54 protein-coding genes, 1 tRNA gene and 1 other RNA gene (1 of these 56 only partly in view) are annotated in these 57,240 nt (G+C 52.2%); 31 read left to right on the top strand and 25 right to left on the bottom strand.

Features of this window, described 5'->3' with window-relative positions; all coding sequences use genetic code 11:
* The first annotated feature begins 78 nt into the window (after positions 1-78).
* Positions 79-474, top strand: coding sequence for a hypothetical protein (locus SJI19_RS09940; RefSeq protein ID WP_323478096.1), 396 nt, complete (start codon positions 79-81; stop codon positions 472-474).
* 465 nt (positions 475-939) lie between these two features.
* Entirely contained in the window at positions 940-2,103 is a 1,164-nt protein-coding gene (locus SJI19_RS09935; protein WP_323478095.1) for a site-specific integrase, read from the top strand.
* Positions 2,104-2,118: 15 nt separating this feature from the next.
* On the opposite strand, the gene SJI19_RS09930 is transcribed toward SJI19_RS09935, so the two are convergent.
* Positions 2,119-2,195, bottom strand: a tRNA-Arg gene (locus SJI19_RS09930).
* Between the two features lie 185 nt (positions 2,196-2,380).
* On the opposite strand from SJI19_RS09930, the gene folD reads away from it, so the two are divergent.
* Both folD and ybcJ read left to right on the top strand, forming a co-directional pair.
* Positions 2,381-3,244 (top strand): bifunctional methylenetetrahydrofolate dehydrogenase/methenyltetrahydrofolate cyclohydrolase FolD, encoded by an 864-nt coding sequence (gene folD, locus SJI19_RS09925; protein ID WP_323478094.1) that lies wholly within the window; start codon positions 2,381-2,383, stop codon positions 3,242-3,244.
* Between the two features lie 12 nt (positions 3,245-3,256).
* Complete coding sequence (ybcJ, locus tag SJI19_RS09920) at positions 3,257-3,469, top strand: ribosome-associated protein YbcJ (RefSeq protein WP_323478106.1); 213 nt, start codon at positions 3,257-3,259, stop codon at positions 3,467-3,469.
* A 120-nt stretch (positions 3,470-3,589) separates the two neighbouring features.
* Here ybcJ and cysS read toward each other — a convergent pair whose 3' ends face one another.
* Entirely contained in the window at positions 3,590-4,975 is a 1,386-nt protein-coding gene (gene cysS, locus SJI19_RS09915) for a cysteine--tRNA ligase (protein WP_323478093.1), read from the bottom strand.
* A 292-nt stretch (positions 4,976-5,267) separates the two neighbouring features.
* Between cysS and ppiB the strand changes: the two genes are divergently transcribed.
* The 6 genes from ppiB (at position 5,268) to SJI19_RS09885 (ending at position 9,332) form a co-directional block, all read left to right on the top strand.
* Entirely contained in the window at positions 5,268-5,762 is a 495-nt protein-coding gene (gene ppiB / locus SJI19_RS09910) for a peptidylprolyl isomerase B (RefSeq protein ID WP_323478092.1), read from the top strand.
* A gap of 8 nt (positions 5,763-5,770) precedes the next feature.
* Positions 5,771-6,493: a UDP-2,3-diacylglucosamine diphosphatase gene (locus SJI19_RS09905; protein WP_323478091.1), complete on the top strand. Its 723-nt coding sequence runs from the start codon at positions 5,771-5,773 to the stop codon at positions 6,491-6,493.
* Between the two features lie 147 nt (positions 6,494-6,640).
* The gene (gene purE / locus SJI19_RS09900; protein WP_323478090.1) at positions 6,641-7,150 is read left to right on the top strand and encodes a 5-(carboxyamino)imidazole ribonucleotide mutase; all 510 of its coding nucleotides are present in this window, start codon (positions 6,641-6,643) and stop codon (positions 7,148-7,150) included.
* Positions 7,147-8,223 (top strand): 5-(carboxyamino)imidazole ribonucleotide synthase, encoded by a 1,077-nt coding sequence (gene purK / locus SJI19_RS09895; RefSeq protein ID WP_323478089.1) that lies wholly within the window; start codon positions 7,147-7,149, stop codon positions 8,221-8,223. Before purE ends, purK begins: the two co-directional genes overlap by 4 nt.
* Before the next feature lie 525 nt (positions 8,224-8,748).
* Entirely contained in the window at positions 8,749-9,030 is a 282-nt protein-coding gene (locus tag SJI19_RS09890; RefSeq protein ID WP_323478088.1) for a type II toxin-antitoxin system RelE/ParE family toxin, read from the top strand.
* The gene (locus tag SJI19_RS09885; RefSeq protein ID WP_323478087.1) at positions 9,030-9,332 is read left to right on the top strand and encodes a HigA family addiction module antitoxin; all 303 of its coding nucleotides are present in this window, start codon (positions 9,030-9,032) and stop codon (positions 9,330-9,332) included. The genes SJI19_RS09890 and SJI19_RS09885 overlap by 1 nt, the downstream gene beginning before the upstream one ends.
* Positions 9,333-9,636: 304 nt before the next feature.
* Here SJI19_RS09885 and SJI19_RS09880 read toward each other — a convergent pair whose 3' ends face one another.
* From SJI19_RS09880 to ybbA, 3 genes are all read right to left on the bottom strand, one after another.
* The gene (locus SJI19_RS09880; protein ID WP_323478086.1) at positions 9,637-11,868 is read right to left on the bottom strand and encodes an NADP-dependent isocitrate dehydrogenase; all 2,232 of its coding nucleotides are present in this window, start codon (positions 11,866-11,868) and stop codon (positions 9,637-9,639) included.
* Positions 11,869-12,138: 270 nt separating this feature from the next.
* Complete coding sequence (gene ybbP / locus SJI19_RS09875) at positions 12,139-14,571, bottom strand: putative ABC transporter permease subunit YbbP (RefSeq protein WP_323478085.1); 2,433 nt, start codon at positions 14,569-14,571, stop codon at positions 12,139-12,141.
* A complete protein-coding gene (ybbA, locus tag SJI19_RS09870) occupies positions 14,568-15,254 on the bottom strand; it encodes a putative ABC transporter ATP-binding protein YbbA (protein WP_323478084.1) in 687 nt (228 codons plus the stop codon). Before ybbA ends, ybbP begins: the two co-directional genes overlap by 4 nt.
* Here ybbA and tesA point away from each other — a divergent pair.
* From tesA to SJI19_RS09845, 5 genes are all read left to right on the top strand, one after another.
* A complete protein-coding gene (tesA, locus tag SJI19_RS09865) occupies positions 15,225-15,884 on the top strand; it encodes a multifunctional acyl-CoA thioesterase I/protease I/lysophospholipase L1 (RefSeq protein ID WP_323478105.1) in 660 nt (219 codons plus the stop codon). The two genes, ybbA and tesA, sit on opposite strands and share 30 nt — an antisense overlap.
* 4 nt (positions 15,885-15,888) lie before the next feature.
* Positions 15,889-16,665, top strand: coding sequence for an SDR family oxidoreductase (locus tag SJI19_RS09860; RefSeq protein ID WP_323478104.1), 777 nt, complete (start codon positions 15,889-15,891; stop codon positions 16,663-16,665).
* A gap of 51 nt (positions 16,666-16,716) precedes the next feature.
* Positions 16,717-17,574: a co-chaperone YbbN gene (locus SJI19_RS09855; RefSeq protein WP_323478083.1), complete on the top strand. Its 858-nt coding sequence runs from the start codon at positions 16,717-16,719 to the stop codon at positions 17,572-17,574.
* Positions 17,575-17,941: 367 nt separating this feature from the next.
* A complete protein-coding gene (locus tag SJI19_RS09850) occupies positions 17,942-18,856 on the top strand; it encodes an SPFH domain-containing protein (RefSeq protein ID WP_323478103.1) in 915 nt (304 codons plus the stop codon).
* A 2-nt stretch (positions 18,857-18,858) separates the two neighbouring features.
* Entirely contained in the window at positions 18,859-19,314 is a 456-nt protein-coding gene (locus SJI19_RS09845) for an NfeD family protein (RefSeq protein WP_323478082.1), read from the top strand.
* Here SJI19_RS09845 and cueR read toward each other — a convergent pair.
* Positions 19,311-19,721 carry a Cu(I)-responsive transcriptional regulator gene (gene cueR, locus SJI19_RS09840; protein ID WP_323478102.1) on the bottom strand — a complete coding sequence of 137 codons (411 nt, stop codon included), beginning with the start codon at positions 19,719-19,721 and terminating at the stop codon, positions 19,311-19,313. The two genes, SJI19_RS09845 and cueR, sit on opposite strands and share 4 nt — an antisense overlap.
* 231 nt (positions 19,722-19,952) lie before the next feature.
* Between cueR and copA the strand changes: the two genes are divergently transcribed.
* The 4 genes from copA to SJI19_RS09820 all read left to right on the top strand — a co-directional run bounded on the left by copA (position 19,953) and on the right by SJI19_RS09820 (position 25,590).
* Positions 19,953-22,787 carry a copper-exporting P-type ATPase CopA gene (gene copA, locus SJI19_RS09835; RefSeq protein ID WP_323478081.1) on the top strand — a complete coding sequence of 945 codons (2,835 nt, stop codon included), beginning with the start codon at positions 19,953-19,955 and terminating at the stop codon, positions 22,785-22,787.
* A 57-nt stretch (positions 22,788-22,844) separates the two neighbouring features.
* Positions 22,845-23,651 carry a TraB/GumN family protein gene (locus SJI19_RS09830; RefSeq protein ID WP_323478080.1) on the top strand — a complete coding sequence of 269 codons (807 nt, stop codon included), beginning with the start codon at positions 22,845-22,847 and terminating at the stop codon, positions 23,649-23,651.
* 226 nt (positions 23,652-23,877) lie between these two features.
* The gene (ybaK, locus tag SJI19_RS09825; RefSeq protein ID WP_323478079.1) at positions 23,878-24,363 is read left to right on the top strand and encodes a Cys-tRNA(Pro)/Cys-tRNA(Cys) deacylase YbaK; all 486 of its coding nucleotides are present in this window, start codon (positions 23,878-23,880) and stop codon (positions 24,361-24,363) included.
* A 15-nt stretch (positions 24,364-24,378) separates the two neighbouring features.
* On the top strand, positions 24,379-25,590 hold the full coding sequence (locus SJI19_RS09820) for an MFS transporter (protein ID WP_323478078.1): 1,212 nt from the start codon (positions 24,379-24,381) through the stop codon (positions 25,588-25,590).
* 118 nt (positions 25,591-25,708) lie between these two features.
* On the opposite strand, the gene hemH is transcribed toward SJI19_RS09820, so the two are convergent.
* From hemH to apt, 7 genes are all read right to left on the bottom strand, one after another.
* On the bottom strand, positions 25,709-26,674 hold the full coding sequence (gene hemH / locus SJI19_RS09815) for a ferrochelatase (RefSeq protein WP_323478077.1): 966 nt from the start codon (positions 26,672-26,674) through the stop codon (positions 25,709-25,711).
* 244 nt (positions 26,675-26,918) lie between these two features.
* Complete coding sequence (gene adk, locus SJI19_RS09810) at positions 26,919-27,563, bottom strand: adenylate kinase (RefSeq protein ID WP_323478076.1); 645 nt, start codon at positions 27,561-27,563, stop codon at positions 26,919-26,921.
* Positions 27,564-27,808: 245 nt separating this feature from the next.
* The gene (gene htpG / locus SJI19_RS09805; protein WP_323478075.1) at positions 27,809-29,746 is read right to left on the bottom strand and encodes a molecular chaperone HtpG; all 1,938 of its coding nucleotides are present in this window, start codon (positions 29,744-29,746) and stop codon (positions 27,809-27,811) included.
* 143 nt (positions 29,747-29,889) lie between these two features.
* Complete coding sequence (gene recR, locus SJI19_RS09800; protein ID WP_323478074.1) at positions 29,890-30,495, bottom strand: recombination mediator RecR; 606 nt, start codon at positions 30,493-30,495, stop codon at positions 29,890-29,892.
* Positions 30,495-30,824, bottom strand: coding sequence for a YbaB/EbfC family nucleoid-associated protein (locus tag SJI19_RS09795; protein WP_131866228.1), 330 nt, complete (start codon positions 30,822-30,824; stop codon positions 30,495-30,497). Before SJI19_RS09795 ends, recR begins: the two co-directional genes overlap by 1 nt.
* 61 nt (positions 30,825-30,885) lie before the next feature.
* Positions 30,886-33,066 (bottom strand): DNA polymerase III subunit gamma/tau, encoded by a 2,181-nt coding sequence (gene dnaX, locus SJI19_RS09790; protein ID WP_323478101.1) that lies wholly within the window; start codon positions 33,064-33,066, stop codon positions 30,886-30,888.
* Positions 33,067-33,138: 72 nt separating this feature from the next.
* Positions 33,139-33,690 carry an adenine phosphoribosyltransferase gene (gene apt / locus SJI19_RS09785; protein ID WP_323478073.1) on the bottom strand — a complete coding sequence of 184 codons (552 nt, stop codon included), beginning with the start codon at positions 33,688-33,690 and terminating at the stop codon, positions 33,139-33,141.
* A 407-nt stretch (positions 33,691-34,097) separates the two neighbouring features.
* Here apt and priC point away from each other — a divergent pair, with 407 nt between their 5' ends.
* The gene (gene priC, locus SJI19_RS09780) at positions 34,098-34,640 is read left to right on the top strand and encodes a primosomal replication protein (protein WP_323478072.1); all 543 of its coding nucleotides are present in this window, start codon (positions 34,098-34,100) and stop codon (positions 34,638-34,640) included.
* A gap of 127 nt (positions 34,641-34,767) precedes the next feature.
* Positions 34,768-34,920, top strand: coding sequence for a DUF2496 domain-containing protein (locus tag SJI19_RS09775; RefSeq protein ID WP_323478071.1), 153 nt, complete (start codon positions 34,768-34,770; stop codon positions 34,918-34,920).
* A 12-nt stretch (positions 34,921-34,932) separates the two neighbouring features.
* Here the strand turns inward: SJI19_RS09775 and acrR are convergent, their stop codons facing one another.
* Complete coding sequence (acrR, locus tag SJI19_RS09770) at positions 34,933-35,589, bottom strand: multidrug efflux transporter transcriptional repressor AcrR (RefSeq protein WP_323478070.1); 657 nt, start codon at positions 35,587-35,589, stop codon at positions 34,933-34,935.
* A gap of 145 nt (positions 35,590-35,734) precedes the next feature.
* Here acrR and SJI19_RS09765 point away from each other — a divergent pair, with 145 nt between their 5' ends.
* The 6 genes from SJI19_RS09765 to SJI19_RS09740 all read left to right on the top strand — a co-directional run bounded on the left by SJI19_RS09765 (position 35,735) and on the right by SJI19_RS09740 (position 41,928).
* On the top strand, positions 35,735-36,931 hold the full coding sequence (locus SJI19_RS09765; RefSeq protein ID WP_323478069.1) for an efflux RND transporter periplasmic adaptor subunit: 1,197 nt from the start codon (positions 35,735-35,737) through the stop codon (positions 36,929-36,931).
* 19 nt (positions 36,932-36,950) lie between these two features.
* Positions 36,951-40,109 (top strand): efflux RND transporter permease subunit, encoded by a 3,159-nt coding sequence (locus tag SJI19_RS09760; RefSeq protein WP_323478068.1) that lies wholly within the window; start codon positions 36,951-36,953, stop codon positions 40,107-40,109.
* Positions 40,110-40,266: 157 nt separating this feature from the next.
* The gene (locus SJI19_RS09755) at positions 40,267-40,515 is read left to right on the top strand and encodes a type B 50S ribosomal protein L31 (protein ID WP_323478067.1); all 249 of its coding nucleotides are present in this window, start codon (positions 40,267-40,269) and stop codon (positions 40,513-40,515) included.
* 24 nt (positions 40,516-40,539) lie between these two features.
* Complete coding sequence (ykgO, locus tag SJI19_RS09750; RefSeq protein ID WP_323478066.1) at positions 40,540-40,680, top strand: type B 50S ribosomal protein L36; 141 nt, start codon at positions 40,540-40,542, stop codon at positions 40,678-40,680.
* 639 nt (positions 40,681-41,319) lie between these two features.
* Positions 41,320-41,679 (top strand): Hha toxicity modulator TomB, encoded by a 360-nt coding sequence (gene tomB / locus SJI19_RS09745; protein ID WP_323478065.1) that lies wholly within the window; start codon positions 41,320-41,322, stop codon positions 41,677-41,679.
* Positions 41,680-41,724: 45 nt separating this feature from the next.
* The gene (locus SJI19_RS09740; RefSeq protein WP_323478064.1) at positions 41,725-41,928 is read left to right on the top strand and encodes an HHA domain-containing protein; all 204 of its coding nucleotides are present in this window, start codon (positions 41,725-41,727) and stop codon (positions 41,926-41,928) included.
* A gap of 569 nt (positions 41,929-42,497) precedes the next feature.
* Here the strand turns inward: SJI19_RS09740 and ffs are convergent.
* Positions 42,498-42,594, bottom strand: an RNA gene (gene ffs, locus SJI19_RS09735) — signal recognition particle sRNA small type.
* A gap of 199 nt (positions 42,595-42,793) precedes the next feature.
* Between ffs and SJI19_RS09730 the strand changes: the two genes are divergently transcribed.
* A complete protein-coding gene (locus SJI19_RS09730) occupies positions 42,794-43,111 on the top strand; it encodes an MGMT family protein (RefSeq protein WP_416347527.1) in 318 nt (105 codons plus the stop codon).
* 114 nt (positions 43,112-43,225) lie between these two features.
* On the opposite strand, the gene SJI19_RS09725 is transcribed toward SJI19_RS09730, so the two are convergent.
* A complete protein-coding gene (locus SJI19_RS09725; protein ID WP_323478063.1) occupies positions 43,226-43,774 on the bottom strand; it encodes a YbaY family lipoprotein in 549 nt (182 codons plus the stop codon).
* 244 nt (positions 43,775-44,018) lie between these two features.
* Here SJI19_RS09725 and tesB point away from each other — a divergent pair, with 244 nt between their 5' ends.
* Positions 44,019-44,888, top strand: a complete 870-nt coding sequence (gene tesB, locus SJI19_RS09720) for an acyl-CoA thioesterase II (RefSeq protein ID WP_323478062.1) — start codon at positions 44,019-44,021, stop codon at positions 44,886-44,888.
* A 93-nt stretch (positions 44,889-44,981) separates the two neighbouring features.
* Here tesB and amtB read toward each other — a convergent pair whose 3' ends face one another.
* From amtB to SJI19_RS09695, 5 genes are all read right to left on the bottom strand, one after another.
* Positions 44,982-46,268 carry an ammonium transporter AmtB gene (gene amtB, locus SJI19_RS09715; protein ID WP_323478061.1) on the bottom strand — a complete coding sequence of 429 codons (1,287 nt, stop codon included), beginning with the start codon at positions 46,266-46,268 and terminating at the stop codon, positions 44,982-44,984.
* 37 nt (positions 46,269-46,305) lie between these two features.
* The gene (gene glnK / locus SJI19_RS09710; protein ID WP_323478060.1) at positions 46,306-46,644 is read right to left on the bottom strand and encodes a P-II family nitrogen regulator; all 339 of its coding nucleotides are present in this window, start codon (positions 46,642-46,644) and stop codon (positions 46,306-46,308) included.
* A gap of 360 nt (positions 46,645-47,004) precedes the next feature.
* Entirely contained in the window at positions 47,005-48,792 is a 1,788-nt protein-coding gene (locus tag SJI19_RS09705) for a SmdB family multidrug efflux ABC transporter permease/ATP-binding protein (protein ID WP_323478059.1), read from the bottom strand.
* Positions 48,785-50,554: a SmdA family multidrug ABC transporter permease/ATP-binding protein gene (locus SJI19_RS09700; RefSeq protein WP_323478058.1), complete on the bottom strand. Its 1,770-nt coding sequence runs from the start codon at positions 50,552-50,554 to the stop codon at positions 48,785-48,787. The genes SJI19_RS09705 and SJI19_RS09700 overlap by 8 nt, the downstream gene beginning before the upstream one ends.
* Positions 50,555-50,603: 49 nt before the next feature.
* Complete coding sequence (locus SJI19_RS09695) at positions 50,604-51,059, bottom strand: Lrp/AsnC family transcriptional regulator (protein ID WP_323478057.1); 456 nt, start codon at positions 51,057-51,059, stop codon at positions 50,604-50,606.
* A gap of 115 nt (positions 51,060-51,174) precedes the next feature.
* On the opposite strand from SJI19_RS09695, the gene SJI19_RS09690 reads away from it, so the two are divergent.
* Together SJI19_RS09690 and queC are read left to right on the top strand one after the other, a co-directional pair.
* Positions 51,175-52,215: a PLP-dependent cysteine synthase family protein gene (locus SJI19_RS09690; RefSeq protein ID WP_323478056.1), complete on the top strand. Its 1,041-nt coding sequence runs from the start codon at positions 51,175-51,177 to the stop codon at positions 52,213-52,215.
* A gap of 182 nt (positions 52,216-52,397) precedes the next feature.
* The gene (queC, locus tag SJI19_RS09685) at positions 52,398-53,099 is read left to right on the top strand and encodes a 7-cyano-7-deazaguanine synthase QueC (protein ID WP_323478055.1); all 702 of its coding nucleotides are present in this window, start codon (positions 52,398-52,400) and stop codon (positions 53,097-53,099) included.
* A 94-nt stretch (positions 53,100-53,193) separates the two neighbouring features.
* Here the strand turns inward: queC and SJI19_RS09680 are convergent, their stop codons facing one another.
* From SJI19_RS09680 to hupB, 4 genes are all read right to left on the bottom strand, one after another.
* Positions 53,194-53,502 (bottom strand): Arc family DNA-binding protein, encoded by a 309-nt coding sequence (locus SJI19_RS09680; RefSeq protein ID WP_323478054.1) that lies wholly within the window; start codon positions 53,500-53,502, stop codon positions 53,194-53,196.
* A gap of 146 nt (positions 53,503-53,648) precedes the next feature.
* Positions 53,649-54,455 (bottom strand): ComEA family DNA-binding protein, encoded by an 807-nt coding sequence (locus tag SJI19_RS09675; protein WP_323478053.1) that lies wholly within the window; start codon positions 54,453-54,455, stop codon positions 53,649-53,651.
* A gap of 165 nt (positions 54,456-54,620) precedes the next feature.
* A complete protein-coding gene (ppiD, locus tag SJI19_RS09670) occupies positions 54,621-56,507 on the bottom strand; it encodes a peptidylprolyl isomerase (RefSeq protein WP_323478052.1) in 1,887 nt (628 codons plus the stop codon).
* Positions 56,508-56,974: 467 nt separating this feature from the next.
* On the bottom strand, positions 56,975-57,240 hold the 3' portion of the coding sequence (gene hupB, locus SJI19_RS09665; protein WP_323478051.1) for a nucleoid-associated protein HU-beta. It continues 7 nt past the right edge of the window; only the last 266 of its 273 coding nucleotides appear in the window; its start codon lies beyond the right edge, outside the window; its stop codon occupies positions 56,975-56,977.

Raw genomic sequence — 57,240 nt, 5'->3', positions numbered from 1 at the left:
GTTAAAAATGGGAGGATTACCTAATGTCTCCTACTATTGTGTTTTTCTGGTTACATCCTTATGGCGCAAGGAATTTTAATGAAGAATCCAAATATAGTTCTAATTTTATCGCTGTCACTCACATCGCCGGTCTTTGCGGCAGATTTTACAACAAGTCAAATATGTAAGGCTGGCATTGCGGCGGCTTTTGGTAGAGATCCTAAAATTATCAAGGTAAAGGGATCCACAAAGGATTTCCTTGCACTTCAATATTATCGCCCTTCTGATAATTCATTATGGAAATTTCACTGTAAAATTGTCGATGGGAATCAAATAATGTGGCGAGGTGCGGGCGATCCATCCGAACCAAGCTACGTAGGCCGTTGGCGTGATGACCCAAACGACGGAAAAATCACCTACTCGATTGAAAAAAATGTTATCAAGATTGACGACATAACCGGTCAACATACTTACAAGGCAGCCCAATTAAAATAGTTACACAAAAATAGTTTGACATCGGCGCTGTAGCTAACAGGTTACGCTCCGATGTCCAAACTATTAACAAAGACCAGCCCAAACCAAAACACGATCCCATCATTACCGCCCTACTCGATAAGCACACACAAAAAATTCAATGCCTACCTCCCGGCACTTTCCCGGCAAAGCTATGGCTTGTGTACTTTGTGCGCCTTATCGATAGGGAGCAAAGAGGTGAAGTATGAACGACATCAATATCGGAGATGAGGTTTTCACCATCACCGAGGCCGCAACATTCCTAAAAAAGAGTGTCCGCTCAGTTAGGACACTGATTGCTGCTAAACGATTGAAAGCAGGGAAAAGCGGCGCCAATGGTGGTGGTTGTTTAGAAATATTAAAGTCTGACTGCATTGATCATGTGAGTCAGAAAACACACAATCAGGCCGTGAATGCAGAGGACGGCCATTCAGAAAGGAACACTGTATGGCACTCAAACAGCGGTACGGACTCTGGTACTGTGATTTCGTTGCACCGGGTGGGAAAAGAGTTAGGCAAAGCCTTGGAACGGCAGACAAGAAGCAAGCGCAGGAATTGTACGATAAGTTAAAGTCGGACTCATGGCGGATTAGCCGGCTAGGAGAAATAGCGGATCATTCGTTTGAGGAAGCATGTCTACGCTGGCTTACGGAGAAAGAGCAAAAGCGATCGCTTGATGATGACCGCACAAAGATAGAGTTCTTCCTCGGCCATTTTCAGGGACAGGCGCTTTCAAGTATCACGGAAGATAAAGTGGTAGCGGCCACAACGGGGATGATTGACCGGCGTCATAGGCGTATCTGGGAGAGCCGCAGGGACGCGGCATTAAGGAAAGGGAAACCCGTACCGGAATATAAGGCGAAGTACATAGCGGCGTCCACGCGTAGCCAATACCTATCATTTATACGTAGCCTGTTCCACATAGCGGCGGATGAATGGAAATGGCTAAGTCAGGCACCAGTAATTAAAACGCACAAACCAGCTAGCAAACGGATCCGCTGGCTGACCAGGGATGAGGCTGTCACGCTCATTAACTGTATGCCGGAAGGGTTTAGGCCGATCGTGATATTCGCGTTGGCCACCGGTTTACGCCGGTCGAACATTCTGGACTTGGAGTGGTCACAGATTGACCTGCAAAGAAAAGTTGCCTGGATCCATCCAGAGAACGCCAAGGCAGGAAAAGCAATCGGTGTCGCTTTGAATGATACAGCGGCTAAGGTGTTAAGGGACCAAATAGGAAGGAACTCGCGCTATGTATTTGTGCATACGAGCGCCTGGCACCGGTCGGATGGAAGTAGAACGCAGGAAGTTAGGAAGATGCGGGTAGATGATAACTCGGCATGGCGGACTGGCCTCCGCCGTGCTGGTATCACCGACTTTCGTTTTCATGACTTACGGCATACCTGGGCAAGCTGGTTAGTCCAAGCCGGGGTACCGCTGTCAGCACTACAAGAAATGGGCGGTTGGGAAAGCATCGAAATGGTACAACGCTATGCGCACCTTGCACCCAACCATCTCACCGAACACGCGAAGAAAATAGACGGCATAATTGGAATCAATGTCACTAATCTGGCACTTTGCGAATTTGGAGAGAAAAAGAAAGAAGCATAACCCGTTGATTATAAATGGTACGCCCTACTGGATTCGAACCAGTGACCTACGGCTTAGAAGGCCGTTGCTCTATCCGACTGAGCTAAGGGCGCATGACTGCGGATTTGCTGGGTAATGCGGTTTGGATTATACGTAGCAAGCGGAGTGAGTCAATGGCTTTTCTGCCAAGTGCTCGTAAGCTGAACAAAAGGTTTTCATTCAATGCCTGACAGCGGGCCGCGCATCTGCCAAAATACCCCCATCTCAGCTTGATTACACTGATGGATTACCGATTCCGATGGTTGCTAAACTTATTGATGGTAAAATGATTGCCCAGCAGGTTAGGGATGAAGTGGCTTCGCAGGTGCGTCAACGTCTAGCCGATGGGCGACGTGCGCCCGGTCTGGCAGTGGTATTGGTGGGAGAAGACCCGGCGTCGCAGATTTACGTGGCCAGTAAACGTAAGGCCTGCGAGGATGTGGGATTTCTCTCCCGTTCCTATAATTTGCCCGATACGGTCAGTGAGGCCGAACTGCTGGAGCTGATCGATACACTCAACGACGATGAACGCATCGATGGTATCTTGGTACAACTGCCATTACCGGCGGGTATTGACAATATCAGCGTGCTGGAACGCATCAGGCCGGATAAGGATGTTGACGGGTTTCACCCATATAATGTCGGGCGGTTATGTCAACGCGCGCCGCTACTGCGCCCCTGCACCCCCCGCGGTATCATGACCTTGCTCGAACGCTACCAGATTGATACGTTCGGGGTAAACGCCGTGGTGGTGGGTGCATCAAACATCGTTGGCCGGCCAATGAGCCTTGAACTGCTGCTGGCCGGTTGCACGGTTACCGTAACGCACCGTTTTACCAAGGATTTGCAGCGGCATATCGAGAACGCCGATCTGCTGGTGGTTGCGGTGGGTAAACCCGGTTTTATCCCGGGTGAGTGGATAAAACCGGGTGCGGTGGTGCTTGATGTCGGCATTAGCCGATTACCCAGCGGCAAGGTGGTGGGGGATGTCGACTTTGCCACTGCCTCACAACGTGCGTCCTATATTACCCCGGTACCCGGAGGCGTTGGCCCAATGACGGTGGCAACCTTAATTCAAAACACTTTGCAGGCATGTGAAGACTTTCACGATATAGCATCTTAACGGCGGAACATGATGGAAACTTTTTCTCTTGACGGCCATCCGTACATTGCATTGTGCGATTTACTGAAGATTCAGGGTTGGTGTCACAGCGGCGCAGCAGCGAAAACCTCTATTTACGGCCAGCAGGTCAAGGTCGACGGCACGATGGAAACCCGCAAGCGGTGTAAAATCGTGGCTAACCAGCAGGTCGAATTTTTAGGAAAAACGGTGAAAATTGTCGAATAAACCGATGGATAAACATCGGTAGGTTTGCCGAAAATAAAGGTAAATAGTCAATACAAGAAGGGCGCGATAACCTGTTATCGCGCCCTTCTGCTATTTCCGTTCGAAAAAGACTAGCGGAAGTTATCCTCTACGCCAAATGGTGCCCTGAGCGCCGTCCTCTAACACAATACCCAGCGCATTAAGCTGGTCGCGGGCTTCATCAGCCAACTGCCAATCTTTATTACTGCGTGCGTCGTTGCGTTGTTTGATCAAGGCTTCAATCTTGGCAACTTCATTCTCATTGACCTGAGCGCCATGCTGCAGGAACTGTTCCGGATCCTGTTCCAGCAGGCCTAATACATTAGCCAAATCACGCAACCCTGCCGCCAGCGCGACCGCTGCCGTCGGGTCTTCAACTTTCAGACGATTGACTTCACGCGCCATCTCGAACAGCACGGAATAGGCTTCGGGAGTATTAAAATCATCGTCCATGGCGGCGGTAAACTGTGCTTTGAACGCCTCATCACCCGCGGCCGTCGTCTGTGGATCGGTACCGCGTAAAGCAATATAGAGTCGTTCCAGTGAGGATCGGGCCTGCTTGAGGTTATCCTCGCTGTAGTTAAGCTGACTGCGATAATGGCCGGACATCAAAAAATAACGTACGGTTTCGGCATCGTAATACTTCAAGACATCACGCACGGTAAAAAAGTTATCCAGTGATTTGGACATTTTTTCCCGATCGACCATGACCATGCCCGAATGCATCCAATAATTGACGTAGGGGCCTTCATGGGCACAGCTGGACTGGGCAATTTCATTCTCGTGATGGGGGAACATCAAATCCGAGCCGCCGCCATGGATATCAAAATGCGACCCCAGCTCATTGCAATTCATGGCCGAGCATTCAATATGCCAGCCTGGGCGACCGTCACCCCAGGGAGACGGCCAGCTCGGCTCGCCTTCTTTGGCCATTTTCCACAATACAAAATCCATTGGATTGTGTTTCACATCACCCACATCCACCCGGGCGCCAGCCTGAAGCTGTTCGAGATCCTGCCGGGAGAGTACCCCGTAGGTAGGATCGGTATCTACTGCAAACAAAATATCGCCATCGGTCGCCTGGTAGGCATGACCTTTTTGCAGCAAGGTACTGACCAACTCGACGATCTCCGTCATGTGGCGTGTGGCACGGGGTTCACTGTCCGGTCGCAGGATTTTTAACGCGTCAAAATCCTGATGCATTTCCGCCATCATGCGCCCAGTCAGCTGTTCAATTGTCTCTTGGTTTTTAGCCGCACGATGGATGATTTTGTCGTCTATGTCGGTAATATTGCGTACATAGTTGACGTCATAGCCTTGGTGACGCAAATAACGGGTCACCACATCAAACGCGACAAACGTCCGCCCATGGCCGATATGGCATAGGTCATAGACGGTAATGCCACACACGTACATGCCGACTTTGTCGGTATGGATAGGCTTAAAATCCTCTTTTTGTCGTGTCAGGGTATTATAAATCTTCAGCATCGAAATTCATTCCATGGTGTTAGCGGGGGTACGTGTGTGTATACCGACAAGTGCGAACGGGCTCATTGTTAACAGCGTACTGAAACCCGAAGGCGCTGGCAATTCAAGATCGGGGCCGGTAATAAAATGTTATTTTCCTGACGGCGACCAGCGCAACCCGCACGCTTTTCATGCCAGAAATCAGCATTCACTGCGGCGAATGCTGACTCAGCCCCGGACTTATGTTATAAATTCAGTCTGCTTGATCACTGACTGTGAGCAACTCATTTACTGACTCGTAGGACAACTATTTATGGTCACTCTTCATACCAATCACGGCGATATCGTCATTAAGACCTTCGCTGATAAAGCTCCATTAACCGTTGAAAATTTTCTGACTTACTGCCGCGACGGTTTTTACGATAATACCATTTTCCACCGCGTAATTAATGGTTTTATGATCCAGGGCGGCGGTTTTGAACCTGGCATGACGCAGAAAAAGACCCGTGCAACGGTGAAAAATGAAGCCAATAATGGCCTGAAAAATACCCGTGGCACCCTGGCAATGGCTCGTACTAACGATCCGCATTCCGCCACTGCGCAGTTTTTCATCAATCTGGTTGACAATGATTTCCTTAACTTCCGTTCTGAACGCGCTGACGGCTGGGGCTATTGTGTGTTTGCCGAAGTGACCGACGGACTCGACGTGGTAGAGAAAATCAAAAATGTGGCGACCGGCAACAGTGGCCCACATCAGGATGTGCCAAAAGAAGATGTGATTATTACTGGCGTGACCGTAGACGAATAATCGTTGCCATGGCAACTTTGTTTATTGCAGATCTGCATCTCAGTATTCATGAACCGGCGATCACCGCCGGTTTTCTGCGTTTTTTACAGCAGCAGGCCGTTCACGCCGACGCACTGTATATCCTGGGAGATTTGTTTGAAATCTGGATCGGCGATGACGACCCGTCGCCGCTGCATGCCGAAATAGCCCTAGCGCTCAATACGCTCAAGCAACAGGGTGTACCCTGCTTTTTTATCCATGGCAATCGCGACCTGCTTATTGGCAAGCGTTTCGCCCGGGCCAGCGGCATGACGATACTTGCGCAAGAGAAATTACTGACGTTATACGATCGTCCCATGCTTATCCTGCACGGCGACACGCTGTGTACCGATGATTTGGCTTACCAACGTTATCGACGGCGGGTTAACCGGCGCTGGGTGCAGTGGCTATTCCTGATGTTGCCGCTAAAAAAACGTGTGCGCATCGGCCAGCAACTGCGAACAGGCAGCCAACAGGCCAATCAGGAAAAATCCGCAGCCATTATGGATGTCAATCCGCAGGCCGTGGTAGCGGCATTTTCACGCTATGATGTGACATGGATGATTCACGGTCACACCCATCGGCCGGCTATCCATACCGTTGTTCTTCCCCAGGGAAAAGCCCATCGCGCGGTGCTCGGTGCGTGGCATCAGCAAGGATCCATGATAAAAGTGACCAGGGAAAGCGTAGAGCTGGTGGAGTTTCCTTTTTAGCCACTAAATTATGGCGAACACGGCTACGCAACCGTTTTCCTCGCCTGGATCACATGCTATGCTCTACGCCCTCTTCATTATAGCGCCCCCCGGCGGCACCCGGCGTGACAGGGGGCGTTGATTAATAGCACAGGAGCAACTACGCGCATGCAATCCAACCTTGCCCCGGCAAAAATTGCCATTGTCATGGGGTCCAAAAGCGACTGGGCCACAATGCAATTTGCCGCCGATATTCTCACCGAGCTGCAATTGCCCTTCCATGCGGAGATTGTTTCGGCGCATCGTACTCCGGATAAATTATTCAGCTTTGCCGAACAGGCGGCCGGCGCGGGTTACCAGGTCATTATCGCCGGTGCTGGCGGCGCGGCACATCTGCCGGGAATGCTGGCGGCAAAAACACTGGTACCGGTATTAGGTGTGCCAGTGCAAAGTGCGGCGCTCAGTGGCGTTGACAGTCTTTATTCTATTGTCCAAATGCCGCGCGGCGTACCGGTGGGCACATTGGCCATAGGTAAAGCCGGAGCGGCCAACGCCGCGCTACTGGCGGCGCAGATCCTGGCATTACATGACCAAGGGTTACATGCTCGCCTGGTCGCCTGGCGACGAGCGCAAACCGATACGGTGTTGGCTCACCCCGACCCACTGGAGGAAGCATGAAACCGGTCTGTGTTTTAGGCAACGGTCAATTGGGCCGCATGTTGCGCCAGGCCGGCGAACCGTTGGGCATTGCGGTGTTCCCGGTAGGACTGGATGCCGACCCACACTCGTTGCCGTTTGAGCAAAGCGTCATTACTGCCGAAATAGAACGTTGGCCACAAACCACGCTAACGCGCGAACTTGCCAACCACAAGGCGTTTGTCAATCGGGACATCTTCCCGCGCCTGGCCGACCGACTGACGCAAAAAACGTTGCTGGACGACTTACGGCTCGCCACGGCCCCTTGGGAAGAGCTCAGTGCCGCCGCACAATGGCCACAAGTATTCGCGTCTTTTAATAATTTGGCTATTGTTAAACGCCGCGTCGGCGGTTATGACGGACGCGGGCAATGGCGCTTATCTCCGGGGGATGAAGCATCACTTGAGCAGGAATGTTATGGTAGTTGTATCGTTGAGAAGGGTATCGGTTTTTCCGGTGAAGTGTCGCTGATCGGCGCCCGCGCCTACGATGGCAGCATGGTGTTCTACCCGCTCACCCATAACTTTCACCAGGATGGCATACTGCGCGCCAGTGTGGCATTGCCGCAGCCCGATAGCGCGCTACAGCGCCGAGCACAAAGCATGCTATCAGCGATTATGCATGAACTCAGTTATGTCGGTGTCATGGCGATGGAATGCTTTATTCTGGACGGCGATTTGCTGATTAATGAACTGGCGCCACGGGTGCACAATAGCGGTCACTGGACACAAAACGGCGCATCGCTAAGCCAATTCGAGCTGCATCTGCGCGCCATCCTCGCCCTACCCCTGCCTGAACCAGAGGTCACTTCTGCGTCGGTAATGATCAACCTCATTGGCACTGATATCAATACCGACTGGCTGGCCGATCCCCTGGTTAACCTGCATTGGTATGAAAAAGACGTTCGCCCTGGACGCAAGGTCGGCCATCTCAACCTCAACCACCCCGACGAGCGATACCTCCGCCACAGCCTAGACTACCTGGCTACGCTACTGTCGGATGAGTATCAAACCGCCCTCACCTGGGCACAAAAACAACTCGCCGAACTCAGCTAACCCCTGGCGATGGTCTGCTGCGCGATCACCGATCGCACCGCAAACCCGGTTAAAGGGAGAACGCACCAATGGGGTCGAAGCGGCCGTTTCCCGGCCGCCAGAGCGCCCCATGGTACGCTAGGCCCGCGATCACCGATCGCACCACAACCCCGGTTAGAGGGAGAGCGTGCCAATGGGGTCGAAGCGGCCGTTTCCCGGCCGCCAGAGCGCCCCATGGTACGCTAGGCCCGCGATCGCCAATCGCACCGCAAACCCGGTTAAAGGGAGAGCGCACCAATGGGGTCGAAGCGGCCGTTTCCCGGCCGCCAGAGCGCCCCATGGTACGCTAGGCCCGCGATCACCGATCGCACCGCAAACCACGTTAAAGTGAGAGCGCACCAATGGTTCTGCCTCTTTTTCACCTCCCGCAGCTATATTTACATAAACGAAATTTGAAAAGACCTGGCATGACTGATCCACTACCGGTGTTGCCTAACAGGAAACATATGGTATAGTGTTTCCTTACGGGAAACAGGAGGTCGCGGCGTGATCAAAAGCTGGAAGCATAAGGGATTGCAAAAACTGTATGAGAAAGACGATGAAAGTGGTGTACAGGCACAAGACGTAGAACGAATAAGACTGCGCCTATTGGCCATCGACGAGGCGATCACCATTGATGACTTTAAGCAGTTCCCTAGCTTTAGATTTCACACATTGAAAGGAGATAAAAAGAACCTTCATTCTGTTACCGTACGTGCCAACTGGCGTATCACCTTCGAATTCATAGACGGTGATGCTTACATTTTGAATCTGGAGGACTATCACTGATGGCTATGTTCAATCCCCCTCATCCGGGAGGTCTGGTCACGGAATACCTTGAAGATTTCGGCGTAAGTCTTCGCTCCTTGGCTAGAGATTTAGGTGTGACGCCTTCATCCCTAAGCAAAATCGCTAGCGGAAAAAGCGCAATATCCCCTGAAATGGCGGTTCGTCTTGAGGCAGGACTCGGTATCTCGGCACGCCTATGGTTGGCAATGCAGGCCGCATATGACCTCAACAGAGCCCGCGAAACAACGGATATATCACACATTATTCCATCTCCATACGCCGCGGACGTAGCGGCGCATTAACGAGCAGCCCCGTTAAAGGGAAAGCGCCCCATGGTACGCTAAGCCCGCGATCACCGATCGCACCGCAAACCCGGTTAAAGGGAGAGCGTGCCAATGGGGTCGAAGCGGCCGTTTACCGGCCGCCAGAGCGCCCCATGGTACGCTAGGCCCGCGATCGCCAATCGCACCGCAAACCCGGTTAAAGGGAGAGCGTGCCAATGGGGTCGAAGCGGCCGTTTACCGGCCGCCAGAGCGCCCCATGGTACGCTAGGCCCGCGATCACCGATCGCACCGCAAACCCGGTTAAAGGGCGAACACGCCGCCCCTAGATCATGACGCCTTGCAGCGCATGATTCAACGTCGCGCTAGGACACATCGCCTGGCTGGCCAACACGGGATTCGGATGATAATACCCACCAATATCCACCGCATGGCCCTGAACCTGATTCAGCTCAGCGACGATTTTATCCTCATTGTCAGCCAACACCTGCGCCAACGGAGCAAACTGATCGCGCAGCGCCGGATCCTCATTCTGACCTGCCAACGCCTGAGCCCAATACAGTGCCAGGTAAAAATGACTACCACGGTTATCCAGTTCACCGGTTTTACGCGAAGGTGACCTATTCATATCCAGGAACTGACCGTTAGCCTGATCAAGCGTTTTCGCCAGAACCTTCGCTTTGGCGTTGGCACTGGATGAGCCCACAAAATCCAACGACGCCGCCAGCGCCAGAAACTCACCCAGAGAATCCCAGCGCAAATGGTTCTCCTGCAGGAACTGCTGAACATGCTTGGGAGCAGAACCACCAGCACCGGTTTCAAACAGCCCCCCGCCGCTCATCAACGGTACGATGGACAACATCTTGGCACTGGTACCCAACTCCATAATCGGGAACAGATCGGTCAGATAATCACGCAGCACATTGCCGGTGACGGAAATGGTATCCAGGCCGGCACGAATGCGATCAATGGAAAAACGGGTGGCTGCTTCCGGCGACATAATACGCACATCCAACCCATCAAGATTATGATCCTGCAGGTAACGGCGCACTTTAAGGATCATCTGCGCATCATGAGCGCGCTGTGGATCCAGCCAAAAAATAGCCGGTGTTGTAGACTCACGCGCACGGTTCACCGCAAGTTTCACCCAATCCTGGATAGGTGCGTCCTTAGCCTGGCACATCCGCCAAATATCACCACTTTCCACTGCCTGCTCCAGCAGCACCTGGCCATGTTCGTCGGTGACTTTAACCACCCCATCAGCCTGAATGTGGAACGTCTTGTCGTGAGAACCATACTCTTCTGCCTTTTGCGCCATCAGGCCGACGTTGGGAACGCTGCCCATGGTGGTCGGATCGTAGGCACCATGCAGTTTGCAGTCGTCGATAACCACCTGATAGACGCCGGCATAACAGCGATCGGGGATGATCGCCTTGGTGTCATGCAGTTTGCCATCAGGGCCCCACATTTTACCAGAATCACGGATCATCGCCGGCATCGATGCATCAACGATCACATCACTGGGCACATGCAGATTGGTAATACCCTTATCGGAGTTCACCATCGCCAGTGGCGGACGAACCTGATACAACGCCTGGATGGCGTGTGTTATATCATCCTGTTGTGCAGCGGGCAGCGATGTTATCTTGGCGTATACATCGCCAATACCATTGCTGACATCCACACCCAGCGGTGCAAGTACATCAGCAAAACGGGTCAGCACATCCTGATAATACACTGCGACGAATTGGCCAAAAATGAGGGGGTCGGAAATCTTCATCATCGTGGCTTTCAGATGCACCGACATCAGCACGCCTTGACGTTTGGCATCCTCAATTTGCTCGGCGATAAACCGGCGTAGCGCTTTTTTGCTCATCACGGACGCATCAATAATTTCACCGGTATTCACTGCGGTTTTCGCTTTCAGTATCTGCACACCGCCGTCTTTGGCAAACAGCTCAATCTTGACGCTACCGTCGGCCGCAATCAACGCGGACTTTTCGCTACCGTAAAAGTCGCCGTCGGTCATATGGGCAACATGGGTTTTCGAGTCAGCAGACCAAGGCCCCATACGGTGCGGGTGTTTGCGCGCATATTTTTTAACCGATAGCGGTGCGCGTCGATCGGAATTGCCTTCGCGCAGCACCGGGTTTACCGCGCTGCCCTTAATTTTATCGTAACGGGCGTTGGCCTCTTTTTCCGCCGGGGTTTTCGGCTCGTCGACATAGTCTGGCACCGCGTAACCCTGGGTTTGCAATTCTTTGATAGCGGCTTTTATCTGCGGCAAGGAGGCGCTGACATTGGGTAATTTAATGATATTGGCTTGTGGTGTTACCGTCAGGTGCCCCAGCTCAGCCAAATCGTCAGCTATTCTTTGATTTTCTTTAAGATATTCAGGGAAGTTAGCGAGAATGCGACCGGCCAGCGAGATATCACGCGTTTCTACCGCGATCCCCAGGGATTGAGTAAACGCCCTGATGATCGGCAGCAGGGAATAGGTCGCCAAGGCCGGAGCTTCATCGGTAAGGGTATAGATAATCTTGGAGGTTGTGGACATTTATTACGTAAACTCCTCTATTACAAAGCGATTGCAACTATCTTGAAGAGTGCGAAACCGTTGCGTTCACCGTTGGCACCAGTTGGGAGCATAAACGGAAATACGGTATTTCCAGGAAACACTTCCAGGTGCTTCAATTGGGCAGAACGGGTCTGCCAAAGGGTCATATTACCTGGCCGTTACTGTGCAGTAGACGGCCGGTAACTGTCAACCTGGATGTCTCACTCCTGAAGATTTTTTGTTGCATCAATGTTTTTTTTTCGTAAAATATCAGCCCTGATATTGGCGATAGGCTCCTTTGGCCGTGATCAACCTGATGCCCAGCAGGGTGCCCATAAGCGATAGCAGCAGCATACTGCCCAGGGGTAACATCCACCACAACATATAATTTGGCTGCCACGGAAAATCGAACACACGACGTTGCAACAAGGCCAACGCCACCTCAGCGCCCACCGTCGCCGCCAGCCCAGCGACCCCACCTAATAAGGCAAACTCGCTCCATAACGTGGCGCGCAACAAGGTTCTACCGGCGCCCAACGTGCGGTAAACCACCAGTTCTTGCTGACGTTGGCGCATGCCCACCTGCACTTGAGCCGCTAATAATAAACCACCGCAGATCAACACCAAAATCACCATGATTTCCAGGGCTCGGCTCACCTGCCGCAGTATTTGACCAATCTGATCGAGTATCGCGCCGACATCCAATAAACTCAACGTTGGAAACTGCCGATTCAGCTGTACCATCACCTTGCCATCGCCGTGATAACGAAAACTGGTCAGCCAGGTCTGTGGTTGATGGTCCAGCACACCAGGAGGGAAGATAAAAAAGAAATTGGGTCTTAGGCTCTGCCAATCCACTTTACGCACACTGCTGACTTTGGCGCTAAAGGATTGCGTATCGCCGGTAAACGTCAGCATATCCCCTGGTTTGAGATGCAACTGTTCAGCCACCTGCTGTTCAATGGAAACTTCACCCGTTTTGGGTGGCCATTGCCCGTTCAACATTTGGTTATGCTCGGGCAGCTCCGATAGCCAGGTCAAATTAAGTTCGCGGTTGACCGTTCGACCGCCTGGATCATTCTCATGGATCACCTCGGTGGCCTTTTGCTGGTTAATCTCTGTGAGACGAGCGCGAATGATCGGATAAAATACGCCAGGCTGGACCGATTTACCGGCAAGGAAATCCTTAACCTGGGGCACCTGCTCCGTGGTCATGTTCAGCAAAAAATAGTTCGGACTGTCCGGCGGCAACTGTTGTTGCCAGCGCTCCAGCAAATCACCGCGCATCACCAATAACAGCGCCAGCAGCATAAAAGACATCGAGAATGCCGCCAGTTGGCTCATGGTCACCAGCGGTTGGCGAAGCAGACGATTGATCGCCAGACGCAACGTCAAACGGCGCACAGTCAGGCGCCGCAAAATCCATAAGGCCCCCCATCCGATAACCGCCAGCAGCAGCGACAACATGACGATGCCGCCGACCAACGACCATAACAGTGCATTAGCGCCGGCCAATAACGTCAGCAATCCGAGCACCATCAGTGCGACCACCGGCAAATAGATGCGCAAGGGCCAAACAATACGGCCCGTATCCCGCCGCAGTACCCGCAACGGTCTGGTCGCCAACAATTGGCGGTAGGGACGCAACCCCACCAGCAGGGAGATGACCACCAGCGAACCCAGTGACCACAGCCATGGCCACCCACTCGCCGCGGGCAGGGCTACCGGCAACACCGGCGCCAGTACCCGCAGCAAAATCGCTTCGAAAGACAAGCCGATCAGACCGCCGCAAACACCGGAAAATATCAGCAATGCCAGCCATTGCCCTACCACCAATTTCATCAACGACCGACGTCCCGCGCCGAGTGTTTTCAAAATGGCCACCACATCCCCACGGCTGCGACAGTAATGTCCCATGGCCACCGCCACCGCCGCCACCGACAACAGTAGCGTCAGCAACGCCGACAGCACCAGAAAATCATGGGCTCGCTGTAAGGTGGAATTTAACGCACCACTGGAGTCGTCCATGCTATACCAGCGCTGGTCGTCAGCCAGTTTCGGCAACAGGAATTGTTCAAAATTTTGCAAAGGTTGCTCAGCGCCGGCAAACAGATAACGCCAGGTTACCCGGCCTCCGGGCTGAACCGCGCCGGTGCTTGGCACATCCGCCAGGTTAATAATGATGCCGGGCGCAGTTTGGAAAGGATTAAAACCACTATCCGGTTCGCGTACAACCTCGCCGGCGATACGCAACGTGGCGTTACCCACCTCCAGGGGGTCACCGACTTTTACGCCGAGCAGGGCCAACAGGCGTGGCGCCACCAGCACCGTACCCGGTGCGGCGCGCAAATTAGCCGGGCGGGTCGTCAGCACACCATACAGTGGATATCGTGCATCAGTGGCTTTGACATCGGCCAATTGGGCATTGTCGCCGGCAAAGGTCATGGTCATAAAACTGATTTGACGACTGAGCAGCAACCCGTCGCCCTGTGCCTGACGCAGCCAAGCTTCGTCCACCGGTCGCGGCGCACGCAAGACCCGATCGGCGGCCAGGAATTCACGACTTTGTTGCCCTAACCCCTTTTGCATCCGATCGCTCATGCTCCCCAGGGCCAGTACACAGGCGACTGACAGGGTCAAGGCCAGCCAGACTATGATTAATGAAGGTGAGCGCCATTCACGCCAAAACCATCGTGCGATCATGCCACCTCCAGCAGTTTGCCGTCCTGCAGGCGTAAACGCCGCTCACAACGGGCGGCCAACTGAGTATCATGCGTCACCAGGATAAGTGTGGTGGCATAGTCGTGGTTGAGTGAAAATAACAGGTCGGCGATACGATCGCCGGTCTTGCGATCCAAATTGCCGGTCGGTTCATCGGCAAACAGGATCTGCGGCCGACCGCTAAAGGCACGGGCCAGGGCGGCGCGCTGCTGTTCGCCGCCGGACAGTTGGGCCGGCAAGTGGTTAAGACGTTGCGCCAACCCGAGCTTTTCCAATAAATCTACAGCCTGTCCCCGGCTCTGACGTTCGCTTTCGCCACGCAGCAACGCTGGCAATTGCACGTTCTCCAGGGTGGTAAGCGTCGGTACCAACATAAAAGACTGAAAGACAAAACCCACACTCTTGGCACGCAATGCCGCCCGTTGCTCTTCGTCAAGTTTCGCCAGCGATTGCCCCAACAGCCATACATCCCCCTCGCTACCATCATCCAATCCAGCCAAAATGCCCAATAGCGTTGACTTACCGGAACCCGACTCGCCAATCAACGCAATTGTCTGAGCGGGTTTGACAAGCAGCTCAACTCCGGTAAGGATGGAGATCTGGTTTTCTCCTTGACCGACGTGTTTACTAAGATGATGAACTTCAACAACGTTTTCCGCTGGCATTTCCTCTTCCTTTTGCTGTTGGGAGTATTCAGTGTACCGGCATTCGCCACAGATACCTTATTGATTCTAGGCGATAGTCTCAGCGCAGGTTATCGTATGCCGGCGGAACGAGCCTGGCCCTCATTGCTTGATAATCAATGGCGCGCCAAGCCGGATGGCATTCGCGTCGTTAACGCCAGCATCAGTGGCGATACCGCTACTCAAGGCTTGGCGCGCCTCCCCGCCCTGCTTAAACATCATAAACCCCGTTGGGTGCTTATCGAACTGGGTGGCAATGACGGTCTACGCGGTTTTCCGCCACCGGCCATTGCCAAAGATTTGGCACAGGCCATCACGCAAATCAGGCAAGCCGGGGCGCAACCTCTACTGATGCAAATTATGCTGCCGGCCAACTATGGGCGCCGTTATACCGAGTCGTTTAGCGCGATATATCCGGCGCTGGCGCAACAATATCACGTGCCGTTGCTGCCTTTTTTTATGGAGCAGGTATATTTAAAACCGCAGTGGATGCAGGATGATGAGATTCATCCCAATGCCGACGCCCAAGATTTTATTGCGCAATGGATGTCGACGCGGTTGTATCCCCTACTTAAGCACGAAATCCCGGCCGACGAGGCGAAAAATGGGTAAAGTTATGCAAAAAACGGTGGTTATTACCGGTTGCTCAAGCGGTATTGGTCGAGTAGCGGCTATAGATCTACGTCACCGGGGCTATCGGGTGCTGGCCACCTGCCGCAAACCGGCAGACGTGGCTCGCTTGGTGGACGAAGGATTCGAGGCGCTGGTGTTGGATCTGGACGATGAAGCCAGCGTTGACGCCGCCGCTGATCAGATCATCGCCCTGGCCGGTAATCGGCTGTGGGGGCTGTTTAATAATGCCGGTTATGGCATGTACGGCCCCCTGGCGGATCTTACCCGCCGGCAATTGGAACAGCAATTCGCCAGCAACCTGTTCGGCACCCACCAATTAACCCGCCGATTACTGCCCGCCATGCTACCTCACGGTGAAGGACGGATTATCCAAACCAGTTCGATCATGGGACTGGTGTGTACACCCGATCGCGGCGCCTACGCCGCCAGTAAACATGCCCTTGAGGCCTGGTCGGATACCTTACGCATGGAGTTGCATGATACCGGTCTGTATGTCAGTCTAATTGAACCGGGACCGATTTCTACCGCTTTTACCAGCAACGTAAACCTATCCCGGGCGGACAAACCGGTGACCAATCCCGGCATCGCCAAGCGATTTACGTTGCCTGCGCAGGCAATCCTGCCAAAATTGCACCATGCTTTAGAGCATCCACGTCCCCGACTGCGTTATCCGGTAACCCTGGTCGCTAGCTGTTTATCATTATTGCGTCGTTTGCTGCCAGGGCGTTACCTGGATATGATTTTACGCGCTAGCCATTGAGACGGGGAAAGATGCCCCAATATATTGCTAAAACGGATGAGAGAGAATTTCATGTTAGCTCAAGCCACTATTGTTGATATTAATGAATCAAACCTGCAGCAGACGCTGGAATTATCCATGTCTCAGCCGGTGCTGTTCTATTTCTGGTCGGAACGCAGCCCGCATTGCCAGCAAATGACGCCGATTATCGATAAGCTGGCAAATGAATTCGCCGGTCAGTTTGTCCTGGCGAACGTGGATTGCGATGCCCAGCAGCAATTGGCCGCCCAGTTTGGCCTACGCTCAATTCCGACGCTATATCTGTTTAAAGACGGTCAACCGCTGGACGGTGTCCAGGGACCCCAGTCGGAAGAAGCCATCCGCGAACTGCTGGCGCGGGTATTGCCTAACCCCGCCGAATTAAAAATGGCCGAGGCCAGCGACCTGATGCAAGAAGGCCAATATGTTCAGGCGTTGCCGCTGCTTAAAGAAGCATGGCAGTTAACTGAGAAATCCACCGAAGCCGGCCTGCTGTTGGCGCAGACCTATATTGAGCTTAACCGCACCGAGGATGCCGAGGACGTATTGGCAGTGGTGCCGCTGCAGGATAAAGATACCCGTTATCAAGGCCTGGTAGCCAAAATTGAGTTGTTGAAACTGGCGGCAGACACGCCGGAAATTCAGCAGTTGCAGCAGCAGGTGCAAAATAACCCGAAAGATGCGGCGTTGGCCGTACAGTTGGCGTTGCAAATGCATCAGGTGGGACGAAATGAAGAAGCGCTGGAACTGTTGATCGGCCATTTACGTAATGATCTCACCGCGGCCGGTGGCGATGTCCGCAAAACACTGATGGATATTTTGGCCGCGTTGGGTACCGGCGACGCACTGGCTGCCAAGTATCGTCGTCAGCTCTATTCTTTACTCTATTGATAAAACCACTCGCATTCTACTCTCGCCAATAGTTTTCGCGTTGCGAGAAGGCGGCAAGTATAAAAAACCCGAAGAGCTGACTGAGTGATTCGGGTGAAAAAGTGCCGCCAACTTCCCTACAACGTGAAACTCGAAGGTTATACGGGCATTTTTTCGCTCCCCCACGCCTTTATTGTTTAAAAATTGTACTTGAGTCACTGAATCTGGGTTCACAGCGCGTCAGATCCCCCGCAAAAGCGTATTATTAAGCGAATGTTTAAAATTTTATGTCATGCTGGCCGCAGCCCGAAAATGTTGTGGTACCAGCGCGGGTAGGTTGTTGTTCACTCTTGGATGGAATGGAGAAGTCACTATGGATATTTCGCCTATGTTAACGGTTGTCCCCATTATAATTATATTGGCTCTGGTGATCGTGTGGGCCGGGGTGAAAATTGTTCCGCAAGGTTATCAGTGGACGGTAGAACGTTTTGGTCGTTACACCTTTACCTTGAAACCGGGGTTAAATCTGGTTGTGCCCTTTATGGATCGTATTGGCCGAAAAATCAATATGATGGAACAGGTGCTGGATATTCCTTCCCAGGAAATCATCTCTAAGGACAACGCCAATGTCACCATTGATGCTGTCTGTTTTATCCAGGTAGTAGATCCGGCGCGGGCCGCGTATGAGGTCAGTAACCTCGAACAGGCTATCCTCAATTTAACCATGACCAACATTCGTACCGTGCTGGGTTCCATGGAACTCGACGAAATGCTGTCCCAGCGCGACGGTATCAATACTCGCCTGCTGCATATCGTCGACGAAGCCACTAATCCGTGGGGCATAAAAGTGACCCGTATCGAAATTCGCGACGTTCGGCCACCCGTTGATTTGATTTCGGCGATGAATGCCCAGATGAAAGCCGAACGAACCAAACGGGCGGACATCCTCGAAGCCGAAGGGGTACGCCAGGCGGCCATTTTGCGCGCCGAAGGGGAAAAACAATCGCAAATACTCAACGCCGAAGGTGAACGGCAGGCGGCATTCTTGCAGGCGGAAGCCCGTGAACGCGCGGCTGAAGCTGAGGCACTCGCCACCAAAATGGTGTCCGAGGCCATCGCGGCGGGTAATATCCAGGCGATTAACTATTTTGTCGCCCAGAAATATACCGATGCGTTAAAACACATCGGCTCGGCCAACAACAGCAAGGTCATCATGATGCCGCTGGAAGCCAGCAATCTCATGGGCGCCATTGGCGGGATTGCCGAATTAATCGGCGAAAGTAAAACCAACCGGAGTCAATAAGCATGCTACCGGCGCTGATCATTACCCCCCATTGGTTCTGGATTTCCCTCGGTTGCCTATTATTGGCGGCTGAAATGCTGGGCGCCGGCGGTTATCTGTTATGGAGCGGCGTTGCAGCGGTGCTGGTCGGGCTCATCGTCTGGGTGGTGCCGATTGACTGGGCATGGCAGGGGATTATTTTCGCGCTGTTGATCATTGTCGCCGCATTGGCGTGGTGGTATTGGTTACGCTCGCGTAACACCAGGATCCCTGCTTCGCTGCTCAATCGGCGCGCAGAACGGTTGGTGGGTACCCGTACCGTGCTGGTCGAACCGCTGATAAATGGCATCGGTCGGGTACGTATCGGCGATAGCACCTGGCGTGCGTGCTGTGACCAGGATCTCGCCGTGGGCATCGCGGTAGAGGTGATCGCCGTAGACGGTATCACCCTGCGGGTACGTCCCAGCGATGAGACTTAATGCTGCGTCCCTTCGGCGCAGCAGCCAGCCAGGTTGTTGATAATCGGGCAATCGGCGCTATCGTCACCGGGACAACGGTCCGCCAGTTGCAACAAATGCTGGCGCATGGCCTTGAGTTCGTTAATATGTTGGTCGATATCCTCAACCTTTTTAAGCGTACGCCTTTTTACATCAGCGCTATGACGCTGTGGATTATTAAACAGCGCCACCAGTTCCCGACATTCTTCCAGGGTAAACCCCACCAGCCGTGCCTGGCGTAGCAGTCCAAGCTCTTCGATATGGTGGGCATTATAGCTACGATAGCCATTTTCCTGCCGCAGTGGTGGCGTGATAAGCTCCTTCTCTTCATAAAAGCGAATCGCCTTACTGGTCAAGCCGGTTTTCTTTGCTACGTCGCTGATATTTATGTTACCCCCTTGACCTTACCCTTACGGTAAGGTCTAAGCTCTATTCTATTACATCCGCTTTAGCCAACGCACCCGCAACGTGAAGTATAACGGGTTTACCCTAAATAATTCACGTTGCAGGAAGGCGGCAACGCAGAGAAGCCCCAGGAGCTTACTCTTGTAAGTGACTGGGGTGAGCGAGTACAGCCAACGCACCAGCAACGTGAAGTATAACGGGTAAAGGAGTATTTGATGTCACAAACTATCACCCTCACCCTCGCGGGATTATCCTGCGAGCACTGTATCAAACGGGTCAAGCAATCCCTTGAATCCCGCGCCGATGTAGATAGTGCTCAGGTCGAGCTCAATTGCGCCACGGTAACGGGTAGCGCCAGCGTTCAGGCGCTTATCGATACGGTAGAACAGGCCGGTTATAAAGCCTCCCTGCCCAAAGCCGGTGTCGAACTGACCTTATCAGGGCTTAGCTGTGGGCACTGTGTGTCTGCCACTCGCCAGGCGCTGATGGCGGTTCCCGGTGTAACCACCGCCGAGGTCACCCTCGATCACGCCAACATTTCTGGCGTCGCCGATGCACAGACGCTAATAGCAGCAGTGGAGCATGCGGGTTATCAGGCCAGTTTAGCGGGGAGCACATCACACCCAAAAACTGAACCGCTGACGGTCAATACTTCAGCGCCGGACTCACCGGCAGCGGCGACAGTTATTCCTGCACATCAGGTAACAAAACACAATATCACCCTGGATACACCAACAAGCGCGCAAACTCCCCCTACAGCCGCGGTGCCAATTCAGCAAGAGCACTCGAGCGATACGTTAGCCGCCACGGCGCCACAGCAAGCGGACACGTCGGCGGATAACGCCCAGCATCTGCTTATCAGCGGTATGAGTTGCGCCAGTTGTGTTTCTAAAGTGGAACGGGCGTTGCAACAGGTTTCCGGCGTCGAACAAGCGCGGGTCAACCTGGCGGAACGCAGCGCCTTGGTGATGGGCGTATCCGACGGCGCTGCGCTGATTGCAGCCGTTGAACAGGCCGGATACGGCGCGGAAATCATTCAGGATGACAACCGTAGGCGCGAACGCCAGCAACAGAGCGCACAGCAGGCGACGGTGCGTTTTCGTTGGCAGTCTGCGCTGGCACTCACGCTGGGCATACCGCTGATGGTCTGGGGCATGTTTGGCGATAATATGACACTGACACCCGACAATCGCCCGTTATGGTTGGGTATTGGACTGCTGACGCTCGCGGTGATGGTGATTGCCGGCGGTCATTTTTATCGCAGTGCGTGGCGCAGTCTGACCAACGGTAGCGCCACCATGGATACATTGGTGGCACTAGGCACTGGCGCCGCCTGGCTCTACTCAATAAGCGTCGTTTGGTGGCCGGACGTGTTCCCCATCGCAGCGCGGCATCTCTACTTTGAAGCCAGCGTCATGATCATCGGCCTGATAAACCTGGGTCATGCGCTGGAACAACGAGCCCGCCAACGCTCGTCCCAGGCGCTAGAACGGCTACTGGATTTGACGCCGCCCATGGCGCGGGTGGTGGATGATACGGGTGAACACCCCCTGCCCCTGGCCGACGTAAAATTAGGCATGATCCTGCGGCTCACCACCGGCGATCGGGTACCGGTGGATGGTGAAATCACCCAGGGCGAAATCTGGCTGGATGAATCCATGCTCACCGGCGAGCCGGCGGCACGGCGCAAAACGGCCGGGGGCAGCGTCCATGCTGGCACCCTGGTACAAGATGGCACTGTCACCTTTCGCGCCGATGCTATCGGCTCTCAAACCACGCTGGCGCGTATTATTCGTTTGGTCCGCCAAGCCCAAAGCAGTAAACCGGCTATCGGCCAACTGGCGGATCGTATCTCTGCGGTCTTTGTGCCAAGTGTGGTGGCTATTGCTATCATCAGTGCGGCGATCTGGTATCTGTTTGGTCCGCAACCGCACATTGTCTATACGCTGGTTATCGCCACCACGGTACTGATCATTGCCTGTCCCTGTGCACTCGGACTGGCCACACCCATGTCGATTATCGCCGGCGTCGGACGGGCGGCAGAATTTGGTGTATTGGTGCGCGACGCCGATGCATTGCAAAACGCCACCAGCCTCGACACCCTGGTATTTGACAAAACCGGTACCCTGACCGAAGGCCGCCCCCGGGTGGTAGCAATAGAGCCGAGCGCAGGCTTTGATAGCGAGCAGGTAACCCTGCTTGCCGCGGCGCTTGAGCAAGGTTCTAATCACCCCCTGGCCCACGCTATTGTGGAGCATGCTGGTCAAATCGCATTGCCAGAAGTGAGTGGGTTTCGCACGCTGCGTGGTCTGGGTGTCAGCGGCACTATCAACGGTCGGCAGGCCTGGCTTGGCAATCTTGCGCTGATGAGCGAACAGCATATCGACACCAGTGCATTGAGCGCGCGCATGGCGTTCTGGTCGGAACAAGGTGCTACCCCGGTATTATTGGCAATGGATGACCAACCGGCGGCGCTCTTCGCTATTCGTGACCCACTGCGTGAGGACAGCGTTGCCGCATTAGCCCGCCTGCATGCCCGTGGTTATACTCTGGTCATGCTTACCGGTGATAATGCAGCCACTGCCGATGCCGTAGCGAAAGAAGCCGGGATCGATCGGGTTATCGCCGGCGTGCTACCGGACGGGAAAGCGCAGGCAATTCAACAACTGCAGCGGGAAGGTCATCGGGTAGCAATGGTTGGTGACGGTATTAACGACGCCCCTGCGCTGGCCCAAGCAGAAGTGGGCATCGCCATGGGCGGCGGCAGTGATGTGGCTATCGAAACCGCCGCCATCACCTTGATGCGCCAAAGTCTGCACGGTGTGGCCGATGCACTGGAGATAGCCAAGGCCACATTGCGCAATATGCGACAAAATCTGCTGGGGGCCTTTGTTTACAATGCGTTGGGGATCCCCATCGCCGCAGGGATCCTTTATCCTTTTACCGGAACACTACTCAGTCCGGTAGTGGCGGGTGCGGCCATGGCGTTATCGTCGATTACCGTCGTGAGCAATGCCAATCGCCTGATACGCTTTAAGCCCAAGCAATAACGTCATACACTGGTCAGGACCCACCCTGTATTTCCCTGTGGACTGGAGCTGCTGACAATGAGGAATTTATTTCGACGCATGGCCGTTATGTTGGGGTTAATCACCCCCGCCATGTACGCCTGGCCGGGCATGGATGTGAATTTGCCCGATCGGCGGCAACTTCATTTGGTCGGCAGTATCCATATGGGATCGAGGGAGATGGCTCCGCTGCCTGCCAGCTTGCTGGCGCGTCTTCGGCAAGCCTCGGCGTTGATTGTCGAGGCTGACATCACCACCGGTTCACCGTTAACCAACGACGAGCCGATAACCGTGCCCCTGTCCGAGCGTTTGAGGCCGCAGATGCAGACCCTACTGAGCGGCATTTGTGGCGAGTACGGACTCGATGAGGCCGCGCTAACGGCACTACCGTCATGGCACATCGCTCTAATACTTCAGGCCCGACAAGCCGAATCTCTGGGACTGAGGGCCGCTTACGGCATCGACTATCAATTGATTCAGGCGGCCAAGGCAATGGATAAGCCCGTGATAGAGTTGGAAGGTCCACAGCAGCAGATGGAGCTGTTGTTACAGTTGCCCGATCAAGGCAATACGCTACTGCACGATACCCTGGACCATTGGCATGACAATGCCCGATTATTGCAGACCATGATCGGTTGGTGGCTCTACAATCGGCCGATAAACATGGACAAGGCTTTCCCTTCAACCTTCAGCGGCGAACTTTACCAACACCTGATGACCGAACGTAACCAACGCTGGAAACGGCAACTCGAAGATCTGCCTAGCGGAGAATATGTGGTTGCGGTAGGCGCTTTGCACTTGTACGGCGAACAAAATTTGCCGTCGCTACTGGAAAATAACCTGTAACCCCATCGGTTTTCATCGTGACATTATTTACCCTCCCGCATCATTAGGCTATCTCTGCCGAAAGATTGGAATATATAATTAGGGCCGTTATCTTTTACGTTGCAACGGCATCAGCTACACTCGTTCACCTGACGTTTTTACCTGGCTAAGCTACGGCGCCGCTCGTTTGCCGTCGTCGTGCAACACAAACGCTTTAAAGGGTATTCCATTTATTCAGGACGATGTTATGACGCCTGCGGTTATATTGCTGGAAAAAAACCATATCGCATTTACTCTACATGCTTATCCACACGATAGCGATGAGACCCATTTTGGCGAAGAAGCGGTGCGTAAATTGGGGTTAGATGCACAACAAGTCTATAAAACCCTACTGGTATCACTTAATGGCGAAAGCAAACAGTTGGCGGTGGCGGTCACCCCGGTGGCGCTGCAGTTGGATTTAAAAAAAGTTGCCCGGGCGCTGGGGGCCAAAAAAGCCGAAATGGCCGATCCTGCACTGGCACAAAAAATCACCGGTTATTTGATTGGCGGCATCAGCCCTCTGGGGCAGAAAAAGCGTCTACCGACGGTTATCGATTTACCGGCACGGGAATTCGCCACGATGTTTATTTCCGGTGGCAAACGTGGACTCGATATCGAGCTCAATCCCGAGGATCTACGCGGCCTATTATCGGCAAATTTTGCCGATATTGCTAAACGTGACGATCGCTAACAGGCAGCTATTCACATGACAGTGCGCATCACACCAGCCCCTGCGGCAACCCACGATCGGCCACGCACCCTGTTTTCGGTGCTGGCAGCCATCAGCGTCGCCCATCTGTTAAATGACATGATCCAATCGCTGATCCTGGCGATTTATCCACTCCTGCAGGCCAGTTTTTCGTTAAGTTTTACCCAGGTGGGCATGATTACACTGACCTACCAAATTACCGCTTCCTTGCTACAACCCTTGGTGGGAAGTTATACCGATAAATACCCGCAGCCTTATTCATTGCCCATCGGCATGAGTTTTACGCTGTGCGGCATTTTGCTCATGGCGATGGCAGGCAGTTTCCCCGTGGTCTTGATCGCAGCGGCGCTGGTCGGCACCGGGTCGTCGGTATTCCATCCGGAATCTTCACGGGTAGCGCGCATGGCATCCGGCGGACGACACGGGCTCGCGCAGTCTTTGTTTCAGGTCGGTGGTAATTTCGGCGCATCATTAGGCCCCTTGCTGGCTGCGCTGCTCATCGCCCCTTATGGCAAAGGCCATATCGCCTGGTTCGCCTTGGCGGCGCTACTGGCGACCATCATCTTGCTACAGGTAGGCAAATGGTATCGTGGTGCGATCGCCGCACCCAAATCGCATCACACCAAACACGTGCTGGTTTCACCGTTGCCGCCTCGCAAGGTGGCCTGGGCTATCGGTATTTTGCTGATGCTGATTTTTTCCAAATATTTTTATCTCACCAGTATCAGCAGTTATTACACCTTTTATTTGATGCATAAATTTGGCCTGTCGATACAGGCAGCCCAGTTGCATTTGTTCGCCTTTCTGTTCGCGGTAGCGGTAGGTACGGTGATAGGTGGCCCATTGGGGGATCGTATTGGACGTAAGTATGTGATTTGGGGGTCAATCCTCGGGGTAGCGCCTTTTACGCTGTTACTGCCTTATGCCTCTTTGGCTGTCACCGGCTTATTGACAGTCATTATCGGCGTGATTATTGCCTCGGCATTCTCCGCGATTCTGGTATACGCCCAAGAGCTGTTACCGGGCAGGATCGGCATGGTCTCCGGGCTCTTTTTTGGTTTTGCCTTCGGCATGGGAGGGCTTGGGGCGGCAGTGTTAGGCCATATTGCTGATTTGACCAGCATCGAGTACGTCTATCACATTTGCTCTTTCTTGCCGTTGTTGGGTATTCTGACCGCTTTTTTGCCGAATACTCGCGAAAATCGCTAAGCATTCACGGCTGAAAAATGGGTGACGTCATGCAACCCGACACATCGGTATGGGTGTTGCGCCATGGCCATGCAACCATGGCGAAACACCCAGCCCACAGAATCTTTCGGTGACTCACTTAGTCGATCTGTTCCATGACCAATTGACGGAACAATTCGATATTACCGGGGTCGGCATTCAGCGCCGGAATATAATGGAACTGCTCCCCCCCAGCATGGGTAAATATCTCACAGTTTTGAACCTTTATCTCTTCAAGGGTTTCCAAACAATCCGACGAGAAACCTGGGCAAATCACCTGAATATGTTTAATGCCCTGAGCGGGCAGCGCCTTCAATGTCAAATCGGTAGCCGGCACTAACCAGGGATCGCGCCCAAAACGCGATTGAAAGGTCATCATCACCCGCTCGGCCGGGTAGTCAAGCGCCGTCACCAGCGCACTGCGGGTTGCCTCACAACGCAGTGGATAATCATCACCTTCACGGGCATAGCGCTGTGGAATGCCGTGGAACGAAATGACCAACCGATCCGGCTCGCCGTGCTCGGCAAAAGAATGTTTGATGCTATCAACCAACGCCGCGATATAAGCGGGATGGTCAGCATAATCGCGAATAAAACTCACGGAAGGTAACCGGCGTTGGCCGCTGAATACGCGCGCTACTGCATCCCAAATCGACGCACTGGTAGAACTGGAATATTGTGGATAGAGCGGTAAAACAACCAGTTTAGTGATCCCTGCAGCTAACAGTCGTTCCACTGCGGGTGCCAGCGCCGGTGAACCATAGCTCATTGCCAGTTCCACCTGCGCATTCGGCAGTGCCACCGCCAGCGCCGCCCGCTGGCGTTGGCTAAACACCATCAGCGGCGAGCCGCCTGCCATCCAGACGCTTTGATACAACTTGGCTACCCGAGGCGAGCGAAGCGGCAAGATCACGCCGCGCAGGAGCGGCCACCAGAGAATCCGCGGCGTATCCACCACCCGTCGGTCACTGAGAAATTCGGCCAGGTAACGTTTTACCGCCTGCGCAGTTGGCGCTTCGGGCGTTCCCAGGTTGACCATCAACACGCCATATTTTTCCTGTCCCATATCCCTGCCCCTTCATCAGAAGTCAATATGCCAATTCCCTGTATTTAAAAAGGATTAATCAGCAATCATCGATAGGATAGTGTAGCCGAAAAGTGCGGGTTAAGAATCCCTAACCTTCATCTGTGGGGAAATCGTTGCAATAGGCATTATCAGCGGGACTTGAAAAAGCCAGGCATGCCATTCACCTGGCACTCGCCGCCGTAGCCAAGGGTTATGAAACGGCGGCGCAGAGTAGATCGGACCATCAATCGAGGATTTTAGCCAGCTCAGTGCTGATGTTGGCCACTTTCTGAGTGCCGTCGATTTTGTGGTACTGGGTATGACCGGCCGCGGCTTCGTGCTGATAATAACCTATCAGCGGCGCGGTTTGCTGGTGATATTCAACCAACCGCTTGCGCACGGTTTCTTCCTGGTCATCTTTACGCGTGCTCAGCGGTTCACCGGTAACATCATCTTTGCCTTCATGCTTCGGCGGATTAAAGGTCACATGATAGACCCGTCCTGATGGCGCATGTACGCGGCGGCCAACGATACGGTCGATGATCAGCTCATCCGGCACGGCAAATTCCAGCACATAGTCCACCTTAATACCGGCATCTTTCATGGCATCGGCCTGGGGAATGGTCCGAGGGAAACCATCAAGCAGGAAACCATTGCGGCAGTCGTCTTGTTTAATACGTTCTTTAACTAATGCTATCACCAGTTCGTCGGTAACCAGCTTACCGGCGTCCATGATTTCCTTGGCTTTTTTACCCAATTCGGATTGCGCTTTCACCGCGGCGCGCAGCATATCGCCGGTGGAAATCTGCGGAATGCCGTACTTTTCCATAATAAATTGTGCTTGAGTGCCCTTACCAGCGCCCGGAGCGCCCAGCAGAATGATACGCATTGCGTAAATCCCCTTGCTTATATCTAATGTAAAAAGAGAAGAAAACACTAAACCTTACCACTAGTGGGTCCCTTTTCTCAAGGAAAGGGCGCAAGGAGAGGCGGTTTAGCGCTGCTTTCAGAATTGCCCCAGCATGGACGCCGTAGAGGCCGATGCGAGGGCCGAAGCAAAAACACCGGGCCAGGTAACCCGGCCCGGTGTTTAGCTCATCATGCCGTCGGTGGATGTCGTCCGGCGCGAGATGATTATTGACCCAACAATTGATTCATACGACGGATAAACTGGTTAGGATCGTCCAGCGTACCACGTTCAGCCAGCAAGGCCTGATCGAGCAACAGGTTAATCCAGTCGTTGAAATGGCTCTCATCGTTAATATCGGCGGCACGTTTTACCAGTGCATGATCCGGATTGAGTTCAAATATATACTTGATCTCAGGCGCGGTTTGGCCAGCGGAGGCAAACAACTTCGCCATCTGGGTGGTCATATCATCGGCATCGGTGGTCACGATGGCCGGCGTATCGGTCAGGCGATGCGTCAGACGCACTTCCTTGACCCGATCGCCCAGGAACGTTTTAACTCTGGCAACAAAAGGTTCCAGCGCTTTTTCCGCATCTTTTTGTTCTTGAGCCGTTTCTTCATCGGCCAGCTTGTCGAGCGTCGCATCGACTTTGCTCACGGACTGGAAGGACTTGCCTTCGAATTCGGTCAAATAACTCATCATCCACTCATCAATGCGATCGGAAAGCAGCAGGACTTCGATGCCTTTCTTACGCAGCAGTTCCAAATGCGGACTGCTCTTGGCGGCGGCATAACTGTCCGCTGTGATGTAGTATATTTTTTCCTGGCCTTCCACCATGCGCTCCAGGTAATTCTGCAGCGAAACGGTCTGTGCCGAACTGTCCGCATGGGTAGTGGCAAAACGCAACAGTTTGGCGATATTTTCGCTATTGGCGGTATCTTCCCCCGGTCCTTCTTTTAATACCAAACCGAACTCTTGCCAGAATTGCTGGTATTTTTCAGCATCATCTTTGGAGAGCTTGTCCAGCATTTGCAAGGCACGTTTGGTCAAGGCACTTTTCAGATTCTGGGTGACCCGATTATCTTGCAGAATTTCGCGCGAGATGTTCAACGGCAGATCGTTAGAGTCTATCAGACCCTTGACGAAACGCAGGTAGTTGGGCATGAACTGATCGGCGTCGTCCATGATAAATACCCGTTGCACATACAGCTTAAGACCGTGCTTATGGTCGCGGTTCCACATATCCCACGGCGCCTTGCCCGGGATATAGAGCAGGCTGGTGTATTCCTGCTTACCTTCGACACGATTATGGCTCCAGATCAGGGGATCGCTAAAGTCATGAGACAGGTGCTTATAGAACTCCCGATATTCGTCATCCGGGATCTCACCTTTACCGCGAGTCCACAAAGCCTGAGCTTTATTTATTTTTTCCCAGGTCACGGTTTCGGTACTTTCAGCGTCGACGGCATCCGGTGTCGCAGCATCAGTATCAGTATCGGCAGCGTCTTTTTCTTCAGCTGCGCTTCGGGTTTCCAGTTCGACCGGCAGGGCAATGTGATCGGAATATTTGCTGATAATGCTGCGTAAGCGCCAGTCATCGAGGAATTCGTCCTCACCTTCGCGCATGTGCAAAGTAATTTCAGTGCCGCGGTCAGGTTTAGTAATGCCGGCAATGGTATAGTCCCCCTCCCCGGCGGATTCCCAGAAAACCCCTTCGTCAGCCGTAGCACCGGCGGCACGGGTGCGCACCGTGACTTTATCGGCCACAATAAACGCCGAGTAGAATCCGACGCCGAACTGACCAATCAATTGGCTGTCCTTGACCTGATCCGAGCCCATGGACTCCAGAAAGGCTTTCGTTCCGGATTTCGCGATAGTACCCAGGTTGTCGATCGTTTCCTCACGGGTCATACCAATACCGTTATCGCTCAGGGTCAGCGTGCGGTTAGCTTTATCACAGGACAGACGCACCCGTAATTCACCGTCGCCTTCATAAAGATCAGGCTGGGATAACGCGCGAAACCGGAGTTTATCCGCCGCATCAGAGGCATTGGAAATCAGTTCGCGTATAAAAATTTCTTTATTGGAATAAAGTGAGTGGATCATCAGTTGAAGCAATTGTTTAACTTCAGATTGGAATCCGCGAGTTTCTTGTCCTTTCATACTTTTACTTACCTCAATCCAAATAGCTATCAATCAGGCGGGTTTAGATACAACGATGAACAACAGATGGGGATGTCAGGGTGGGTTTTCAAGCATTCAAGTTAAAAAAAACGGGCCAAATGGCGGCGCCACGCGCCGCGATGCTAGAATTTTATGGGGTGTCGTCCCGCCAGAGAGTGGGACAGCGTGGTGCCATCAACCATTTCCAACTCCCCGCCCACCGGCACGCCATGGGCAATGCGCGTAGCCAATACATCATAGTGGGCGCACATCTCGGCGATGTAATTGGCCGTCGCGTCACCTTCGACGGTCGGATTGGTGGCCAGAATGACTTCGGCGATATCTTCACTGGCCAACCGTTCCTGCAACCTGTCGAGGCCGATATCATCGGGTCCGATACCATCAAGCGGAGACAGATGCCCCATTAACACAAAATAGCGACCCGCAAACTGGCCGGTTTGTTCAATCGCATTGATGTCCGCAGGGCTTTCCACCACACAGATCTGTCGGGTCTGTTTGCGGCGGGGATTAGCGCAAATCGTACATATCTCCTGCTCGGTAAACGTCCGGCAATCGGCGCAGTGGTCGATTTCCGACATAGCCCGTGTCAATGACTGAGCCAGGCGCATGCCGCCGCTGCGATCACGCTGCAATAAGTGGAATACCATGCGCTGGGCCGATTTAGGCCCTACGCCGGGTAAACATCGCAACGCTTCGGTTAACGCTTCAAGCAATGGACTGGTTTGCATCAGAACGGCATTTTAAAACCAGGAGGAAGCTGCATGCCGCTGGAAACAGAGGCCATTTTTTCCTTCTGGGTTTCTGCAATACGGCGTGCTGCATCGTTAAACGCCGCAGCAATCAGGTCTTCCAGCATATCCTTATCATCCTCAAGCAAGCTGGGATCGACTTCCACCCGGCGGCAATTATGCGCACCGTTAATCGTAACCTTAACCAAACCGGCACCGGATTCGCCGGTTACTTCCAACTGAGCAATTTCTTCTTGCATCTGCTGCATTTTTTCCTGCATCTGCTGGGCCTGTTTCATCAGGTTGCCCATACCGCCTTTACCAAACATAGTCTTCTCTCTCTATTAGCGTCGAACCGCATGCCGGCAATCAAACGCCATTGGCAAACAGTCAAACAGGACGGATGCTATCTTCATCCAATTCGGCGTCAAAAAAACGTCGGAGCGTCTGGATATTATTATCCGCGATAATCGCCTGACGCGCCTGTAACAATTTTTCTTCATAAATAGCCTGCCGCCATTCCAGCGGCGTGCGTATCACTGGATTATCATCGGTTGCCACGGTTAATTCAACCGGCGCGCCAAGCTCGGCCGCGAGCGCGTCAGACAAGGTCGCCTGTGACGTGGGTGAATTAAGATGCTGCTGAGCTGAACGCAAGTGCAGGCAAATTTTGCCCGGTGTCAGATCTTCTCTAAAAGCGTTCAGCGCCAATTGCTGCACCAGTTTGGGAATTTTCAATCGATCCACCAGCGCCGCCCAGGGATCGCGCACGATGGACTCTTGCGCCAGACGTTCAGCCAACTCAGGCGTTTTTTCATGTTCCAATGCCGTGCGCAGCGCCTTTGGCGTGGCGACCGGCTCACTGCTGGTTGATGGCTGAACGCTGGTTTTCCAGCGATAAGCTTCCGGCTTAACCGCCTTAGCGGTTGTCGGTGCGCCAACGCCGGCGGATTGACGCTGCTGGGCCTGTTCGCTAACCGACGCCAAACGTTCCAGTGCGCTGTTTGGCATTCTTTGGCGCTCCGGCGTGACAGCCGGATCACCTTTTTTTGGTTTTTGGCTCTCCTGCCGCCGCAGCAAGGCGGTGCGCGCCAGTAGCAATTGGGCGGTGCTATCAGGCAGAATCGACCCTTCCTGATTGCCGGTATGCGTCTCACCGCGAGCAGCCTCTTGAGGTGTCGTGGGCGCAGAACCCCAGTCCGGTGGCCGATCATCGGACGATCCTGCAAGGTTATCCTGCCCGTGATAAGCAATATCGGCCGCTTTCGCCGGTCGGCTATCAACCGAACCGGCATGATGATCATTACCGACAACAGGCATATCGTCCGCCGGCCGCGGCGATCCAGCGGATTTAACCCTGGGCGTCACCGGGCTTGAGGGTGGCTTGCTCTGCGAGGGAAGCGCTTTACGCCCCTGCTCCACGATGGCAACATCAGCCGTTTTTTTTTCCACGGTGTCAGCGCAAGACGCGAGTTCAACCCGGCGGGGATGAAATGCCAAGGCCCGCAACAGCGTCATCTCGACGCCCATGCGATGATCGGGGGCAAAAGGCAGCTCTTTTCGTCCCACCAACAAAGTTTGGTAATATAATTGCAAGTCGCTCGGTGGTATTCGCCGTGACAGTTCACGCAGGCGAGGAGCAACGGCAGCATCCTCTTCATTTTCCAACGCATCAGGCAACAGCTGCCCCATGGCAATACGATGCAACAACGTCAGCATCTCCACCAGCAGCGTTTCCCAGTCAACGCCCCGGGATGCGCATTGCGCTAACTGCGCCATCACGGCATTACCATCTGCATTGACCAGCGCTTCAATCATCGCCAGCGGCTGTTCGGTATTTAGCGTACCCAGCATATCGCCCACCGTTTCGGTGGTCACCTGGCCCATGCCCATGGCGATGGCCTGGTCAGTCAGACTTAACGCATCGCGCAGACTTCCGTCGGCGGCGCGCGCTATCAACTGCAGCGCGCGCGGTTCGCACGCAATCTGCTCGGCCTGGAGGATATGCTCAAGCTGGCCGCGAATCTGGCTGACATCAAGTGCTTTGAGATGAAATTGCAGACAACGGGATAAGATGGTTACCGGCAGTTTTTGCGGATCGGTAGTGGCCAGCAGGAATTTAACGTGCGACGGCGGCTCTTCCAGCGTTTTCAGCAGCGCATTGAAGCTGTGCCGCGACAGCATATGGACTTCGTCGATCAAATAGACTTTGAAGCGGCCCCGCGCCGGTGCGTATTGAACATTGTCCAATAGATCACGGGTATCTTCCACCTTGGTGCGGGACGCGGCATCGATTTCAATTAAATCAACAAACCGCCCCTGCTCGATCTCAAGGCAATTGGCGCAGTGACCACAGGGGGTAGCGGTGATACCGGTTTCGCAGTTAAGACCTTTCGCCAGCAAACGGGCGATAGTGGTTTTACCCACACCCCGGGTACCAGAGAATAAAAAGGCGTGATGAATCCTGCCCAGCGAAAGGCCATTCGTCAGCGCCGTCAGAACATGTTCCTGACCTACTACATCTGAAAACGTCTGCGGACGCCATTTACGGGCAAGAACCTGATAGCTCATGGGTCGCGAAAAAGTCGGTGGACAGGGGCTCATGCTAACACAGCCCCGCCCCGCAGCGCGAGGTGGATATGCTCAGTGGCCAGAGAATCCGACCAGACTGTAACTATCGACCCCCAGGCCGTCAAGCCGCGCTTCACCGCCGAGTTCAGCAAGATTAATCACAAACGCCGCGTCTTTTACCTCACCGCCAAGGCGGCGAATCAGTTTTACCGTCGCTTCGATGGTGCCGCCGGTTGCCAGCAGGTCATCAATCACCAACACCCTATCACCGGCGCTAATTGCATCCTGGTGAATTTCCAGCCGATCGACGCCATACTCAAGCTCATAACTTTCGGTCAATACCGCGCGGGGCAGTTTGCCGGGTTTACGCACCGGGATAAAACCCAGCCCAAGAGCCAAGGCCACAGGCGCACCGAACAGGAAACCACGCGCTTCCGTACCGACCACCTTGGTCAGATTGCGGTGACGATAATGGTCGACCAGCAGGTCAATAGTCGCGGTAAACGCCTGCGGGTTTTCCAACAAGCTGGTGATATCCCGAAAGAAAATACCCGGTTTTGGATAATCGGGAATGGTCTTGATACTGTTTTTGATAAGTTCGAGCTGTTGGGCCATTGCGGTCATAATGTATGTGCCTGAAACTTTAAAAATCATAGTCCGCGCGGACGCTTTAATCTGAACGAGAACGGTGTGACAACCACTGTGACGAACAGGCAGAACCCGCCGATGATGAAAGCGCTCAAATTTATGCAAACTGACGGAAAAATGCAACCACCGGGGCCTGCTCTTTTACTGTTTTGTTGCGTAATGTCAACCACCGATACCACTTGGGTTTGCCGCGATGGACTGCTTGGCTGGTGTGGTGAATCTTATAAGACAACCTAATTAAGGTATATTACTGCACCCGGGTTTCCCCTGCCAGCAGCGAGGTGCCCAAAAAAATGTCATGATGGGCAGGCTTATCGCGTTTCGTCCATCGGCCATTGGGCGAAAACATCTTTTGGGTATTGATCTTCTATGGGGAAAAAAAAGTGTACTCATCCAAGCTTCTGACCACATTAAACGATAAGCTCGATGGCTTGGCGGCCCGTATCACTGCTGGCAAACACGTCAACGTTGAGCAGTCACGTTTCGATTACCAATTATTTCAGACCCGAGGTCATCGATTGGAGGATTATCTGGCCGAAAGCCGGGAAACACTCCAGCGGCTGTCAGTTACCGCTGATAGCGGCCATGCAGACCGTGTCGCTTGGCTGGCGCAGCGGCTGATCGATCAAATGACCGCCCTGGCGCGCGAATTGGCCACTCAGGATCTGCGACGTCAACAACCGGCGACCGTGGTCGAAATAGACCATTATGCCAAACTTAGCGAGCATCAGGATTACGAAAGGCGATTACTTACCATGATCCGCGATCGTGATAGCCTGCGGCAAAGTACTGACGACAGTACGCGCCAGCAGCAGTTACAGCAGGAAATCGCCGCGTTGGAGGGGAGATTATCTCGTTGCCGACAGGCTGTGATACGAATTGAGCGCCTTATTGAGCGGCGTGAAAATGGCCCTGGTACAAAGTGAGACCGGTTTATGTCCATGAGTTTTTCGAAAAATACTGCCTGCGTTAATGCCGATTTCAGCTACCCTATGCCCAATAGATTTCGGGTCGCAGACAACGCACCTGTGACGCGCGCACGAGGAGAAACCGGTGACGCTGGAAGATGAATCCCCTGAAATTAAACTGGCGGTGGAATTGATTATGCTGCTGGAAAACAATGGCATCGCGCCAGAGCTGGTGCTGGCGGCATTGGATATCGTCAAAAATGATTATCTGAACAAAATCGGCAAACAAACTGAGTAAACCCACGTTTTTTTACTTTTTGGACCGTACGACCGCCTCGTGGCGCAGGTTGGGGCTTAAACGCAGCATATCGACAAATGCGGCGATCAGGATACGTGAGCCACGTTGTAAATCGAAGGAGCTAGGGATAAACAGCCAATTCTCCATTAATCCGGTCATATAAGCGCGCAGCAGGATAGCGGCACGACGGCAGTCCAGATCTACAGGCAGTTGCCCTTGCTCAATACAGTGGGCCAGTGTTCCCTCTATGCGTTCGTAGCATTCGGTATATAATCCCATACGCGCATCCTGGAATAAGGCCATTTCCCCCACAAACTCACATTTATGAAAAACAATTTCCATTAAGGCTCGCCACTCAGTATTGGAAACCGTGGCGTCTAAAATGTAAATCAGCGTCTCAGTTAATACATATAGTGGATCATCAGGGAATTTTGCCTGATACTCTAGCTCGTGCGCATGGACTTTCGACTCTGCGACAAACCAAATCTCGTTAAATAACTCGACTTTATTCTTGAAATGCCAATAAATAGCACCACGAGTCACCCCCGCAACCATGGCAATGTCAGTGAGCGACGTGGCGGAAACACCACGCATGGAAAACTCCTGAATTGCCGCATCCAGGATGTGTTGACGGGTTTCCTGGGCCTGCTGTTTGGTTTTTCGTGCCATAGCGCTCTTTTTGGGGGGTCTTTAGATTTACATACATTCACGAATGTATGTACCATAGCATAAGGCTAATTGTTACGCAGCAATGGGTTTGCAGGCTTGTGATCAATTGATCAGTTTTTTCAAATCGGACTCTTGAGGTTTATCTATGAACAAAAACAGAGGGATTTTGCCTCTGGCAGCCGTTCTGATGCTTTCAGGCAGCTTTATTCTTGTTGGATGCGACAACAAAGATGCTAAACAAGCAGGACATCAGCAACAGGCCCCGGAAGTTAGTGTAGTGACGGTAAAAAAACAAACATTGAATGTCACAACAGATTTACCCGGCCGCACCGCCGCTTTTCGCATTGCCGAAGTCCGCCCTCAGGTAAACGGCATTATTCTAAAGCGCAATTTCATTGAAGGTAGCAACATCCAGGCCGGCGTGTCGCTGTATCAAATTGATCCTGCAACATACAAAGCCACCTATGACAACGCTAATGGCACCCTGGCCCAGGCGCAAGCCAGTGCCAATAACGCCCGACTCACGGTAAATCGTTATAAAAAACTGCTGCCAAGTAACTTCGTCAGCAAGCAAGACTACGATAGCGCAGTAGCAACCCTGCAGCAGGACGATGCGTCGGTAGTCGCCGCCAAGGCTACCCTGGAAAGTGCTCGAATCAATCTTGCTTATACCCGGGTAACCTCGCCAATCAGTGGGCGTATTGGTAAATCCGCCTATACAGAGGGTGCGTTGGTCACTAATGGACAAACCACTGCGATGGCCACTGTCCAGCAGTTGGATCCGATGTATGTCGACGTGACACAATCCAGTAATGACTTTTTACGGCTGAAGCAAGAATTGGCAAGTGGCACCATGAAACAACAAAATGGCAAAGCCACAGTACATCTGCTGATGGAAGACGGCAGTGAATATCCACAGCCCGGCACGCTGGAGTTCTCCGATGTGACGGTGGATGAAACTACCGGTTCCATTACGATGCGCGCCATATTCCCTAATCCACAGCACGACCTGCTGCCGGGAATGTTTGTGCGCACACGGCTGGAAGAAGGGGTAAACGATGACGCGATCCTGGTACCACAGCAGGGGATTACCCGTAACCCACGCGGAGAAGCCAGCGCCATGGTGGTAGGTCCGGACAATAAGGTTGAGATGCGCCAGCTGACCACTAAACAGGCCATTGGCGACAAGTGGCTGGTCTCGTCTGGTTTACAAGTAGGCGATCGTGTGATTGTCAGCGGTTTGCAGAAAGTCAAACCCGGTATGCAGGTCACAGTAAAAGAGATGACCGAGCAAGAAACACAACCGGAACAACCGCAGCCTGAAAACCCCAAAAAGTCTTAAATAGGAACGGGTAAACGATATGGCCAAGTTTTTTATCGATCGCCCCATTTTCGCATGGGTGATTGCCATCATTATTATGCTCGCCGGTTTGCTGTCAATTCTGAAGCTGCCTATCGAGCAGTATCCGGCTATCGCACCGCCGACGATTCGAATCACCGCGAGTTATCCCGGTGCCGACGCATCAACTCTGCAAGACAGTGTGACGCAGATAGTCGAACAAAACATGAACGGTATCGACCACCTGCTTTATATGTCTTCGAGCAGCGACTCATCGGGTACCGCGACCATCACTCTGACGTTTGATTCCGGCACCGATGCAGACATTGCCCAGGTACAGGTACAAAACAAACTGCAGTTAGCCATGCCATTATTGCCGCAAGCCGTGCAAAATCAAGGGGTGCAGGTACAGAAATCCAGTTCCAGCTTCCTGATGGTCGCCGGGTTTATCAGCGATGATAAAAACATGACCCAGCAAGATATCGCCGACTATGTCGCGTCCAAAGTTAAGGATCCGGTCAGCCGCAGCGAAGGTGTCGGCGAAGTTCAGCTGTTTGGTTCCCAATACGCCATGCGGATATGGATGGATCCTTATAAGCTCAATAAATTCCAGCTTACGCCGGTGGATGTTATCAATGCATTGACAGTGCAAAATAACCAGGTTGCCGCCGGTCAGCTAGGGGGTTCCCCAGCTGTTAAGGGGCAACAGTTAAATGCGTCGATCATTGTGCAAAGTCGATTATCAAACGCGGCTGAATTCGGCAATATCCTGCTTAAAGTCAATACCGATGGTTCCCAGGTGCGCCTAAAGGACGTGGCCAGGGTTGAACTTGCCGGCGAAAGTTATGACACCATCGCCCGTTTTAACGGTCAGCCTGCTGCTGGTTTAGGGATCAAACTGGCTACCGGTGCTAATGCCCTTGACACCGCAACGGCGGTGAAATCGGATTTAGCCCGTTTGCAGAAAAATTTCCCTGCCGGATTAAAGGTGGTTTACCCCTACGATACCACGCCGTTTGTTAAAATTTCCATTCAGGAAGTCGTGAAGACCCTCTCCGAGGCAATCATTCTGGTATTCCTGATCATGTACCTGTTTTTGCAGAACTTCCGCGCCACGCTTATCCCAACCATTGCGGTGCCGGTGGTGTTGCTGGGTACCTTTGCCATCCTGAACATGTTTGGTTTTACCATCAATACCCTGACGTTGTTCGCGATGGTGCTCGCCATCGGTTTATTGGTGGATGACGCCATTGTGGTGGTGGAAAACGTCGAGCGGGTTATGGCCGAGGAAGGACTGAGTCCTAAGGAGGCCACACGCAAATCGATGGGGCAAATCCAAGGGGCGCTGGTGGGTATTGCGCTGGTGCTCTCGGCGGTATTTGTACCCATGGCGTTTTTCGGCGGTTCTACCGGGGCCATCTATCGCCAGTTCTCGATAACCATCGTCTCAGCGATGGTGCTCTCGGTGCTAGTCGCGATGATTTTGACGCCGGCACTGTGTGCCACCATGCTTAAACCCGTTAAAAAGGGCCAGCATGGTACCACTAAAGGTTTCTTTGGCTGGTTCAATAAAAAGTTTGATCAAAGCACCAATCATTATACCAACAGTATTGGCCATATCCTGAACAGTACTGGACGGTACCTGATTATCTATCTGTTGGTGGTGGTAGGCATGGCGCTGATGTTTGTTCGTTTGCCCACCTCCTTTTTGCCCGCAGAGGATCAGGGCGTGTTCCTGAATATGGTGCAATTACCGGCCGGGGCCACACAGGAACGGACGCAAAAAATCTTGGACCAGGTGAGTGACTACTATCTGAAAAACGAAAAAGACAACGTTAATTCGGTGTTTACCGTCAACGGCTTTGGCTTTTCCGGACGCGGGCAGAACGTCGGGCTAGGGTTTGTCAGTCTAAAAAACTGGGATGAACGTAGCGGAACCGAAAACAAGGTCCCGGCAATCATCAGCCGAGCAAACCGGGCTTTCTCCAAGATAAAAGATGGTATCGCCATGGCGTTTAACCTGCCGGCTATCGTCGAGCTAGGCAACGCCACCGGGTTCGACTTTGAACTGATTGATGAAGATAACCTGGGACATGAAAAGCTCACTGAAGCGCGTAATCAATTATTTGGCATGGTTGCGCAACATCCCGATATGCTCGTAGGCGTACGGCCAAATGGCTTGGAAGATACACCTCAGTTTAAGCTCACGGTTGATCATGAAAAAGCCGAAGCCTTAGGTGTTTCGCTAAGTGATATAAACACGACTCTCGGTGCAGCACTGGGGGGAGATTATGTCAACGACTTTACCGACCGCGGACGCACCAAAAAAGTCTATGTGCAGGGAGATGCCCAATTCCGCATGCTACCACAGGATATTCTCAACTGGTATGTACGGGGAACCAATGGGCAGATGGTGCCATTATCCGCCATCGCGACCGGACATTGGCAATACGGCTCACCACGTCTGGAACGCTATAACGGCTTGCCTTCCATGGAAATCCAAGGGGAAGCAGCACCGGGTAAAAGTACCGGTGAAGCGATGGATTTGATGCAACAACTGGTCGCCAAACTGCCTGCCGGCATCGGTTATGATTGGACCGGGATGTCGTACCAGGAACGGTTGTCTGGCAACCAGGCACCTGCGTTGTATGCCATTTCACTGATCGTGGTGTTCCTGTGTCTGTCAGCGTTGTACGAAAGCTGGTCAATACCGTTCGCGGTTATGCTGGTAGTGCCATTGGGCGTGGTTGGTGCACTATTGGCCGCGACCTTACGTGGAATGAACAACGATGTGTACTTCCAGGTAGGGCTGTTGACTACTATTGGGTTGTCGGCCAAAAACGCCATCCTGATCGTTGAATTCGCTAAGGATTTGATGGACAAGGAAGGCAAGGGCTTGGTGGAAGCGACCCTAGAAGCGGTTCGCATGCGCTTACGTCCAATTTTGATGACATCCTTGGCATTTATCCTTGGGGTACTGCCGCTGGCCATCAGTACCGGCGCAGGTTCGGGTTCGCAAAACGCCGTAGGTACCGGGGTGGTCGGCGGTATGGTTACCGCTACCCTGCTGGCCATATTCTTTGTTCCGGTGTTCTTTGTGGTGGTACGCCGCCGCTTTAGCAACAAGACCGAGGAACAGTTAGAACATCAACATCCAGTAGATAACACGCCTCATCAGTAGCAGCGTAAAGTAGTGAGTTAAAAAGAGGCCGCATAAGCGGCCTCTTTTTTTTTTGTCGGTGGTCTACCCCCACCAGACGTCAAGCTGCAGGTAACTTGACGAAACGATAATATTATGCATAATAAGTTATGATATAACATTACATATAGGGTATAAAATGAAACCAAGCATCCATCCTGACTATCGCACTGTGGTGTTTCATGACACTAGCGCCGATGCGTATTTCAAGGTCGGTTCAACTATCCAAACCGACCGCACGATTGAGCTCGATGGCGTAACCTTGCCCTACATCACGCTGGAAGTCTCGTCAGAGTCCCATCCCTACTATACCGGCAAGCAGCGAATCATCGATAAAGAGGGCAGCACTGCGCGCTTTAATCAACGGTTTGGCCGTTTCTTTCGCTAAAGCACCACCAGAGGTATTTTTGTCATGAAAGTGTTGAGTTCGTTACGCGCGGCCAAGTTACGCCATCCGGATTGCAAAATCGTGCGCCGCCGCGGCCGTGTTTATGTCATCTGCAAATCAAATCCGCGTTTTAAAGCGGTTCAAGGTGGGAAAAAACGTAAATAACCCCCCGCCTAACCCATGATGTGAACACGCACCGCCCGGCTAATGACAGGCAACCGCGCTATCCCAGGGGCCTCTACCAAAAGAGGCCCCTGATTTATGTGCGAGATTGTATGTTCAAATCAGCATTAGCGACAACCGCTTACAAATCAGCGACAGCATTATGGCTTTGTCAAACAATCAATGTTTGCCGCCACCCTCAGCAAAGGATTATACTAGTGTGGTTAGACACAATGGATTGTGATGATTTGTTAATAATGAAAGATGTGTAATTTCACCAGAAATGGTACGAATAAATATAAAATTGCATATAAAGCATAAGCGAACTTTTTTGCCAGGCACTACAGCTACACGAAGGTGAACGAACGGCCCCACGCCTAATGCTTATAATAAATTATTGACAAAATAGCCATTTGCTAACAACCGCATCCATTAAGCTCGTTTTCGACTCATGCTCGTGCCATTGATGCTAATGGCAGCGCTATAGAATAGCACTACAAGTTAATGTAAGCTGATAGTGTCAGACTGATTAAAATAATCTATCTTTAAATTGAGCGGGGAAGCTAAGGCATAGTGATTCCCGGCCAAGCCCCGATTTGATTTATAGATGATATCGATTTGTTTAGTGTTAGGAGGGCTGATATGGACGAGTATTCACCCAAACGGCATGATATTGCACAGCTGAAATACCTTTGTGCTAATCTTTACGACGATGGTATCGTCAGCCTGGGCGAGAGTTATCATGGATGGGTTAACGATCCAGCGTCTGTGCTCAATCTACAGATGAATGAATTAATTGACCATATTGCATCCTTTGTGGTCCTTTTTAAGCTGAAACATCATAATGAGAATGACCTTACCGACCACATAGAAACGTTTTTAGACAATACCTTTACCCTATTTAGCGGTTACAGTTTCAATGATCTGGATGTCCAGAGATGGCGTAAGAGCCGTTCTCGTTTATTCGGAACATTCTCAGAGACTGAGGTTTGTATTTCCTGAAATAGTGAATGTATATTCATACACGACATAACAACAAAGGTTACCATGAACAAAATTGATTATTTAATGCGGTTACGTAAATGCAGGACACTCGAGACATTGGAACGGGTGATCGAGAAAAACAAATACGAACTGTCAGATGATGAACTTGAAATATTCAACTCTGCCGCCGACCATAGACTAGCAGAACTCACTATGGATAAGCTCTACGACAAAATTCCCGTTTCGGTTTGGAAGTATGTTCGTTAAACCGCAGTGACTCGATACTTAGCATTAACATTAATAAATGTATGTATTCATATAAAAATTTTAAACACCCGCACCTTTAGGATAACCGTGTTTGGTTGCCTCGTTTTTTTGCCTACTTGGCGTTAACCATCGACTCCGTAGGTCGGTGAACAATGTCAGCAAAAACCTTCAGCATTGAGCACGAAAAATAGGCCGTAGGATTAATCCCGGATGATTGGCGCTATGTCAGTGATTAATTTCATTTAGTGAGTTCCCGCAAAAATCATTCAGCCGCTGAGACAACTTGGAAATATTTCAGTTCGGTGTTTTCATCCGCACAATTTGCACAATAGGGGATAGTACTGCATGAATTTATCAAGCACCTTCCATTATTTGATTTGAGTGTTCACGCGGTGTTTGAACGACGGTGATCAGTTTATGGCTATTAACCATAATTTAACATTAATACAGTGAATGATTGCCAGCATTCAATCAGCTTAACGTTGCTAAAATTCGATCAATATGGCTAAAAAACGTGCGTCGTTATGGGTTAAAAGACATCCGAGGGACATGACTTAAATGGGTGGAGGCCCTGCCAGCAACATCCCGGCACACACATCACCTGCTACGGCTGCTTCCTTCCGGACCTGACCGAGTTCACAAGTTAGTATTGCGGGAGCACCGACAGGGCCTCCATTGACGGCCCGTTTTTCACGAGCGCGGGGCATTATCAATGATGGCAAGATCAAATGCAAGCCGATACGCTTCAAGCGCTGTTTTCTTGGACAATCCGCTTAGGACGGCGCGGCGAAAGACTTTTTTTGCTTTCTGCCTCTCATGCGCTATGCCATTATAAAACTGTTATTTACTCTAGCCGGCTTATCTTGTGATTACCGAACCCATAGACAGCTTTCGCCAACGCGTATTCCACATTATTGATGCCATCCCTTATGGCAAGCTGACCACTTACGGCGAGGTCGCGCGCCTGGCCGGTTCGCCCCGCGCCGCCAGGCAGGTGGGGGGGATCCTAAGCCGACTCCCCTGCGGTAGCCGATTACCCTGGCATCGGGTTGTTAACCGTCATGGTGCAATTTCCCTTGCGGGAGACGGTTTTATTCGCCAAAAAGCTGCGCTTGAAGCGGAAGGCGTAAAAGTGGATAACGATGGCCGGATTGCGTTGGCCGACTACCGTTGGTTACGTTAGGCCAGCACGGTTTGATACACTAGCCTGGTACATAAAAAACGCTCCGCGAGGAGCGCTTAGGCTTATTAAACAGCTGAGTATTGACATGCTGACAAGGGTTATAGCGGGTTAGGCTCAGTAGGCACTGCCTGATGATGTCACCGGTGTAGGAGACGTCATGGGTGCCGTTGTTGACGTAGCCACAGTTCGGGTGGGCATCGCTACGGCCGGAACCGGTACTAAGATCAAATCCTGCGTGGTATTGCCATTAGTGACCACCATTTTAACCTGTTCCGTAATAAACATTAACCGCCCATCGATAGTGATAGCAGCGCTGAGCAGGATTCGTGCGTTGGGTTGAATCTGCGCTGGGTTGAACGGTAAAACGAAACTAAAGGGTGCCTGTTTGCCTTCCGTACGCATGACTTTTTGAGAAATCACGGTGGACGGAGTATCGCTAATAGAGGCATCTGACAGCGTGACTGTCAGCACGGAATTCGGCGGCAGCGCAACTGATTGTCGGATACTAACAATACCTGTCACTGCCGGTTGGCGAATTGCAGCCGCTTGCTCGACGGTAGCGGGAGTGTTGGCGGTAGGTGTGGGGACAGTTTTTCCTTGATCCGCACATCCGGCCAGGGTAACCGATAACGCGGCGCCACCTAGTATTTGCCAAAGTTTCATGATTTACCTCTCCGTCTTATTATTAGCTCATCAGTTCACCACTATTTGATGATGAACGCGTAGTGGTCAAGACCACTTTATAGAATAAGCATGGCACAGGATCCCGATATTTTCCTGCCGGTTATGGCCGTACTTGTCAGGTTTCAGACGCGGTTGAACTAAAACGCAATACAATAACGCCTTAACGACATCCCCTACCCCGCGCTATCATCCTTAAAGGCTAAGTCTACAACGGAGCATTTTTATGAGTCAGCAACTCGACCACCTGTTAACACTCATACAACTGGAAAAAATTGAACAGTGCCTCTTTCGTGGTCAAAGCGAGGATATAGGGCGCCCGCAGGTATTTGGCGGCCAGGTTGTGGCGCAGGCGTTGTTTGCCGCCAGACAAACCGTGCCAGCCGATCGTCATGTTCACTCATTCCACAGTTACTTCTTACGCCCGGGTGACGTTACCCAACCTATTATCTATCAATCCGTCAACCTAAGAGACGGTAAAAGTTTCAGTGCCCGCGAGGTTAACGCCAGCCAGAATGGCGAAACCCTCTTCTCTCTCACCGCCTCTTTTCAAACCGGTGAGCAAGGATTTGAACATCAGAATTCGATGCCTGACGTCCCGCCGCCGGAAGCGTTACGCTCGGAGCAGAATATTGCGCGCCAGCTATCTGCCAGCCTGCCGGCAGGAATACGGGAAAAGATAACTCGAGATCGGCCCATTGAGATGCGCCCTGTGACATTTCACAATCCGTTCCAGGGTATACAAGAAAAACCGCAGCGTTATATTTGGCTACGTGCCCGAGGTCATTTGCCCGATGACCGCGACTGCCATGAATATCTCTTAGGCTACGCCTCGGATTTTAATTTCCTGCCCACGGCGCTTCAACCTCATGGCCGTGGTTTTATGGAGCCGGGAATACAAATAGCCACTATCGACCACTCCATGTGGTTTCATCGACCGTTCCGCATCGACGATTGGTTATTATATGCTGTCGACAGCCCATCCGCTTGTGGCGCACGAGGGTTTGTTCGGGGTCAGATTTTTAGCCGCGATGGCATTCTGGTGGCGTCTACCGCGCAGGAAGGTGTCATCCGGCAGGTGGCCTTGGACAATTAACCAAAAAAAACAGGGACGAGTAGCTCGCCCCTGTTGATCATTACGTCTGGTTTGCCCACTGCCGGTCACCCAGCGACGGGCCGCAAACAATAATTATTCGTTGTAAGCATTTTCGCCATGGCTGTTGACGTCCAGACCTTCGCGTTCCTGTTCTTCGGATACACGCAGTCCAACCACCATATCGGCAATTTTGAAACCGATAAAAGCCACCACGCCGGACCACACCAGACAGACGATGACGCTAAACAACTGAATCCATACCTGATGACCCATGGTGACGCCCGCAGCGTAACCTACACCGCCCAAAGAGGCGGAAGTGAATACGCCAGTCAGTAGGCAACCTACGATACCGCATACGCCATGCACACCAAACACGTCGCAAACGTCATCGACACGCAGCCATTTCTTCAGGGCAACCACACCCCACAGACCGGCAACACCGCCCACCAGGCCGATGACCAGCGCGCCACCAACACCGACAGTACCCGCAGCCGGGGTAATGGCAACCAGACCGGCGATACAACCGGAACACGCCCCCAACAGTGATGGCTTGCCACGCAGCATCCACTCAACGAAGACCCATGATAAAATGGCACCGGCGGTGGCCATTACGGTATTAACAAACGCCAGAGCGGCGATTTCATTCGCAGCACCCGCTGAACCGGCATTAAAACCGAACCAGCCTACATACAGAATGGCAGTACCGGTGAAGACCATCGGCAAGTTATGCGGTTTAAACGCTTCCTTACCAAAACCGGAACGTTTACCTAACATGTAAGCGCCAACCAAACCTGCACTGGCAGCATTGATATGCACCACGGTACCACCGGCAAAGTCCAATGCGCCTTGGGCAGCCAGATAACCACCGGCCCAAACCATATGCGCCATAGGCAGATAAGAGAATGTTAGCCACACCACCACAAAAATCAGTACGGCCGAGAATCGAGCACGCTCAGCTATCGCGCCGACGATCAAACCGACGGTGATACACGCAAATGAAGCTTGGTATGACACGTGAATCAATTGATAGAACGTGCCGCTGAGCGAGGTAAGTTCGATATTTTTCAACATCGCCCAGCCAAAACCGCCAAAGAAAGGATTACCTTCGCTGAAGGCCACTGAATAGCCATAGATCAGCCACAACACACACACCAGGGCAAACGTCACAGAGACCTGCGTGAGCATCGACAACACATTTTTGGCGCGCAACAGGCCACCGTAAAACAAAGCGATCCCGGGTAACGTCATAAACAGCACTAATGCGGTACAGATCATCATAAACGCATTGTCGGCCTTATCAGCAACCGGTGCTGCGGCCATGGCCCATGTTGGTAATAACGCTAGCGCGCCCAGGCCAGTTAATGAAACAAGTTTCTTCATTTTTATTCATCCCTATCCACGAATTTCGCGCGTGTCGTTAAAGTGCTGCTTCGTCAGACTCACCGGTACGAATCCGGATGACCCGTTGTAACTCCGCAACAAAAATCTTGCCGTCGCCGATTTTGCCGGTGTAAGCCGCTTTACTTATAACATCGATAACTTCATCGAGCTGATCATCGGCAATAGCGATATCAATTTTTACCTTTGGCAGAAAGTTCACGCTGTATTCGGCACCACGATAAAGCTCGGCGTGGCCTTTTTGCCTTCCAAACCCTTTCACCTCGGTGACCGTTAGCCCTTGTATTCCAACAGCAGAGAGTGCTTCACGCACATCTTCCAATTTAAATGGTTTTATCACCACGGTTACCAGCTTCATATATTCCCCCTAAAGAATTTGGATCCGAACTCGTGACTACTACGCCTGATTAAAGCAAAGCATGTGCCATAAATGTTTTGTAATCAAAATTTACCCTTGGTCGCCTGACAATGGAGCACAAACCGGCCCTGGCCGATATTTAGCGGTTGGTATTCATCATAACTTACCCAGAACATGCACCAAAAAAGAGCGATAGTCCCATAATAGTGCAGACAGGTGACATTTTTAGCAGCTACTGCGCAATACCGGTGCGTCTTATTCATAAGAGGATTTCCACGAATAACCGCATAAGACAGACAGATAGTGGGGAGGGAGGTAAGGAGGCAGCGCCGTTAAAGGGCCGGCGCTGCACCATCAGGTTCATATGGCGGGGGTACTGACCACATTTGTTTCGTCATTGGTATCGAGCGCCATGCCGGCTTGTTGTAGTTGGTACATTTGAAAATAGCGGCCCCGGCGTTGCAGCAATGCCTCATGGGATCCTTGCTCAACCGCTTCTCCACGATGCAAAACCACAATATTATCCGCATCGACAATGGTAGATAACCGATGGGCAATCACCACCATTGTTGTTTGGTGGCGAATCGCCGCAAGCGCCCGCGCAATGGCCTGTTCGGTACCGGAATCGATATTGGCTGTGGCTTCATCAAGGATCAAAATCTCCGGTGTGAGAACCAATACCCTAGCCAAGGCCAGCAATTGTTTTTGTCCCACTGACAGAGTATTGCCCTGCTCGCCGAGCATAGTGTGGATGCCCGCAGACATCCCTCGCACCAGTTCCGCCAGTTGAACCTGTTCTAGAACGTGCCAAGCTTGGGATTCACTGATATCGCGGCCAAGAGTGATATTAGTCAATACCGTTTCCGCCATAACGTTCGGATCCTGCTGAACCATGGCCACGCCTTGACGCAATACCCGGTGTGACAAATTGGCAATCGGCCGCCCGTCCAGCAACAGCTCACCTTGTTGTAATGGATAATACCCCATGAGTAAATTGGCCAGTGTGCTTTTGCCGCTACCAGTATGTCCCACCAAAGCAACAAAACTGCGGGAAGGCACTGTTACGCAAACCGAGCGCAGCACCGGCGTGCCCGGGCGGTAGGCAAACGATAATTGACGGATATCGATGCGCCCACGGGTCAATGATTGGTCGTCATGGCCATATTCCTGCGCGTCGCCATCTATCAGTTCGAAAATACGCTCCCCCGCTACCAGCGCTTGTTGCAAAATCGATTGCTGTGTAGTGAGTTCAATCAGCGGTTCGTTTAATCGGCCCAAGTAGTTGATAAAAGCATAGAGTACGCCTACGCCAACCGTACCCTCCGGGCTGAAACCAAACAAGATCAGCAGACCGCACAATACCAGTGCCGAAAGAAGGCTGAGCAAAGGACGCAGTAGGTAACCCTCGAGCCGCAATGTCTGCATCCGGGCCACATAATGCGCATGGCTAGCATCAGCCAAACGCTGGCCAAAACGCGCCTGCTGGCGAAATTGCTGAATAACAATCATACCGCTAATAGCTTCGTTAAAACCATCATTTATATCAGCAAGATAGGCTCGAAGACGCCTAACTATCGGCGTGCTATAACGCTGATACAGTGCCATGACTAACGCCACAACCGGGAAAATAATCAGCGCAATAATCGCCATGCGCCAATCAAGCATAAACATGGCGATCAACATGGTAACTACCAGGGCAATACAGCGCAGCACTGTCGCCATTACCGTAACGTAGAGATCTTTGATCACCTCGGTATCGTTGGTGACGCGAGAAATCAGTTGTCCCACTGGTTGCGTATCGAAGGTACTGAGTGGCTGGCGCAGCGAGGCGTCCATGACTTCGGTGCGCAATTGCTGTACCACATCCAGCGCCGCGCGGTTAAAGAGCAATGCCTGAAAATAGCGTAATGCGGCTGCGGCGAGTTGCAACGCGATATAACCCAGCGCCAGGCTGCTCACCAGCAGCGGTGGGAGCGAGTTCAACGGCAGGATACTATCGATAAAATAGCTAATGACCACTGGGCCGGAAACCTCGGCCCCAGCCGCCAGCCATAGCAGTACTACCGCCAACGTCAGCGGCCGGCGATAGGGTAAACCGTAGGACAACAGTCGCTTGAGCGTCGGCCAGAGCGTTTGCCAGTTACGCATCGACATCCTCCGGCCGATCGGGATCGGCACTCAACGCCGCCTCAAGCTGTTGGTAACGATACATGTCCCGATACCACCCGTTCTGCTGCAATAGCGTCTGATGAAACCCACGCTGGATAATGGTACCACGCCGCAGCACGACTATCTCATCGGCTGAGGTGAGAGCAGATAATCGATGTGCGGTGATTATCAGCGTACGCCCTGCGCCCCACTGGCGCAGATTTCGTAGAATAGTATGTTCGGTACGGCCATCCACCGCGGACAAGGCATCATCCAGGATCAGGATTTCTGCCTCAAGCAACAACGCGCGAGCGATAGAGAGACGCTGTTTCTGCCCGCCGGAAAGCATTACCCCACGTTCACCCACCTCAGTTTCATATCCCTGAGGAAGACGCAGAATATCTTCATGCACACAAGCCAGGTTGGCCGCGTGTTCGATTTGCTCGCGAGTGGCATCAGGACGCCCCAGTGCGATGTTGTTCGCCACAGTGTCGGAAAACAAGAATGGCGATTGACTGACCACCGCCAAACGGCGGTGCCAACATTCAAGAGTGGCCGACGTTAACGGCAACCCATGGAAACGTATCTCGCCCTCGGTCACGTCAAAATTGCGTTGAATCAGGGCTAACAGGGTACTTTTCCCTGCTCCGGTGGGGCCACAAATGCCAAGCACCCGGCCCGGTGGCAGCGTCAGTTGGATATCGTGTAACGTAGGTAACGGTGTTTGTGGATAACAAAAGCGAGTGATCTCGACCTCAAGGCTACTGCGCCCCGCCGGCAGCTCAAGCGTGCCGTCCTTGATCTCCGGCGCCTCGTCAAGCGTTTGACGGATACGGCTGTAGGCGGCGCTGCCCCGTTCAACAATATTGAACATCCATGCCAGAGCCAGCATCGGCCAGATCATCAAACCTAGGTACATAATAAAACTGGTTAACTGCCCCAAGGTCAATGAATGGTTCATGACCATCCAACTGCCGCCGCCAATAGCCAGCAGATTGGATAACCCCACAGTCAGGTAAATTGTCGGATCGAAACGCGCATCAATACGCGCCACCTGCATATTTTTTGCTCCGGCGTCGGCGGCAACCTGCACAAAACGATCGGACTGGTAATTTTCTAGGCCAAAGGCCTTGATCATCCTGATGCCAGTGAGACTTTCCTGCGTTTGGTTATTGAGTGAAGAAAAAGCCGCTTGGGCAGTTTTGAAACGCCGGTGTAATTGGTCACCATTGTATTTTACCACCAGCGCCATTATCGGCATGGGTAACAGGGATAGCAGGGTCAATTGCCAACTGATCTGCGTGCTCATGACCACCAATACCGATAGCCCCATCACCAAAGAATCCACCAGGGTAAGAACCCCTTCTCCGGCGGCAAACACCACCCGGTCTACATCATTGGTGGCACGCGCCATCAAGTCCCCGGTACGGTGACGTAGGTAAAAACCAGGAAGCTGGTGGCTCAATAAGTGATAAAACCGGGCACGCAGCTCCACGGCCAGTTTATAAGATGCACCAAACAACAGTATGCGCCAAACAATGCGCAGCAAATACGCAAACAGCGCGGTCACGGCCATAACCGCCAACCACCGCCAGAGGGTTGACGGCTTGATGCTATGGGTTGTGACACCGTCCACGATAACACCTACCAATTTTGGTGGTATCAATTGCAGTAGGGCAATGATGATCAATAAACAGACCGAACCCAGATAGCGCCGCCATTCGCGGCGAAAATACCAGCCTAGTTGTGCAAATAGTCTCACGCAGTGTTGTTCCAGACGTAGGCAAAATCCCAACGGTGGGAAAAGTCCATTATAACGGTAATACCGTCGTATTCTTAATTTTCTCCATGGCAAAACTGGAGGTCACATCAATCAAACCCGGGACGCCATTCACCAGGCGTTTATAAAAACCATCATAGCTTTTCATGTCAGCCACCACCACCTGCATCAGGTAATCATATTCTCCGGCCATGCGATAAAACGCCAGCACTTCCGGCATGCTTTTCACCTGGGCAACAAACGCATGGTACCAGTCGCTGTTATGCTGTTGTGTTTTGATCAAAACAAAAGCGGTTAACCCCAACCCCAATTTTTCGTTGTCCAGCAGCGCGACCTTGGCGCGTACGACGCCCTCTTCCTCCAGTCGTTTTAGCCGTTTCCAGCACGGCGTAGAGGTAAGATTAACCGCCTCCGACAGCGTTTGCAGCGATAAAGTGCAATCATGTTGCAACATTGACAGCAATATTCGGTCAGTTTTATCTAGCATAATGGGCTTATGGAGAAAATATTTCTCTTATTTCACGTTATTTGGCGAAAAAAGGCAACTTTTTTTTCCACCATCCTCGCTATGCTACCCCTACTGATCATCTGAGGTAAATATCATGACTGTGGCGTGGGTAAAACAGGCAATTAGCGAAATACAAGCGGATTTTCAACGCTCCGCAGATACACATCTTATTCGGTTTCAGTTGCCGGCATTTCCGGGAATATCTTTCTATATAAAGGATGAGAGTACCCATCCTTCGGGCAGTCTTAAACACCGACTGGCCCGATCGCTATTTTTATACGGGTTATGCAACGGCTGGATCAAACAAGACACCCCGATCATCGAAGCATCCTCCGGCAGTACGGCCGTATCGGAGGCTTATTTTGCCCGCTTGCTGGGGCTACCCTTTATCGCAGTAATGCCAGAATGCACCGCTAAACGCAAAATCGAACAGATCACGTTTTATGGTGGCCGCTGCCATTTTGTTCCCCACAGCGGTTTGATTTATGACGAGGCTAAAATGCTGGCCAGAGAATCTGGCGGCCACTATATGGATCAATTTACCTATGCCGAACGTACGACTGATTGGCGCGGTAATAACAACATCGCCGAGAGCATTTTCCGTCAGATGGCCAACGAACCGGTTAGCGAGCCCGACTACATTGTTATGAGCGCGGGTACCGGCGGCACATCGGCCACATTAGGGCGATATATCCATTATAAAGGTCATAATACCAAGTTGGTGGTCGTCGATCCGGAGTTTTCTGTTTTTCATGACTTTTATTTACAACGCGACCGCAGTATCACCAGCCAACATTATAGCCGTATCGAAGGGATTGGCCGGCCGCGGGTCGAGCCCTCTTTTATGGCCGACGTTATTGATGAAATGATTCAGGTTCCCGACGCTGCCAGTATTGCGACACTCTCCTGGCTGGAACCGATCCTTGGGCGTAGGGTTGGCGCGTCCACCGGCACCAATATGTGGGGTGTTCTGCAACTCGCGTTAAGGATGCGCGCCGAAGGACGTCGGGGGGCGATTGTTACGTTATTATGCGATGGCGGCGAGCGTTACCAGGACACCTATTACCGGCCGGAGTGGGTCGCTGAGAATATCGGCGATTTGACGCCTTGGTTGCAACAGTTGGATACGTTTTAAGTTACAACTATGGGCTATAACTATGGCCTAGAGCTACGCCCGCAACTACGTCCGTAACTACACCCGCAACTACAGCCCGCAACTACGCCGCAGCCTAGCGGCACAAAATGCATTCTCGGCTAGGCGCGGTTGCGAGAAGACAGTACCATAGTTTTTTAGATCCAGACCTAACGAGTGATGATATGAATCGAGCAGTAGTGGTTTTTAGCGGCGGGCAGGATTCTACCACCTGCCTGATCCAGGCCTTGACGCAGTACGATGAAGTGCATTGTGTCACTTTTGATTACGGCCAGCGGCACCGCGCTGAAATCGATATTGCCCGCAAACTGGCGCACAAACTCGGCGCTCGGGCCCATAAAGTCATTGATGCTGGTTTGTTAAACGATCTCGCAGTCAGTAGTCTAACCCGCGAAAACATACCCGTGCCTCACTTCGATGCGGATCAAGGCACCAATGTATTACCCAGTACCTTCGTGCCGGGGCGTAATATTCTTTTTTTGACCCTGGCCGCCATCTATGCCTATCAGGTCGGTGCCACAACAGTGATAACCGGGGTGTGCGAAACTGATTTCTCCGGTTACCCGGATTGCCGCGATGAGTTTATCCGAGCATTACATCATGCTCTAAACCTTGGCATGGCATGCGATATCGACATTGCTACGCCTCTGATGTGGCTCAATAAAGCTGAAACCTGGGCATTAGCCGATTATTATCAGCAGTTGGATCTGGTGCGCCAAGAAACGCTGACCTGTTACAATGGCATCAAAGGCGACGGCTGTGGCCAATGCGCAGCATGCCATTTACGCGCTAAAGGCCTGGCGGCTTATCAACTACAGAAACAAAGTGTAATGGCGTCGATGAAAAACAAAACCGCTTTGCCGTAGGGAGCCCTATTCCGATCAGAGGGTCTGAAATCGTCCCTCTGACCTTAAACGCTTGCAAGCAAAAAATCGTTAATAGGACTAAAAGCGGATAGGATTATTTTTTCTTAATCTTTTTCTTGCTTGAGGCGTTAAGCAAGGCCCGCAGTTTTTTTACTTCACTGCTGGTAAATGGCGCTTCAGTGATTTCTTGAGTATGCTGATTATCCACACTGGCAGCAACGTGCTCCTTGTTCTGCTGGGCCTTAGTGCTTTCTTCAGAATGATCAAACCCGCCATCAAGACTTTGTGCCAGTCTTGTGCTTATTTCTGCGCTCATGGAAATGCTATTATTCGCGGCTATCGTTCTTAATCTTTCTTTTAGCTCAAGAGGGAGTTTAATTGTTAAGTTAGCAGTTTCACTCATAGTACTTTCCTGATGTTATGCAATCCACTAACTTAGGAAAGAAAGCCTTAGATGTCCACACTGTCATAAAAATTTAATATTCTGTGGCGGATGCCAGCGGTAGGGCCAATGCTACCCATTTATACCCGCTGACAACCGGCCTCGGGTTAAAGCTCCAGTCTGTCCTTATTGCGGGCCAGCGTTGCGGGCCCAATGCCCTTAACCTCTTTCAATTGATCAATGTTAGTAAAGGGGCCATTTTTATCGCGATACGCGATAATCGCCTGCGCTTTTTTCGGTCCAATGCCTTTTAATCCATCCACCAACTCATCCGCCGTTGCGCTATTGACGTTGACTTTATCTTTGTCAAAATCGTCGGTTTGGGTATTTTGATCCTTCTTATCTGCCGCGCGCTCCTTAGCCTGCGTACCATTAATGGTCAGCGCGACCTCGTCCTCACCCACATTCGCTAACGCGCTATCGCTGGAGTGGCCGTCACTGCCCACGCTATCGATATCAGTTTGGCTACCGCTACCATTGCTATCACCCGCGTCACTAACACTTTCAGTGCCGTTACCTGTGTCACCGATACTGCCTGTTTCACTGGAGCCGCCATTATCAGCGTCACTACCGTTTTTCCCAAGGCTGTCGGGATTGCTCACACCGTCGGCAGGGGCGGATCCCCCGATCCCATCGCGCAGACCACTATCCACAGGGATATTGCCAAAATTCAGCGTAGTGGCGGAATCGTCGGTCAGGTACTCAGCCCCCTTATCTCCGGTTTCGGTCCCGGAAGGTTTGTTGGTATTATCCTGTTCCAGAGCCTGTGCGCCGATAGCCAGGGATGAGTCTCCTGGCACCGTTTCCCCTTCACTATGCCCTTCACTATGCCCTGCACTATACGCGCCTCCGGATAGCAGAATTAATCCGGTGAGCAGGGCCAGCCTGACTGATAGCATTCCTTTACGTTTCATCGTTTTTCCTCCTGATGGGTTGACACTGCATGTATGCATTCACGTTCTGCATGGCAGGCAGAATGTCTCAAGGGGAAAAAACGAGCAATAGCAGATAAATGAAAATGCAAAAGGCCGCACAGGCGACCTTTTGATATTACATCAAGCGGTATTTTTTTTAGAGCGTCATTGCATTTGTGCGCCCGTACCCATCTTGATTTTTGCCTCGGCGCGCAAATTATTAAGCAACGCGTCGAAGGTGACTCCAGTCATGCCTTGGGTAAGCTGGTCTACCACATGGGCGCGCTGCTGATCGCTGAGTTTGCGAGGTGCAACCGAATCCATTGCCACCAGTACGATGTTGCCTTTGCTGTCCTCGGAGGTGCCATAGGACGACGCGTTAGGCTGTGGATGAGGCAACGTAAAGATCATTTGGGTTAACGGATCATTTTGGCGAGTAGAATCAAAGGTCTGTACCGCACCAAACGTCAGCCCGGCAGCTTTCATGGCTTCATCGCCTTTGTCCTGTCCCTCTTTGAGCGCCACCAAAATTTTCTCTGCATCCATACGGGCCTGCTGAATGGCTTTTTGGCGTTTCACCTGCTGTTCTACCTCTGGACGCACCGCATCAAGCGGCTTGATACTTTCCGGCTTATGCCCTGCCAAGCGTAGGATAAAGGCCCGATCGCCGTCGACGGTGATCACATCAGAGTTATTGCCCGGTGCACCATTGGCACCCAGTAGTGAACCACCGAACAGCACCTGTTTGACCGGATCAAAATTCAGGGCATCAGGCACGTTATCCCGGGTAAACCAACCGGACTGTACCGCCTTGGTACCGGCTGCAGTCTCAGCAGCGTCCAGTGATTCATTATCGTTGCTCGCGGCATCGCTCACTTTTTGCTGCAAAGCGTAATAAGCATCAACGGCTTTTTCCTGCTTCAGTTTGGCGGCAACGGCAACATGCACATCGGTCAACGGTTTAACTACATCTGGCTGAATATCGGTTAAACGGGCAATGATGAAACCGACGGAAGACGTGATAACGCCAGATAACTGACCTTTATTATTCAGGTTAGCCTGCTTGAGCTCATCTACCGTGGCGTCGGCTGTCATCCAGCCAATATCGCCGCCATTTTTCCCTGAAATAACATCAGTCGAACGCTGTTTAGCCAAAGTCGCAAAGTCAGCCCCTGCCTGCAATTCCGCTAGAATAGCCTTGGCATCAGCTTCAGTCTTGGTTTGGATAATACTGTAGCGTTTGCGCCCCGGTACGGTGAACTGATCTTTATGCTGATCGTAATACGCCTGGATTTCAGGTTCGTCCACCTTGATTTTATCCTCCATCGAGGCCGCATCCATGGCGATATAGGACACCTTGAATGACTCGGGTAAAACGTAACTGTTTTTGTTTTGGTTGTAGCTATTTTGGATTTCTGCGTCCGACGCGGTTTGTTTGGCCAACAACGCGTTGACATCTATCGTGGCCAAGCGGGCTTGACGCTCCTGGATCGCCAACGACAACAAACGCTCTGTCTCATTGGGCAACAGGAACCCTGTACCGCCGACCCCTTGGATTAACTGTTGAGTAAGCAGTTGCTTACGCATCAATTGTGCATATTGATCCGTGGTCAACCCCATGCTATTGACGATTGACCGGTATTTTTCATTATCAAAACGATTATCGGTACGAAACGACGGAATAGCGAAAATAGCCTCTTTTATTTGCGCATCGCTTACGGCCAGTCCCAGGGTTTGCGCATATTGATCCAGCAACGTTTCATCAATCAACTGGGATAATACCTGGCGTCGCATTTGCTGCATGAAACCTTCATTAGCAGCCAGGGCAGAGAAACTGTCCCCCATCGATTCCTGCTGACGATTGCGCTCATTTTGTACTGCCTGTTCAAACTGGGCACGGCTGATAACCTGTCCGTTGATCTTGGCAGCATAATCCCCGCCGCCACCTATCAGATAGTTGCCAACGCCGGTCAGCACGAATGAAATGGCGACAATCGCTAGAATAATTTTGAGCGCGATATGATTGGCAGCCGCGCGTAAATTGTCCATCATAGTGTGACAACACTCCGCTGTAATATGAATGAAACCCCTTGCGCCGGCAGAAAAATCCCGCCTTCATGCCGTAGCTTTTAAAGCTGCCGCGCGCCAAAGATCTTTCCCCAACGCCCCAAAAGGCTATTTTGCCAGGGAAAAAATAACAACAAAAAAAAGGCACATCAAAAGATGCGCCTTGTATTCTACCCTACCTGTCTTCCTGCGTCAGGTAATATACCCGTCATCTTTCACGTTGCCAGTACGTTGGCGGCGCTCGTTCACCCGCATCACTTACTGGTGTAAGCTCAGCGGGATTCTCTCTCTTGCCACCTGCTCGCAACACGAAATCTATTGGGTATACCCGTCATCTTTCACGTTGCCAGTACGTTGGCGGCGCTCGTTCACCCGCATCACTTACTGGTGTAAGCTCTGCGGATTCATTCTCTTGCCACCTGCTCGCAACGCGAAAAACAGCGACATAACAATCAGTTGACAGCGTCCTTCAACCCTTTGCCAGCGCGGAAACCAGGAACTTTTGCGGCTGGGATACTGATTTCCTTGCCAGTTTGCGGATTTCTACCGGTACGGGCGGAACGCTCGCGCACCGTAAAAGTGCCAAAACCTACCAGTGCAACATCGTCTCCTTGTTGCAGTGTTTCGGTTACGGAACCAATTATTGCATCTAGTACACGTCCAGCCGCTGCTTTGGAAATATCAGCACCTGCAGCAATTTTGTCGATCAGTTGTGACT

It is taken from the genome of Acerihabitans sp. TG2 (genome assembly GCF_035013185.1).
Taxonomy (GTDB): Bacteria; Pseudomonadota; Gammaproteobacteria; order Enterobacterales; family Enterobacteriaceae; genus Acerihabitans.
This window is presented reverse-complemented; position numbering and strand designations above follow the sequence as displayed.

Coding starts and splice junctions, on each gene's coding strand:
- SJI19_RS09940 (WP_323478096.1), top strand. CDS start 79: ATGAAGAATCCAAATATAGTTCTAATTTTATCGCTGTCACTCACATCG.
- SJI19_RS09935 (WP_323478095.1), top strand. CDS start 940: ATGGCACTCAAACAGCGGTACGGACTCTGGTACTGTGATTTCGTTGCA.
- folD (WP_323478094.1), top strand. CDS start 2,381: ATGGTTGCTAAACTTATTGATGGTAAAATGATTGCCCAGCAGGTTAGG.
- ybcJ (WP_323478106.1), top strand. CDS start 3,257: ATGGAAACTTTTTCTCTTGACGGCCATCCGTACATTGCATTGTGCGAT.
- cysS (WP_323478093.1), bottom strand. CDS start 4,975: ATGCTGAAGATTTATAATACCCTGACACGACAAAAAGAGGATTTTAAG.
- ppiB (WP_323478092.1), top strand. CDS start 5,268: ATGGTCACTCTTCATACCAATCACGGCGATATCGTCATTAAGACCTTC.
- SJI19_RS09905 (WP_323478091.1), top strand. CDS start 5,771: ATGGCAACTTTGTTTATTGCAGATCTGCATCTCAGTATTCATGAACCG.
- purE (WP_323478090.1), top strand. CDS start 6,641: ATGCAATCCAACCTTGCCCCGGCAAAAATTGCCATTGTCATGGGGTCC.
- purK (WP_323478089.1), top strand. CDS start 7,147: ATGAAACCGGTCTGTGTTTTAGGCAACGGTCAATTGGGCCGCATGTTG.
- SJI19_RS09885 (WP_323478087.1), top strand. CDS start 9,030: ATGGCTATGTTCAATCCCCCTCATCCGGGAGGTCTGGTCACGGAATAC.
- SJI19_RS09880 (WP_323478086.1), bottom strand. CDS start 11,868: ATGTCCACAACCTCCAAGATTATCTATACCCTTACCGATGAAGCTCCG.
- ybbP (WP_323478085.1), bottom strand. CDS start 14,571: ATGATCGCACGATGGTTTTGGCGTGAATGGCGCTCACCTTCATTAATC.
- tesA (WP_323478105.1), top strand. CDS start 15,225: ATGAACTTCAACAACGTTTTCCGCTGGCATTTCCTCTTCCTTTTGCTG.
- ybbA (WP_323478084.1), bottom strand. CDS start 15,254: ATGCCAGCGGAAAACGTTGTTGAAGTTCATCATCTTAGTAAACACGTC.
- SJI19_RS09860 (WP_323478104.1), top strand. CDS start 15,889: ATGCAAAAAACGGTGGTTATTACCGGTTGCTCAAGCGGTATTGGTCGA.
- SJI19_RS09855 (WP_323478083.1), top strand. CDS start 16,717: ATGTTAGCTCAAGCCACTATTGTTGATATTAATGAATCAAACCTGCAG.
- SJI19_RS09850 (WP_323478103.1), top strand. CDS start 17,942: ATGTTAACGGTTGTCCCCATTATAATTATATTGGCTCTGGTGATCGTG.
- SJI19_RS09845 (WP_323478082.1), top strand. CDS start 18,859: ATGCTACCGGCGCTGATCATTACCCCCCATTGGTTCTGGATTTCCCTC.
- copA (WP_323478081.1), top strand. CDS start 19,953: ATGTCACAAACTATCACCCTCACCCTCGCGGGATTATCCTGCGAGCAC.
- SJI19_RS09830 (WP_323478080.1), top strand. CDS start 22,845: ATGAGGAATTTATTTCGACGCATGGCCGTTATGTTGGGGTTAATCACC.
- ybaK (WP_323478079.1), top strand. CDS start 23,878: ATGACGCCTGCGGTTATATTGCTGGAAAAAAACCATATCGCATTTACT.
- SJI19_RS09820 (WP_323478078.1), top strand. CDS start 24,379: ATGACAGTGCGCATCACACCAGCCCCTGCGGCAACCCACGATCGGCCA.
- hemH (WP_323478077.1), bottom strand. CDS start 26,674: ATGGGACAGGAAAAATATGGCGTGTTGATGGTCAACCTGGGAACGCCC.
- adk (WP_323478076.1), bottom strand. CDS start 27,563: ATGCGTATCATTCTGCTGGGCGCTCCGGGCGCTGGTAAGGGCACTCAA.
- htpG (WP_323478075.1), bottom strand. CDS start 29,746: ATGAAAGGACAAGAAACTCGCGGATTCCAATCTGAAGTTAAACAATTG.
- recR (WP_323478074.1), bottom strand. CDS start 30,495: ATGCAAACCAGTCCATTGCTTGAAGCGTTAACCGAAGCGTTGCGATGT.
- SJI19_RS09795 (WP_131866228.1), bottom strand. CDS start 30,824: ATGTTTGGTAAAGGCGGTATGGGCAACCTGATGAAACAGGCCCAGCAG.
- dnaX (WP_323478101.1), bottom strand. CDS start 33,066: ATGAGCTATCAGGTTCTTGCCCGTAAATGGCGTCCGCAGACGTTTTCA.
- apt (WP_323478073.1), bottom strand. CDS start 33,690: ATGACCGCAATGGCCCAACAGCTCGAACTTATCAAAAACAGTATCAAG.
- acrR (WP_323478070.1), bottom strand. CDS start 35,589: ATGGCACGAAAAACCAAACAGCAGGCCCAGGAAACCCGTCAACACATC.
- SJI19_RS09765 (WP_323478069.1), top strand. CDS start 35,735: ATGAACAAAAACAGAGGGATTTTGCCTCTGGCAGCCGTTCTGATGCTT.
- SJI19_RS09760 (WP_323478068.1), top strand. CDS start 36,951: ATGGCCAAGTTTTTTATCGATCGCCCCATTTTCGCATGGGTGATTGCC.
- SJI19_RS09755 (WP_323478067.1), top strand. CDS start 40,267: ATGAAACCAAGCATCCATCCTGACTATCGCACTGTGGTGTTTCATGAC.
- ykgO (WP_323478066.1), top strand. CDS start 40,540: ATGAAAGTGTTGAGTTCGTTACGCGCGGCCAAGTTACGCCATCCGGAT.
- tomB (WP_323478065.1), top strand. CDS start 41,320: ATGGACGAGTATTCACCCAAACGGCATGATATTGCACAGCTGAAATAC.
- SJI19_RS09740 (WP_323478064.1), top strand. CDS start 41,725: ATGAACAAAATTGATTATTTAATGCGGTTACGTAAATGCAGGACACTC.
- SJI19_RS09725 (WP_323478063.1), bottom strand. CDS start 43,774: ATGAAACTTTGGCAAATACTAGGTGGCGCCGCGTTATCGGTTACCCTG.
- tesB (WP_323478062.1), top strand. CDS start 44,019: ATGAGTCAGCAACTCGACCACCTGTTAACACTCATACAACTGGAAAAA.
- amtB (WP_323478061.1), bottom strand. CDS start 46,268: ATGAAGAAACTTGTTTCATTAACTGGCCTGGGCGCGCTAGCGTTATTA.
- glnK (WP_323478060.1), bottom strand. CDS start 46,644: ATGAAGCTGGTAACCGTGGTGATAAAACCATTTAAATTGGAAGATGTG.
- SJI19_RS09705 (WP_323478059.1), bottom strand. CDS start 48,792: ATGCGTAACTGGCAAACGCTCTGGCCGACGCTCAAGCGACTGTTGTCC.
- SJI19_RS09695 (WP_323478057.1), bottom strand. CDS start 51,059: ATGCTAGATAAAACTGACCGAATATTGCTGTCAATGTTGCAACATGAT.
- SJI19_RS09690 (WP_323478056.1), top strand. CDS start 51,175: ATGACTGTGGCGTGGGTAAAACAGGCAATTAGCGAAATACAAGCGGAT.
- queC (WP_323478055.1), top strand. CDS start 52,398: ATGAATCGAGCAGTAGTGGTTTTTAGCGGCGGGCAGGATTCTACCACC.
- SJI19_RS09680 (WP_323478054.1), bottom strand. CDS start 53,502: ATGAGTGAAACTGCTAACTTAACAATTAAACTCCCTCTTGAGCTAAAA.
- SJI19_RS09675 (WP_323478053.1), bottom strand. CDS start 54,455: ATGAAACGTAAAGGAATGCTATCAGTCAGGCTGGCCCTGCTCACCGGA.
- ppiD (WP_323478052.1), bottom strand. CDS start 56,507: ATGATGGACAATTTACGCGCGGCTGCCAATCATATCGCGCTCAAAATT.